48 protein-coding genes and 2 pseudogenes (1 of these 50 cut by a window edge) are annotated in these 56,764 nt (G+C 72.5%); 34 read left to right on the top strand and 16 right to left on the bottom strand.

What is annotated here, in order from left to right; genetic code table 11:
* Positions 1-137: the end of a SelT/SelW/SelH family protein gene (locus tag ACFXAZ_RS02580; protein WP_384583916.1), read on the top strand. Its footprint begins 142 nt before the window's first position; the window shows 137 of its 279 coding nt (coding positions 143-279); the start codon falls outside the window, past its left edge; its stop codon occupies positions 135-137.
* Between the two features lie 54 nt (positions 138-191).
* On the opposite strand, the gene aceB is transcribed toward ACFXAZ_RS02580, so the two are convergent.
* Positions 192-1,817 carry a malate synthase A gene (gene aceB, locus ACFXAZ_RS02575; protein WP_384583913.1) on the bottom strand — a complete coding sequence of 542 codons (1,626 nt, stop codon included), beginning with the start codon at positions 1,815-1,817 and terminating at the stop codon, positions 192-194.
* A gap of 285 nt (positions 1,818-2,102) precedes the next feature.
* Positions 2,103-2,708, bottom strand: coding sequence for an NTP transferase domain-containing protein (locus ACFXAZ_RS02570; protein ID WP_384583910.1), 606 nt, complete (start codon positions 2,706-2,708; stop codon positions 2,103-2,105).
* A 363-nt stretch (positions 2,709-3,071) separates the two neighbouring features.
* On the opposite strand from ACFXAZ_RS02570, the gene ACFXAZ_RS02565 reads away from it, so the two are divergent.
* Complete coding sequence (locus tag ACFXAZ_RS02565; RefSeq protein ID WP_384583907.1) at positions 3,072-3,344, top strand: DUF5955 family protein; 273 nt, start codon at positions 3,072-3,074, stop codon at positions 3,342-3,344.
* Positions 3,345-3,406: 62 nt separating this feature from the next.
* On the opposite strand, the gene ACFXAZ_RS02560 is transcribed toward ACFXAZ_RS02565, so the two are convergent.
* Positions 3,407-4,213, bottom strand: coding sequence for an IclR family transcriptional regulator (locus ACFXAZ_RS02560; RefSeq protein WP_384583904.1), 807 nt, complete (start codon positions 4,211-4,213; stop codon positions 3,407-3,409).
* A gap of 234 nt (positions 4,214-4,447) precedes the next feature.
* Here ACFXAZ_RS02560 and allB point away from each other — a divergent pair, with 234 nt between their 5' ends.
* Together allB and alc are read left to right on the top strand one after the other, a co-directional pair.
* Positions 4,448-5,863, top strand: coding sequence for an allantoinase AllB (gene allB, locus ACFXAZ_RS02555; protein WP_384583901.1), 1,416 nt, complete (start codon positions 4,448-4,450; stop codon positions 5,861-5,863).
* A gap of 165 nt (positions 5,864-6,028) precedes the next feature.
* The gene (alc, locus tag ACFXAZ_RS02550; RefSeq protein ID WP_384583899.1) at positions 6,029-7,204 is read left to right on the top strand and encodes an allantoicase; all 1,176 of its coding nucleotides are present in this window, start codon (positions 6,029-6,031) and stop codon (positions 7,202-7,204) included.
* A 133-nt stretch (positions 7,205-7,337) separates the two neighbouring features.
* Here the strand turns inward: alc and ACFXAZ_RS02545 are convergent, their stop codons facing one another.
* Positions 7,338-8,087, bottom strand: coding sequence for an SDR family oxidoreductase (locus ACFXAZ_RS02545; protein ID WP_384583896.1), 750 nt, complete (start codon positions 8,085-8,087; stop codon positions 7,338-7,340).
* 177 nt (positions 8,088-8,264) lie between these two features.
* On the opposite strand from ACFXAZ_RS02545, the gene ACFXAZ_RS02540 reads away from it, so the two are divergent.
* Both ACFXAZ_RS02540 and ACFXAZ_RS02535 read left to right on the top strand, forming a co-directional pair.
* Positions 8,265-8,891 carry a dihydrofolate reductase family protein gene (locus tag ACFXAZ_RS02540; protein ID WP_384583893.1) on the top strand — a complete coding sequence of 209 codons (627 nt, stop codon included), beginning with the start codon at positions 8,265-8,267 and terminating at the stop codon, positions 8,889-8,891.
* A 104-nt stretch (positions 8,892-8,995) separates the two neighbouring features.
* The gene (locus tag ACFXAZ_RS02535) at positions 8,996-9,391 is read left to right on the top strand and encodes a ribonuclease domain-containing protein (RefSeq protein WP_384583890.1); all 396 of its coding nucleotides are present in this window, start codon (positions 8,996-8,998) and stop codon (positions 9,389-9,391) included.
* A gap of 162 nt (positions 9,392-9,553) precedes the next feature.
* Here ACFXAZ_RS02535 and ACFXAZ_RS02530 read toward each other — a convergent pair whose 3' ends face one another.
* On the bottom strand, positions 9,554-9,748 hold the full coding sequence (locus ACFXAZ_RS02530; RefSeq protein WP_384583887.1) for a hypothetical protein: 195 nt from the start codon (positions 9,746-9,748) through the stop codon (positions 9,554-9,556).
* A 171-nt stretch (positions 9,749-9,919) separates the two neighbouring features.
* Here ACFXAZ_RS02530 and ACFXAZ_RS02525 point away from each other — a divergent pair, with 171 nt between their 5' ends.
* A complete protein-coding gene (locus ACFXAZ_RS02525; RefSeq protein ID WP_384583884.1) occupies positions 9,920-11,227 on the top strand; it encodes a sensor histidine kinase in 1,308 nt (435 codons plus the stop codon).
* Between the two features lie 180 nt (positions 11,228-11,407).
* Here ACFXAZ_RS02525 and tnpA read toward each other — a convergent pair whose 3' ends face one another.
* Positions 11,408-11,869, bottom strand: coding sequence for an IS200/IS605 family transposase (gene tnpA / locus ACFXAZ_RS02520; RefSeq protein ID WP_384583881.1), 462 nt, complete (start codon positions 11,867-11,869; stop codon positions 11,408-11,410).
* Between the two features lie 27 nt (positions 11,870-11,896).
* Here tnpA and ACFXAZ_RS02515 point away from each other — a divergent pair, with 27 nt between their 5' ends.
* The 3 genes from ACFXAZ_RS02515 to ACFXAZ_RS02505 all read left to right on the top strand — a co-directional run bounded on the left by ACFXAZ_RS02515 (position 11,897) and on the right by ACFXAZ_RS02505 (position 15,173).
* Positions 11,897-13,171, top strand: a complete 1,275-nt coding sequence (locus ACFXAZ_RS02515) for an RNA-guided endonuclease InsQ/TnpB family protein (RefSeq protein ID WP_384583878.1) — start codon at positions 11,897-11,899, stop codon at positions 13,169-13,171.
* Entirely contained in the window at positions 13,168-13,854 is a 687-nt protein-coding gene (locus tag ACFXAZ_RS02510) for a response regulator (RefSeq protein ID WP_384583876.1), read from the top strand. Before ACFXAZ_RS02515 ends, ACFXAZ_RS02510 begins: the two co-directional genes overlap by 4 nt.
* Before the next feature lie 134 nt (positions 13,855-13,988).
* Positions 13,989-15,173, top strand: a complete 1,185-nt coding sequence (locus ACFXAZ_RS02505) for a cytochrome P450 (protein WP_384583873.1) — start codon at positions 13,989-13,991, stop codon at positions 15,171-15,173.
* 64 nt (positions 15,174-15,237) lie between these two features.
* On the opposite strand, the gene ACFXAZ_RS02500 is transcribed toward ACFXAZ_RS02505, so the two are convergent.
* Positions 15,238-16,254 carry a Gfo/Idh/MocA family oxidoreductase gene (locus ACFXAZ_RS02500; protein WP_384583870.1) on the bottom strand — a complete coding sequence of 339 codons (1,017 nt, stop codon included), beginning with the start codon at positions 16,252-16,254 and terminating at the stop codon, positions 15,238-15,240.
* A 128-nt stretch (positions 16,255-16,382) separates the two neighbouring features.
* Between ACFXAZ_RS02500 and ACFXAZ_RS02495 the strand changes: the two genes are divergently transcribed.
* The 8 genes from ACFXAZ_RS02495 to ACFXAZ_RS02460 all read left to right on the top strand — a co-directional run bounded on the left by ACFXAZ_RS02495 (position 16,383) and on the right by ACFXAZ_RS02460 (position 27,592).
* Positions 16,383-17,120 carry a GntR family transcriptional regulator gene (locus ACFXAZ_RS02495; RefSeq protein WP_384584065.1) on the top strand — a complete coding sequence of 246 codons (738 nt, stop codon included), beginning with the start codon at positions 16,383-16,385 and terminating at the stop codon, positions 17,118-17,120.
* Positions 17,121-17,278: 158 nt separating this feature from the next.
* Complete coding sequence (locus ACFXAZ_RS02490; protein WP_384583867.1) at positions 17,279-18,283, top strand: sugar ABC transporter substrate-binding protein; 1,005 nt, start codon at positions 17,279-17,281, stop codon at positions 18,281-18,283.
* Entirely contained in the window at positions 18,280-19,320 is a 1,041-nt protein-coding gene (locus ACFXAZ_RS02485) for an ABC transporter permease (protein WP_384583864.1), read from the top strand. The genes ACFXAZ_RS02490 and ACFXAZ_RS02485 overlap by 4 nt, the downstream gene beginning before the upstream one ends.
* Positions 19,317-20,108 carry an ATP-binding cassette domain-containing protein gene (locus ACFXAZ_RS02480; protein ID WP_384583861.1) on the top strand — a complete coding sequence of 264 codons (792 nt, stop codon included), beginning with the start codon at positions 19,317-19,319 and terminating at the stop codon, positions 20,106-20,108. The genes ACFXAZ_RS02485 and ACFXAZ_RS02480 overlap by 4 nt, the downstream gene beginning before the upstream one ends.
* A gap of 330 nt (positions 20,109-20,438) precedes the next feature.
* A complete protein-coding gene (locus ACFXAZ_RS02475) occupies positions 20,439-21,623 on the top strand; it encodes an ROK family glucokinase (RefSeq protein WP_382690399.1) in 1,185 nt (394 codons plus the stop codon).
* A gap of 2 nt (positions 21,624-21,625) precedes the next feature.
* Positions 21,626-22,210 carry a sugar kinase gene (locus ACFXAZ_RS02470; RefSeq protein ID WP_384583857.1) on the top strand — a complete coding sequence of 195 codons (585 nt, stop codon included), beginning with the start codon at positions 21,626-21,628 and terminating at the stop codon, positions 22,208-22,210.
* A 97-nt stretch (positions 22,211-22,307) separates the two neighbouring features.
* Positions 22,308-25,367, top strand: a complete 3,060-nt coding sequence (locus ACFXAZ_RS02465; RefSeq protein WP_384583853.1) for an SNF2-related protein — start codon at positions 22,308-22,310, stop codon at positions 25,365-25,367.
* A gap of 662 nt (positions 25,368-26,029) precedes the next feature.
* Positions 26,030-27,592, top strand: coding sequence for an SWIM zinc finger family protein (locus ACFXAZ_RS02460; protein WP_384584062.1), 1,563 nt, complete (start codon positions 26,030-26,032; stop codon positions 27,590-27,592).
* A 202-nt stretch (positions 27,593-27,794) separates the two neighbouring features.
* On the opposite strand, the gene ACFXAZ_RS02455 is transcribed toward ACFXAZ_RS02460, so the two are convergent.
* A complete protein-coding gene (locus ACFXAZ_RS02455; RefSeq protein ID WP_384583850.1) occupies positions 27,795-28,982 on the bottom strand; it encodes a PP2C family protein-serine/threonine phosphatase in 1,188 nt (395 codons plus the stop codon).
* 29 nt (positions 28,983-29,011) lie between these two features.
* Complete coding sequence (locus ACFXAZ_RS02450) at positions 29,012-29,269, bottom strand: LapA family protein (protein WP_382690389.1); 258 nt, start codon at positions 29,267-29,269, stop codon at positions 29,012-29,014.
* A gap of 259 nt (positions 29,270-29,528) precedes the next feature.
* On the opposite strand from ACFXAZ_RS02450, the gene ACFXAZ_RS02445 reads away from it, so the two are divergent.
* The 6 genes from ACFXAZ_RS02445 (at position 29,529) to ACFXAZ_RS02420 (ending at position 35,825) form a co-directional block, all read left to right on the top strand.
* Positions 29,529-30,101: a hypothetical protein gene (locus ACFXAZ_RS02445; protein WP_384583847.1), complete on the top strand. Its 573-nt coding sequence runs from the start codon at positions 29,529-29,531 to the stop codon at positions 30,099-30,101.
* 32 nt (positions 30,102-30,133) lie between these two features.
* Positions 30,134-31,903, top strand: coding sequence for an MOSC domain-containing protein (locus ACFXAZ_RS02440; protein ID WP_384583844.1), 1,770 nt, complete (start codon positions 30,134-30,136; stop codon positions 31,901-31,903).
* A gap of 180 nt (positions 31,904-32,083) precedes the next feature.
* Entirely contained in the window at positions 32,084-32,779 is a 696-nt protein-coding gene (locus ACFXAZ_RS02435; RefSeq protein ID WP_384583841.1) for a type 1 glutamine amidotransferase domain-containing protein, read from the top strand.
* Between the two features lie 168 nt (positions 32,780-32,947).
* Positions 32,948-34,240, top strand: a complete 1,293-nt coding sequence (pcaC, locus tag ACFXAZ_RS02430; protein WP_384583838.1) for a 4-carboxymuconolactone decarboxylase — start codon at positions 32,948-32,950, stop codon at positions 34,238-34,240.
* An 85-nt stretch (positions 34,241-34,325) separates the two neighbouring features.
* The gene (locus ACFXAZ_RS02425; protein ID WP_384583835.1) at positions 34,326-34,961 is read left to right on the top strand and encodes an MBL fold metallo-hydrolase; all 636 of its coding nucleotides are present in this window, start codon (positions 34,326-34,328) and stop codon (positions 34,959-34,961) included.
* A gap of 75 nt (positions 34,962-35,036) precedes the next feature.
* A complete protein-coding gene (locus ACFXAZ_RS02420; RefSeq protein ID WP_384583832.1) occupies positions 35,037-35,825 on the top strand; it encodes an exodeoxyribonuclease III in 789 nt (262 codons plus the stop codon).
* A 15-nt stretch (positions 35,826-35,840) separates the two neighbouring features.
* On the opposite strand, the pseudogene ACFXAZ_RS02415 reads toward ACFXAZ_RS02420, so the two are convergent.
* Both ACFXAZ_RS02415 and ACFXAZ_RS02410 read right to left on the bottom strand, forming a co-directional pair.
* Positions 35,841-37,463, bottom strand: a pseudogene (locus ACFXAZ_RS02415) (GDSL-type esterase/lipase family protein); the annotation flags it as partial.
* Positions 37,464-37,481: 18 nt separating this feature from the next.
* Positions 37,482-37,673 carry a hypothetical protein gene (locus ACFXAZ_RS02410; RefSeq protein WP_384583829.1) on the bottom strand — a complete coding sequence of 64 codons (192 nt, stop codon included), beginning with the start codon at positions 37,671-37,673 and terminating at the stop codon, positions 37,482-37,484.
* A 203-nt stretch (positions 37,674-37,876) separates the two neighbouring features.
* Here ACFXAZ_RS02410 and ACFXAZ_RS02405 point away from each other — a divergent pair, with 203 nt between their 5' ends.
* On the top strand, positions 37,877-38,326 hold the full coding sequence (locus ACFXAZ_RS02405) for a DUF6278 family protein (protein WP_384583826.1): 450 nt from the start codon (positions 37,877-37,879) through the stop codon (positions 38,324-38,326).
* A 704-nt stretch (positions 38,327-39,030) separates the two neighbouring features.
* Here ACFXAZ_RS02405 and ACFXAZ_RS02400 read toward each other — a convergent pair.
* Positions 39,031-39,804 (bottom strand): hypothetical protein, encoded by a 774-nt coding sequence (locus ACFXAZ_RS02400; RefSeq protein ID WP_384583823.1) that lies wholly within the window; start codon positions 39,802-39,804, stop codon positions 39,031-39,033.
* Positions 39,805-39,944: 140 nt separating this feature from the next.
* Here ACFXAZ_RS02400 and ggt point away from each other — a divergent pair, with 140 nt between their 5' ends.
* Positions 39,945-41,789, top strand: a complete 1,845-nt coding sequence (ggt, locus tag ACFXAZ_RS02395) for a gamma-glutamyltransferase (protein WP_384583820.1) — start codon at positions 39,945-39,947, stop codon at positions 41,787-41,789.
* A 90-nt stretch (positions 41,790-41,879) separates the two neighbouring features.
* Here ggt and ACFXAZ_RS02390 read toward each other — a convergent pair whose 3' ends face one another.
* On the bottom strand, positions 41,880-44,423 hold the full coding sequence (locus ACFXAZ_RS02390; RefSeq protein ID WP_384583817.1) for an ATP-dependent Clp protease ATP-binding subunit: 2,544 nt from the start codon (positions 44,421-44,423) through the stop codon (positions 41,880-41,882).
* A gap of 188 nt (positions 44,424-44,611) precedes the next feature.
* Complete coding sequence (map, locus tag ACFXAZ_RS02385) at positions 44,612-45,394, bottom strand: type I methionyl aminopeptidase (RefSeq protein ID WP_384583814.1); 783 nt, start codon at positions 45,392-45,394, stop codon at positions 44,612-44,614.
* A gap of 33 nt (positions 45,395-45,427) precedes the next feature.
* Between map and ACFXAZ_RS02380 the strand changes: the two genes are divergently transcribed.
* From ACFXAZ_RS02380 to ACFXAZ_RS02350, 7 genes and pseudogenes are all read left to right on the top strand, one after another.
* Positions 45,428-45,691 carry a helix-turn-helix domain-containing protein gene (locus tag ACFXAZ_RS02380; RefSeq protein ID WP_384583811.1) on the top strand — a complete coding sequence of 88 codons (264 nt, stop codon included), beginning with the start codon at positions 45,428-45,430 and terminating at the stop codon, positions 45,689-45,691.
* A 142-nt stretch (positions 45,692-45,833) separates the two neighbouring features.
* Entirely contained in the window at positions 45,834-48,245 is a 2,412-nt protein-coding gene (locus tag ACFXAZ_RS02375) for a hypothetical protein (protein WP_384583808.1), read from the top strand.
* A gap of 215 nt (positions 48,246-48,460) precedes the next feature.
* The gene (locus ACFXAZ_RS02370; protein ID WP_384583805.1) at positions 48,461-49,303 is read left to right on the top strand and encodes a nitrilase-related carbon-nitrogen hydrolase; all 843 of its coding nucleotides are present in this window, start codon (positions 48,461-48,463) and stop codon (positions 49,301-49,303) included.
* Positions 49,300-50,586: an aspartate aminotransferase family protein gene (locus tag ACFXAZ_RS02365; RefSeq protein ID WP_384583802.1), complete on the top strand. Its 1,287-nt coding sequence runs from the start codon at positions 49,300-49,302 to the stop codon at positions 50,584-50,586. Before ACFXAZ_RS02370 ends, ACFXAZ_RS02365 begins: the two co-directional genes overlap by 4 nt.
* A gap of 74 nt (positions 50,587-50,660) precedes the next feature.
* Positions 50,661-51,035 (top strand): annotated as a pseudogene (locus tag ACFXAZ_RS02360) (nitrilase-related carbon-nitrogen hydrolase); the annotation flags it as partial.
* Positions 51,036-51,138: 103 nt separating this feature from the next.
* Entirely contained in the window at positions 51,139-52,542 is a 1,404-nt protein-coding gene (gene hydA / locus ACFXAZ_RS02355; RefSeq protein ID WP_384583799.1) for a dihydropyrimidinase, read from the top strand.
* 11 nt (positions 52,543-52,553) lie between these two features.
* Positions 52,554-53,573 (top strand): TIGR03842 family LLM class F420-dependent oxidoreductase, encoded by a 1,020-nt coding sequence (locus tag ACFXAZ_RS02350; protein WP_384583796.1) that lies wholly within the window; start codon positions 52,554-52,556, stop codon positions 53,571-53,573.
* A 144-nt stretch (positions 53,574-53,717) separates the two neighbouring features.
* Here ACFXAZ_RS02350 and ACFXAZ_RS02345 read toward each other — a convergent pair whose 3' ends face one another.
* The gene (locus ACFXAZ_RS02345) at positions 53,718-54,380 is read right to left on the bottom strand and encodes a hypothetical protein (protein WP_384583793.1); all 663 of its coding nucleotides are present in this window, start codon (positions 54,378-54,380) and stop codon (positions 53,718-53,720) included.
* Between the two features lie 179 nt (positions 54,381-54,559).
* A complete protein-coding gene (locus ACFXAZ_RS02340; protein ID WP_384583790.1) occupies positions 54,560-55,555 on the bottom strand; it encodes a carboxymuconolactone decarboxylase family protein in 996 nt (331 codons plus the stop codon).
* A 166-nt stretch (positions 55,556-55,721) separates the two neighbouring features.
* Between ACFXAZ_RS02340 and ACFXAZ_RS02335 the strand changes: the two genes are divergently transcribed.
* The coding region (locus ACFXAZ_RS02335; protein ID WP_384583787.1) for a sensor histidine kinase at positions 55,722-56,764 on the top strand (1,043 nt) is incomplete at its 3' end.

The raw sequence follows: 56,764 nt of genomic DNA, 5'->3' as shown, positions 1-56,764 counted from the left end.
TCCGGGTGGCCGATGAGGTGGTGTGGGACCGCCGTGAGCAGGGGTTCCCCGAGCCCACGGCGGTGAAGAGACTGGTGCGTGACCGGGTGGCCCCGGGGCGTTCCCTGGGGCACTCGGACAGAGCGGGTGGGGGGTGAGCCGGCGAGGGGTGGCCCGGCCCATCGGCCGGCCCATGAGGCCGGCCAGGGCGTTCAGCCCCTGAGCTGCTCGTACGCCGGCAGGGTCAGGAAGTCGGCGTAGTCCTCGTCCAGGGACACGGTCAGCAGCAGGTCATGGGCCTGCTGCCAGTGACCGGCGGCGAACGCCTCCTCGCCGATCTCCGCGCGGATGGCGGCCAGATCCTCGGCGGCGACCCTGCGGGCCAGCTCGGCGGTGACCTTCTCGCCGGTGTCGAGGACGACGCCCGCGTTGGTCCACTGCCAGATCTGCGAGCGCGAGATCTCGGCGGTGGCCGCGTCCTCCATGAGGTTGAAGATGGCGACCGCGCCCAGGCCGCGCAGCCACGCCTCGATGTAACGGATACCGACCTGCACCGCGTTGACCAGGCCCGCGTAGGTCGGCTTGGCGGTGAGCGAGTCGATGGCGATCAGGTCGGCCGCCTTGACGTCGACATCCTCGCGGAGCCGGTCCTTCTGGTTCGGCCGGTCGCCGAGAACCTTGTCGAAGGACTCCATGGCGATCGGCACCAGGTCGGGGTGGGCCACCCAGGAGCCGTCGAAGCCGTCCCCGGCCTCACGGTCCTTGTCGGCGCGGACCTTCTCGAAGGCCACCTTGTTGACGTCGGCGTCCCGGCGCGAGGGGATGAACGCCGCCATGCCGCCGATCGCGTGCGCCCCGCGCTTGTGACAGGTACGGACCAGGAGTTCGGTGTAGGCGCGCATGAACGGGGCGGTCATCGTCACCGCGTTGCGGTCCGGCAGCACGAACCTGGGGCCGCCGTCACGGAAGTTCTTGATGATGGAGAAGAGGTAGTCCCAGCGGCCCGCGTTCAGCCCGGAGGCGTGGTCGCGCAGCTCGTAGAGGATCTCCTCCATCTCGTACGCCGCCGTGATCGTCTCGATCAGGACGGTGGCGCGGACCGTGCCCCGCGGGATGCCGACGTAGTCCTGCGCGAAGACGAACACGTCGTTCCAGAGGCGGGCCTCCAGATGCGATTCGGTCTTCGGGAGGTAGAAGTACGGGCCCTTGCCGAGGTCGATCAGCCGCTGGGCGTTGTGGAAGAAGTACAGGCCGAAGTCCACCAGCGCGCCGGGGACGGGGGTGCCGTCGGCGTCGGTGAGATGGCGCTCGTCCAGATGCCAGCCGCGCGGGCGCATCACGACGGTGGCCAGTTCCGCGTCCGCCCTGAGCGCGTACGACTTGCCGGAGCCCGCGTCGGTGAAGTCGATGTTCCGGGTGTAGGCGTCCCGCAGATTGACCTGGCCCAGGACCACGTTCTCCCAGGTCGGCGCGGAGGCGTCCTCGAAGTCCGCGAGCCAGACCCGGGCGCCCGAGTTGAGGGCGTTGATGGTCATCTTGCGGTCGGTGGGGCCGGTGATCTCCACCCGGCGGTCGTTCAGCGCGGCCGGGGCGGGTGCCACCCGCCAGTCGGGGTCCTCGCGGATCGCGGCGGTCTCCGGCAGGAAGTCGAGGGTCGAGGTGCGGGCGATCTCGGCGCGGCGCTCGGCCCGGCGGGCCAGGAGTTCACCGCGCCGGGGCGTGAACCGGCGGTGCAGCTCGGCCACGAAGGCGAGCGCCGCGTCGGTGAGGACCTCCTCCTGCCGGGGCAGGGGCTCGGCGTCGACGATGGCGAGCGGAGACGGCGCTGGTGCGGACATGATCTGTCACTTCCTTCAGCGAGCTACTTCAGCGAGCTACTTCGGCGAACCCTGTGCGGTGCCGGCACACCCCCTGGCACCGCGTGCCCATGCAGGCAAACAGGGCGACGGACGCCCGGACGAACCGCCGGGCGCTTCTGAACAGTGGATACTAGTTTCCTCATGGTGGAAGTTCAACGGTCTGTCGATGTCGAGAATCACGGGTTCGAGCCAAGATGGCGCTGGGTGCCACGCCGCTCACTCCAGGTGTCATTGCTCCAGGCGGCGATCACTCCTCCAGGCGGGTCACTCCTCCAACAGGCCAAGGTCGGCCTCCGTGTCGATGTCGTACGCGCGGGCCACGTCCCCCACCTCCACGAGCGTGATCTCCCCCGCGTGCTCCTGGAGATAGGCCCGCGCCCCGCGGTCCCCGGTCGCGCTCGCCGCGACCCCGGCCCAGCGCTCGGACCCGAACAGCACCGGATGCCCGCGTACGCCGTCGTAGGCGGCCGAGACGAGCGAGCCGGTGCCCGTGTACGCCCCGAGCACCCGGCCGGCCGCCTCCGGCCCGATACCGGGCTGGTCGACCAGGAGGACCAGCGCGGCGCCCGCACCGGTCCCGTCCAGCGACGCGAGCCCCGCGCGCAACGAGGAGCCCATGCCGCGCTCCCACGCGGGGTTGTCCACCAGCACACATCCATCGAGCCGGGCTTGCTCGCGTACGGCAGCCGCCCGCGCGCCCAGGACGACATGGACACGGTCGCAGCCGGCCGTACGCAGTACGCGCACCGCGTGTTCGACGAGCGGCCGTCCTCGGTGCCGGAGCAGTGCCTTGGGGCGTCCGCCCAGCCGCCGGCCGCCTCCGGCGGCGAGCAGCAGACCGGCGACCGGGAGCCCGTGATGATCCGTCATGGGTCCTGCTTACCCGCCCCGGGGGCGCGGGGCGCGCGCGGGGCGTCAACCGGGCGTTCCGGCGGGCGCCGGGGGCGCGCACGGCGGACTGAATTTCGGCCTGCGTGGTGGCGCGCCCCGCGCCGGGTGGCGTTTACTGACCGCGTTCGCCCGGTGCCGGTCACCGTCGGCGGGCGACGGGGCGGCAGGGCGACAGGGCGGGAACACGAAGGGGCAGCGCACGGGTGCGTGCGCAGGGGGAGAACTGTGTTCAACAGCTTGGGGCAGATGCCTGCGGCAGGCAGTGGTGTGTCAGGCGGCGGTGTGTCGGGCCGTGGCGTGTCCGGCAGTGGCGTGTCGAGCAGTGGCGTTTCGGGCAGTGGTGTGGATCCCAGGGCGGCGGAGCTGGGGACGGCGGTGTCCCGGCTGCGCCGTGAACTGGCCGCGCTTCCGGCCGAGTTCCCCGACCGGACGATCGCCGAGGACGAACTCGCCGCACTGGCGGCGATGCTCACCCATGGGCCTCCCGAGCCCGCACGACTCCACCGCTCGCTGCTGCTGATCGCGGGGGCGATCGGCTCGGTGAGCGCGTTGTCGAGGGCGCTGGGGCAGGTCAGGGCGGCGGTGGAGCTGTTCGGGGGGACGCCGAGGGTATGAGCACGGGGGAGTGAGGGGGAGCGCCGGAGGGGGCGTGGGGGTGTCCGGGGGTTGCGGTGGCGTCAGATGCCTGAGCTGCCCGAACTGCCCGAGCTGGCCAGGGCCTGGGACAGTTCCAGGGCGGTCTGCTGGAGCACCGGCACGATCCGCTCGGTCGCGTCCTCGGTGACCCGCCCGGCGGGCCCGGAGATGGAGATCGCCGCGGCGGTGGGCGAGTCCGGCACGGACACGGCGAGACAGCGCACGCCGATCTCCTGCTCATTGTCGTCGATGGCGTAACCCGCCCGGCGTACGTCCTCCAGGGCCGCCAGGAACCCGTCCGCCGTCGTGATGGTCTTGTCCGTCGCGGCCGGCATGCCCGTACGGGCGAGCAGCGCGCGCACCTCCTCCGGCGGGAAACCGGCCAGCAGGGCCTTGCCGACGCCCGTGGAGTGCGGCAGCACCCGGCGGCCCACCTCGGTGAACATCCGCATGGAGTGCTTGGACGGCACCTGCGCCACGTACACGATCTCGTCGCCGTCGAGCAGCGCCATGTTCGCCGTCTCGCCGGTCTCCTCGACCAGCCGGGCGAGATAGGGGCGGGCCCAGGTGCCGAGCAGCCGGGACGCCGATTCGCCCAGGCGGATCAGGCGCGGGCCGAGGGCGTACCGCCGGTTGGGCTGCTGCCGTACGTATCCGCAGGCCACCAGCGTGCGCATCAGACGGTGGATGGTGGGCAGCGGCAGTCCGCTGCTCGCGGACAGCTCGCTCAGGCCGACCTCGCCGCCCGCGTCCGCCATCCGCTCCAGCAGGTCGAAGGCGCGCTCAAGGGACTGGACGCCGCCACTGGGGGTGGACCTGGCGGAGTCGGTGGCGCTGGACGACGGCACGGCGCGTTCCTTTCGGGGCGGGCAGGAAAGGCAGCAGCCTACCCGGCGGTCCTGTCGACTGCCCGCGGATGCGCAGCCCGGTTCTGCTTGCCGGAAGTGTAATTCCGCCTTGCGGAAACGTCCAGGGGTGGTCCGAGGGTGCACTGTGGAGAAGTGTGCCTCTTGACGGGGCTTCGGCGGGAGTGAAGACTCCAGCAGCAGATTCAACAAAACGTTGAATGGAGAGGGGTTTGGGTGTCCGACGCCGAACTGCCGCGCTCGACCGCCGAACTGCTGCTGCGCTCCACGCGCGTCGTCACGCCCGAGGGGACGCGCCCCGCGACGGTCGCGGTCACGGGCGGCACGATCACCGCCGTACTGCCCTACGACGCTCCGCTGTCCCATGGCGCCCCGCTGTCCCACGATGCCCCGCTGCCCCACGATGCCCCGCTCTCGGCGCCCCGGATCGAGGATCTCGGCGATGACGTGCTGCTGCCCGGTCTGGTGGACACCCATGTGCATGTGAACGACCCCGGACGCACCGAGTGGGAGGGCTTCTGGACGGCGACCCGCGCGGCGGCGGCCGGCGGCATCACCACCCTCGTCGACATGCCGCTCAACTCCCTCCCGCCGACCACCACGGTCGAGAACCTGCGGGTGAAGCGGGAGGCGGCCGTCGGCAAGGCGCACACGGACGTCGGTTTCTGGGGCGGCGCGCTGCCCGGCAACGTCAAGGATCTACGCCCGCTGCACGACGCCGGGGTCTTCGGTTTCAAGGCGTTCCTGTCGCCTTCGGGCGTCGACGAGTTCCCGCACCTCGGCCCGGACGAACTGACCCGGTCCATGGCGGAGACGGCCGGTCTCGGCGCTCTGCTCATCGTGCACGCCGAGGACCCGCACCGGCTGGCGGCGGCCCCGCAGCAGGGCGGCCCCCGGTACGCCGACTTCCTGGCCAGCCGCCCGCGCGACGCCGAGGACACGGCGATCGCGGTCCTCCTGGACCGCGCGAAACGCCTGCACGCGCGCGTGCACATCCTCCATCTGTCCTCCTCGGACGCGCTGCCGCTGATCGCGGCGGCCCGGGCCGAGGGCGTGCGGGTGACCGCGGAGACCTGTCCGCACTATCTGACCCTGACGGCGGAGGAAGTGCCGGACGGGGCCAGCGAGTTCAAATGCTGCCCACCCATCCGCGAGGCGGCCAACCAGGATCTGCTGTGGCAGGCGCTGGCGGACGGCACCATCGACTGTGTGGTCACCGACCACTCCCCGTCGACCGCCGACCTGAAGACCGCCGACTTCGCCACCGCGTGGGGCGGCATCTCCGGCCTCCAGCTGAGCCTGCCCGCGGTCTGGACGGCGGCCCGGAGCCGGGGCCACACCCTGGCGGACGTGGCCCGCTGGATGTCCGCCCGCACCGCCGCCCTGGTCGGCCTCGACGCCCGCAAGGGCGCCATCGCCCCCGGCCGCGACGCCGACTTCGCGGTCCTCGCGCCCGAGCAGACGTTCACCGTGGACCCGGCGGCCCTCCAGCACCGTAACCGGGTCACCGCCTATGCGGGCCGGACGCTGTACGGCGTGGTGAGGTCCACGTGGCTGCGCGGTGAACGCGTCTTCGCGGACGGCGAGTTCACCGGGCCGAGGGGGCGGCTGCTGATCCGGCCCCCTGGCTGACGGGCCCCGGGTCACTGGTCCGACGGGCCCTGGGCCGCTGGCTGATCGGCCTGGCCCACCGGCTGATCGGCCCGGCCCACCGGCTGACCGACCCCAGGGGAAGCCTGCCGACCCCGACCCCTGCCGAACCCCACCCATCGACCCCGAGAGGAAGACACGATCACCGTGACGGCGACCCCCAGTTTCACCGGCGACGCGCAACCCTACGGCGGCGGTGACCCGTACGCGGACTACCGCACCGCCGACTTCCCCTTCACCTCGTACGCCGACCTCGCCGATCGTCGGCTGGGTGCCGGGGTCATCGCCGCCAACGACGAGTTCTTCGCCCAGCGCGAGAATCTGCTGGTGCCGGAGCGGGCCGTGTTCGACCCCGAGCACTTCGGCCACAAGGGCAAGGTCATGGACGGCTGGGAGACCAGGCGCCGCCGCGGGGTGTCCGCCGAGCACCCCTGGCCCGCCCCGGACGACCACGACTGGGCGCTGATCCGGCTCGGCGCGCCGGGGGTGATCCACGGGATCGTCGTCGACACGGCCCACTTCCGCGGCAACTATCCCCAATCGGTGTCGATCGAGGGCACCTCGCTGCCCGGCTCCCCGTCCCCCGAGGACCTTCTCGCGGCCGACGTGCAGTGGACGACGCTGGTGCCGCGCACCCCGGTCGGCGGCCACGCGGCGAACGGCTTCGCGGTGGCGCCACGGCAGCGCTTCACCCACCTGAGGGTGCATCAGCACCCCGACGGGGGCATCGCCCGGCTGCGGGTGCACGGCGAGGTCGTCCCCGATCCGGCCTGGCTGGCGGCGCTGGCCACCTTCGACGTGGTGGCACTGGAGAACGGCGGTCAGGCCGAGGACGCCTCGGACCGCTTCTACTCACCGGCCACCCACACCATCCAGCCAGGTCGCTCCCGCAAGATGGACGACGGCTGGGAGACCCGCCGCCGCCGCGACCAGGGCAACGACTGGATCCGCTACCGTCTCGCCGCCCAGTGCGAGATCCGCGCCATCGAGATCGACACCGCCTACCTCAAGGGCAACAGCGCGGGCTGGGCGTCGCTGTCCGTGCGGGACGGCGAGAACGGCCAGAACGACCAGGACGGCCAGAACGGCCAGAACGACCAGGACGGTGACGACCGCGACTGGCGGCTGATCCTCCCGCGCACCCGCCTCCAGCCCGACACCAACCACCGCTTCACCCTGCCCACCCCGGCCCCCGCCGCCACCCACGCCCGCCTCGACATCTACCCGGACGGCGGCATCTCCCGCCTGCGCCTGCACGGCTCGCTGACCCCGGAGGGCGCGAAGCGCCTGGCGGCACGGCATCGGGAGTTGGGGGCCGGCTGAGGAGAGCGGCCGTCCGACGCGGGGACAGGGGGTACGGGGGACAGGGGGCTACGGGGACGGAGCTCCTCGCTGGTCTCTTCCCCGTGCCCAGCGCATGCCCCTGCCGCGTCCCCGCCGCACGCCCCCGGCGCACCTACGCCGCATGCCCCCCGTCCACGGAGAACTCCGCCCCCGTCACATACGCGGCCCCCGCCAGATGGGCCACCGTCTCCGCCACCTCCTCCGCCGACCCGAACCGCCCCAGCGCCGTCAGCGCGGACTGGCCCGCCCCGATCGGCCCCGCCGCCGGATTCATCTCCGTGTCGATCGGCCCGGGATGGACGATGTTCGCCGTGATCCCGCGTCCCCCCAACTCGCGCGCCAGGGCCTTGGTGAGCCCCACCAGCGCCGACTTGCTCATGGCGTAGAGGGTCCCGCCGGCGCCCGGCACACGCTGCGTCATGCACGTACCGATCGTGATGATCCGCCCGCCCGGCCCCATCCGAGCGGCGGCGGCCTGCGACGCCAGGAACACCCCGCGCACATTCACGGCGAGCACCCGCTCCACGTCCCCGAGCGACAGGCTCTCCAGGGGGCCGAGCAGCCCGACGCCCACGTTGTTCACCAGCACATCGATCCCGCCCAGCGCCTCGGCCGCGCGGTCCACCGCCCCGGCGGACTCCGCCGGGTCCCCGGAATCGGCCCGCAGGGCGACCCCGCGCCGCCCGAGCGCCTCGACGGCCCGTACGACGTCTTCGGCCGCGTCCTCGCGGCTCACGTACGTGATCGCCACGTCGGCGCCCGCGCGGGCGAGCCGTAGCGCGGTGGCGGCGCCGATGCCCCGGCTGCCGCCGGTGACCAGCGCCTTTCTGCCCGCCAGGGTGCCTCGACCGGGCTGCGACATGCCGGAAGCGGCGTTCTGAGGGACGCTCTGAGAGATGTTCCGGGGCGTGTTCCGAGGGTGGCTCCGCGGGACGTCCTGAGAATTGAATTCGTTCGTCATGCCTCCATCCCAACCGGCACGGCACCCACACGCTGGCGGCGGACGGACACCGCGTTCCCCCTCACAGGCAGGCACTCCATGGGCAAGCTGGTTCTCACCGCATTCGTCAGCCTCGACGGCGTCCACCAGGCCCCCGGCGGCACACAGGAGGACACCCGCGACGGCTTCACCCAGGGCGGCTGGACCGTCCCGTACGCCGACAAGGACTTCGGCGTGTTCATCGCCCACGTCTTCGACCGTGTCGGCGCGTTCCTGCTGGGCCGCCGCACGTACGACATCTTCGCGGCGTACTGGCCGAGGGTCACCGACCCGCAGGACCCGGTCGCGGGTCCGCTGAACGCCCTGCCGAAGTACGTCGCCTCGGCGACCCTCAAGGACCCGGCGTGGTCCGGCACCACCGTGATCGGCGGGGATCTCACGAAGGAGGTCACCGAGCTGAAGGGGTCCACCGAGGGCGAACTCCAGGTGCACGGCAGCGCGGCCCTCGCCCAGTCCCTGCTCGCGGCGGATCTGGTCGACGCCATCCATCTGCTGACCTTCCCGGTCGTCCTCGGCGCGGGCCGCCGGCTGTTCGCGCCGGGCGGGCTGCCGACCGCCTTCCGGCACGGGGGCGGACAGATCACGTCGAAGGGCGTGTCCATCCAGACGTACGAGCGCGCGGGCCGCCCGGAGTACGGCGACTTCCCGCTGCCCGAGGCCGCGTAGCGCGGGCCCGCTTCGTTAACACCGGGAGAACTCATGGGACATGACGGGAGATTCCGCCGACTTGTCATTGACATGCCATCGTCTACGCGCGTCATCATGAGGGCATGAGATTCCCCCCACGGACCTCCCGCCTCGGCGTCGCGGCAGCCCTGCTGTCCGCGCTCCTCGTCGGTGGCACGGTGAGCGCGAACACCGCCACCGCCGCCCCCACCGCGTACGGCAGCATCTGCTACAGCGACCTGCCGTCGCAGGCGTACGACACGCTCAACCTGATCACCCGGGGCGGCCCGTTCCCGTACCCGCAGGACGGCACCGTCTTCCAGAACCGGGAGCGGCTGCTGCCCATCCAGTCGACCGGCTACTACCACGAGTACACCGTCAAAACCCCTGGCTCCTCCACCCGCGGCGCGAAGCGGGTCGTCACCGGTGAGCAGCACGAGGAGGACTACTACACCGCCGACCACTACGCGTCGTTCGATCTGATCGACTACGACTGCTGAGCGATCGATCGGCCGATTCCGGCACATCTGAACGTCCGTGCACCGCACCCCTCGCCCCGCGGCTCCCCCCACCGAACGCCGCGGAGCGAGGGGTGTCCTGTCGGGTGCCGCCCGCGACCCGTGACCCACGCCTCCTCGTGTCACGCTCCGTCCCCCCTCATCTCATCCGGACTTTCGGCTCTCCGCCGCCGCGAACAGCGCGAACGCGAAGACGATCAGCACGACGCCGCCGAAGACCTCGTAGCCGTCGAGGAACCGGTGCACCACTCCGCCGCCCCAGCCGGTGCACCGCTGCACCAGGGCCAGCACGCCCTGCACCAGGGCGAGCAATCCCAGAATCTCCAGCAACCGCTTCATGGCCTCAAGCCTCCCGCCGGGTCCGGGGCGTGCGCATCGGCCGCCGGGCGGGAGCAGGGCGACGGAAGTCTGCCGTGCGCCGCCCGGGGCGCGCCGAAAGTCTCGGGGACCCGCGACTTTGGTCGGGGATCTTCCGCGCGGGGCGGTGCCGGGGCGCCGTACTGCGTAGATTTGTCGACCGTGAAGGGTCAGACTCAAGGAGCGGCACAGCCGCCGTCGGTGTACTCGTTCGAGGGGCGCCGCTGGCTGCTCCCGTCCGCCGTCGTGCACGAGCTGGACCCGGACGCCCCCCGTTCGGGCAGGTCGGGACGCCCGCGCCGGACCGCGCGGGACTGGGTCGTCGACTTCGCCCTGTTCCTCATGGCCGCCTTCATCGGCGCGCTGGAAGCGGACAACCTGAGCAGCTACGGCCTCTCGCCCCAGGTCGCCGGGCTGGACCAGCTCGTCGGCGCGCTGGCCTGTGCCGCCATCTGGCTGCGCCGCCGCTGGCCCGTCGGCCTCGCGGTCGCGCTGCTGGTCGCCGGCCTCGTCTCCAGCACCGCCGGCGGTGCCTCCCTCGTCGCCCTGTTCACCGTCGCCGTGCACCGGCCCTTCCGGTACGTGGCCTGGATCGGCGGCATCGGCCTGCTCCAGGCCCCGCTGTACTACTGGATGCGCCCCGACCCCGACATGCCCTACCTGGTGGCCGTCGGCTTCTCCGTGGTGCTCGTGCTCGGGGTCATCAGCTGGGGGCGGCTCGCCCGGTCCAAGCGCGAGCTGATGCTGAGCCTGCGCGACCGCGCCCGGCACGCCGAGAGCGAGGCGCAATTGCGTGCCGACCGGGCCCAGCGGCTGGCCCGGGAGTCCATCGCCCGCGAGATGCACGATGTGCTCGCCCACCGGCTCACCCTGCTGAGCGTGCACGCGGGCGCGCTGGAGTTCCGCCCCGACGCGCCCCGCGCGGAGGTCGCCCGCGCGGCCGGTGTCATCCGCGAGAGCGCCCATGAGGCGCTCCAGGACCTGCGGGAGATCATCGGCGTCCTGCGCGCCGGGGACTCCGACGAGTCCGGCCGCCCCCAGCCCACCCTCGCCGCGCTGGACGCGCTGGTCGCCGAGTCCCGCGAGGCCGGCGCGAAGGTCCATCTCCACCAGCGGGTCACCGACTCCGACACAGTGCCCGCGTCCGTCGGCCGGACCGCCTACCGCATCGTTCAGGAGGGCCTCACCAACGCCCGCAAGCACGCGCCCGGCACCGAGGTCACCGTGACCGTCAACGGCGGCCCCGGTGCCGGGCTCACCGTCCAGGTGCACAATCCGGACCCCGAGGGCGAGGTCCCGCCCGTCCCCGGCTCGGGACAGGGCCTGATCGGCCTCACCGAGCGGGCCACACTGGCGGGCGGGCGCCTGGAGCACGGCCCCGGGGCGGAGGGCGGCGGGGGCGGCTTCGAGATACGGGCGTGGCTGCCGTGGGTGGTGCGGGGGGACGGGGCCGGGGCGTGACGTCCGGGAGGGCTCTCCAGCCCCGCTCCCGTCCAGCAGCACATCCAGCAACCCGTCCGGCAGCCTGTCAGCACCCCTCCGGCAAGCCCGTCCGGCAGCCCGTCGGGGAGACCATCCGGGAGGCCGTCCGGAGGCGGGCTCCGACGTGATCACCGGGTTCTTTGCAGAATGCCCCGGCGTTCACGCCGGGGATGAAAGCGTCTCAGGGCTGCTCTGACGTGCGTTTTGGAGCGGACGTTGTTGCTGTTCGATGTACTGGCGGACGATCGCCAGTGGTGCTCCGCCGCATGACGCGGAGAAGTAGGAGGGCGACCACAGGTGTCCGTGCATGAGGGCGTGGTTGGCGTGGCCGGTGAATTCCTGCCGTATCCGGCGGGCAGAGACGCCCTTGAGGCTGTTGATCAGCTTGGAGACGGCGACCTTGGGCGGGTAGTGCACCAGGAGGTGGACGTGATCGCGTTCGCCGTTGAACTCCTTCAGCTCCGCTTCGAAGTCGTCGCAGACCTTGCGCATGATCTCTTCGCAGCGGATCAGCATCTCGTCGTCGAACACCCCGCGCCGGTACTTCGTCACGAAGACCAAGTGCACATGCATCGCCGAAACAACGTGTCTTCCAGGCCTGTAGTCGTTCTGCCCATCCATGAGACCAATCGTAATAGGATCTTGGCCATGCAGCTCCGCTACAACTACCGGGCCTACCCGGACGCTACCCAGTGCCGTGCGCTGGCGAAGGCGTTCGGGTGCGCCCGCGTGGTGTGGAACGACTGCCTGCGCGACCGCAGGGAAGCACACGCGGCCGGGCTGCCGTACGTGAAGTCGGCCGAGCTGTCCCGGCTGCGCATCACCCAGGCCAAGCACACCGAGGAACGCGCCTGGCTCGCCGACGTCTCGGCCGTCGTCCTGCAACAGTCCCTGCGGGACCTGGACACCGCCTACAAGAACTTCTTCGACTCGGTCAAGGGCAAGCGGCGGGGCCGCAAGGTCGGCCCTCCCCGCTACAAATCGAAGAAGGACACCCGGCAGTCGGTCCGCCTCAACACCAACGCCTTCTCCGTCCGGGAGAACGGCAAGGTGTATGTGGCCAAGGTCGGCGACCTCAAGGTCAAGTGGTCCCGTCGGCTTCCGGCCCCACCCACCTCCCTGACCGTCACGAAGGACAGCTCCGGCCGGTACTTTCTTAGCTTCGTCGTGGACACCGGGCCGGACATCCTCCCCGAGTCGGACACCGACGCCGGTATCGATCTCGGTCTGTCCGCCTTCGCTGTCCTGTCCGACGGCCGGAAGATCGACAGTCCCCGCTTTCTGCGCCGGGCCGAGAGGAAGCTCAAGCGCCTCCAGCGGGAGCTGTCCCGCAAGGTCAAGGGATCGAAGAACCGGGCGAAGGCCCGGATCAAGGTCGCGCGCCAGCACGCCAGGGTGGCGGACCGGCGCCGGGACTTCCACCACAAGGCTTCCACACAGATCATCCGCGACAGCCAAGCGGTGTACCTGGAAGACCTCGCGGTGTCCGGCCTGGGGCGCACCCGGCTCGCCAAGTCCGTGCATGACGCGGGATGGTCGGCGTTCGTCGGCATGCTGGAGTACAAGGCGGCTCTGCACGGCCGCACCTTCGCGATGGTGGACCGGGCGTTCCCGTCCTCCCAGCTCTGCTCGGCCTGCGGATTCCGGGACGGTCCCAAGCCCCTGCACATCCGGGAGTGGCCGTGCAGGGCATGCGGCATCATGCACGACCGCGACCACAACGCAGCCCGCAATGTCCTCTTCGAGGGACGCCGTATCGTCGCCGCCGGACGGGCGGAGAGAGCAAACGCCTGTGGAGCGCCGGTAAGACGGGCACACGTGCCCGCACAGCGCGGTGAAGCAGGAAGCCCCCGGAAGGGTCGGACGACCCAGGCCGGAATCCCTGGACTTTGGGCCAGGGAGCACGTCAAGTTGGGGCCATGACTGCGATCAGACTGGTCCTCGTCGACGACGATCCCCTCGTCCGCGCGGGACTGTCGTTCATGCTGGGCGGCGCCGAAGACATCGAGATCGTCGGGGAGGCGTCCGACGGCACCGAGGTGGAGGCGCTGGTGGACCGGGTGCGGCCGGACGTCGTCCTCATGGACATCCGGATGCCGGCCGTGGACGGGCTCACCGCGACCGCGCGGCTGCGGGCCCGCGAGGACGCGCCCCAGGTCGTGGTCCTGACCACCTTCCACGCGGACGAACAGGTACTGCGCGCCCTGCGCGCGGGCGCCGCCGGATTCGTCCTCAAGGACACTCCGCCCGCCGAGATCCTCGACGCGGTGCGCCGGGTCGCGGCGGGCGATCCCGTGCTCTCGCCGACCGTCACCCGCCAGCTGATGCAGCACGCGGCCGGAACGACGGGCGACGACCGCCGGGCACGCGCGCGTGCGCGCGTTTCCGCCCTCAACGACCGTGAGCGCGAGGTCGCCGTCGCCGTCGGCCGGGGCCTGTCCAACGCCGAGATCGCGGGCGGCCTCTACATGAGCGTGGCCACCGTCAAGACCCATGTCTCCCGCGTCCTCGCCAAGCTCGACCTGAACAACCGGGTACAGATCGCGCTCCTCGCGTACGACGCCGGACTGCTCGACGGGGCCGCTGACGGGCCGGGCGGCCACTGACGACGGGACGGCGACGGCTCGGGCCGTGCGGGCTCCTGTCCGTGTCCGTGTCCGGGCACCGAAGAGAACTCCCGTCCGTTGGAAGCTGCGAACGGGGAACAACGGGGAACAGCCGACGGTGACGGGGGACCGTGATGGTGGAAGTGATCGACCTGGGGGAGTACGGCGAGTCGTTCCGGACGGATCCGCATCCCGTCTACGCCGAACTGCGCAAACGCGGGCCCGTGCACCGGATCCGCCCGGCCGGCGTCGACAGCGGCTACGAGGCGTGGCTGGTCGTCGGGCACGAGGAGGCGCGCGCGGCGCTCGCCGATCAGCGGCTGGCCAAGGTCGGCAGCCGGATCAAGCTGACCTTCCTGGACGTCGACCTGATCGGGGACCATCTGCTCTCCACGGACCCGCCCCAGCACACCCGGCTGCGCTCCCTCGTCTCCCGCGCGTTCACCATGCGCCGGGTGGAGCGGCTGCGCCCGCGCGTCCAGGAGATCACCGACCAGCTCCTCGACGCCATGCTGCCGTTGGGCCGCGCCGATCTGGTGGAGTCGTTCGCCTTCCCGCTGCCGATCACGGTGATCTGTGAACTGCTCGGGATCCCCGAGACGGACCGCGCGCAGTTCCGCGAGCTGTCCACGGAGGCGCTCGCGCCGACCGACGCGGACAGCGAGTACGCGGCGGTGGCCCGCCTGGGGGAGTACCTGACGGAGCTGATCGAGGACAAGCGCAGCGCGGGCCCCGGCGACGATCTGCTCAGCGACCTGATCCGCACCACCGCCGAGGACGGCGACCGGCTCTCCGTGGCCGAACTGCGCGGCATGGCCTATCTGTTGCTGGTCGCCGGCCATGAGACCACGGTCAATCTGATCACCAACGGGGTGCACGCGCTGCTCACCCACCCCGGGCAACTCGCCGCCCTGCGCGCCGACATGAGCCTTCTCGACGGGGCGGTCGAGGAGACCTTGCGCTACGAGGGACCGGTGGAGAACGCCACCTTCCGCTTCGCCGCCGAGCCGCTGGACATCGGCGGCGTCGCCATCCAGAAGGGCGAGGCGGTCCTGATCGGGCTCACCGCGGCCGACCGCGACGGCGACCGTTTCCCCGCCCCCGACCGCTTCGACATCCAGCGCGACACCCGCGGCCATCTGGCCTTCGGCCACGGCATCCACTTCTGCCTGGGCGCCCCGCTGGCCCGCCTGGAGGCCCGCACCGCCCTGCGCAGCCTTCTGGAGCGCGCCACCGGCCTCGCCCTGGACGGCCCACCGGGCGAGTGGCTGCCGGGGATGCTGATACGGGGGATGCGGAGCCTGCCGGTGCGCTGGTAGGCGGCGGCACGGGCTGTCGGCCCGCTGCGGACCTCGCGACCCCGCGTCACTCGCACCGGCGCCCTCACACCGGCTCGGGCCCCCCGAGGATCTCCCCCATCCGCACCGGGCGGTGTTCCCGGCGGGAGCGTTCGCAGGCCTCGGCGATCCGCAGGGCCTGCATCGCCTCACGGCCGTCGCAGGGGTTGGCGCGCTCGCCGCGGACCACCTCGATGAAGGCGGCGAGTTCGGCCTCGTAGGCCGGGCCGAAGCGCTCCAGGAAGGTGGTCCAGGGCTTGCTGGCGGCCGGTGGTCCGGTCGGCTCGGTGGAGGCGATGGGCGTCCGGTCGTCCAGGCCCACGGCGATCTGGTCCAGCTCACCGGCCAGCTCCATACGGACGTCGTACCCGGCGCCGTTGAGCCGGGTCGCGGTGGCCGTCGCGAGGGTGCCGTCCGCCAGGGTGAGCAGCACCGCGGCGGTGTCGAGGTCGCCCAGCGCGCGGAAGAGCGGGGGCCCGTGGTCCGACCCGGTGGCGTACACATCGACGACCTCCCGCCCGGTCACCCAGCGCACCGCGTCGAAGTCGTGGATCAGCGTGTCCCGGTATAAGCCGCCGGACTCCGCCAGATAGGAGGCGGGCGGCGGCGCCTGGTCGGACGTCATCGCCCGTACGGTGTGCAGCCGGCCCAGCCGCCCGGACCGTACCGCCTCGCGGGCGCCCGCGTACCCGGCGTCGAAGCGGCGCTGGAAGCCCATCTGGAGGATCGTCCCGGCCGTCTCCACCTCGGTGATCACGGCGAGCGTCCCGGGCAGGTCCAGCGCGATGGGCTTCTCGCAGAACACCGGCAGCCCGGAGCGCGCCGCCCGGCCGATCATCTCGGCGTGCGCGGCGGTCGCCGTGGTGATCACCACCGCGTCCACGCCCCAGCGGAAGATCTCGTCCACGCCGGGCGCGGCCGTCTCGCCCAGCCGGTGCGCCAACTCCTGCGCACGGGCGGGATCCGCGTCCGTCAGGATCAGTGAGCCGACCTCCCGGTGACGGCTGAGGGTGTTCGCATGAATGGTGCCGATGCGGCCCGTACCGATGACGCCGATGCGCATGGAATCAAAGTGAGGCCCACCGGCCCCGCTGTCAATCCGTATGTCCGGACAACCGAACCACACAACTTCCCGTCAACCCGTCACGGAGCTACGCTCGGGCCGTGCCCAAACCAGATGTGGACCCGACCGTGCGGCTCGACCTGAGCGTCGACCGCTCCTCCCCGGTGCCGTTGTACTTCCAGCTGTCCCAGCAGCTGGAGGCCGCCATCGAGCACGGGGCGCTCACCCCGGGCAGCCTGCTGGGCAACGAGATCGAGCTGGCCGGGCGGCTCGGCCTGTCCCGGCCGACGGTCCGCCAGGCCATCCAGTCGCTGGTCGACAAGGGGCTGCTGGTGCGCCGCCGGGGGGTCGGCACCCAGATCGTGCACAGCCAGGTCAAGCGCCCGCTGGAGCTGAGCAGCCTCTACGACGACCTGGAGGCGGCCGGTCAGCGCCCGGCGACCAAGGTGCTGGTCAACACCGTCGTTCCGGCCCCGGCCGAGGTGGCTGCGGCGCTCGGCGTCCCCGAGGACAGCGACGTACACCATGTCGAACGGCTGCGGCTCGCGCACGGCGAGCCGATGGCGTACCTGTGCAACTTCCTGCCGCCCGGTCTGCTGGACCTGGACACCGGCCAGCTGGAGGCCACCGGGCTGTACCGGCTGATGCGGTCCGCCGGGATCACCCTGCACAGCGCCCGGCAGTCCATCGGCGCCCGCGCCGCCACCGCCGACGAGGCCGAACGGCTCGGCGAGCCGGCGGGCGCCCCGCTGCTCACCATGCAGCGCACCACTTTCGACGACACCGGCCGCGCGGTGGAGTACGGCACCCACACCTACCGTCCGGCCCGCTATTCCTTCGAGTTCCAGCTCCTCGTGAGGCCATGAAGGCCCGTTCTGTTCGTCCTGTTGTCCGGACAATGTGACCGAGTCGCGCCGCCCTGTGGTCGGGTGCACGATCCCTGTGTTCGATAATCGGGCGTTTGGAGCCGGTGAGGTCACCGGCCCCTCGCGTACGCAGAACACGGCAAGAAGGGCACCGCCTCGTGGCACGGTTTCGGACCTGGGTAGGCATCGCGCTGGCGGGGACGCTGTGCGCGTCCCTCGCGGGATGCAGCAGCACCGGCGGCAAGCGCGCCGAGGACGCCCGTAAGGCCGCGGCCGAACGCGGGACGTCGGCGGTGACCACTCCGCGCTGGACCTTCGCCATGGTCACCCACGCGGGCGATGGCGACACCTTCTGGGACATCGTGCAGAGCGGTGCCGAGGAGGCCGCCGCCAAGGACAACATCAACTTCCTGTACTCGCACGACGACGAGGCCCAGCAGCAGGCGCAGCTGGTGGACGCGGCCGTGGACAAGAAGGTCGACGGGATCGTCGTCACCCTGGCCAAGCCCGACGCGATGAAGGCGGCGGTCGCCCGCGCGGTGGCGGCCGGTATCCCGGTGGTCACGGTGAACTCGGGATCGGCGGAGTCCAAGGCGTTCGGCGCGCTCACCCACATCGGGCAGGACGAGACCATCGCCGGGCAGGCGGTCGGCGAGGAACTGAACGAGCGGGGCCGCGAGAAGGCGGTCTGTGTGCTGCACGAGCAGGGCAATGTGGGCCATGAGCAACGCTGCGCGGGCATCGCGGAGACCTTCGACGGCCAGGTGCAGAACCTGTATGTGACCGGCACGAGCATGCCGGACGTGCAGTCCGCCATCGAGGCCAAGCTCCGGACGGACCGGGCCATCGACGCCGTGGTCACCCTGGGCGCCCCGTACGCCGACACCGCCGTGAAGGCCAAGCAGGGCGCGGACAGCGGCGCCGAGATCGACACCTTCGACCTCAACGCCAAGGTCGCCGCCCTCCTCAAGGACGGCACCCTGGGCTTCGCCGTCGACCAGCAGCCGTACCTCCAGGGCTACGAGGCGGTCGACCTGCTGTGGCTGTACCGGTACAACGCGGATGTGCTGGGCGGCGGCAAGCCGGTGCTGACCGGCCCGCAGATCATCACGAAGGACCAGGCGGCCGAGCTGGAGGAGTACACGAAGCGGGGCACCCGATGAGCGCGCCCACGGACGTCCTCGGCGATGAGAGGTTCCGGCGGCCGTCCTTGCCGCGCAGACTGCTCGGCCGCCCCGAACTGGGCTCGGTCGTCGGCGCGCTCGCCGTCTTCGCCTTCTTCGCGCTCACCGCCGACAGCTTCCTGCGCGCCGGAAGCCTCAGCACGGTCCTGTACGCGTCCTCCACCATCGGCATCATGGCGGTCCCCGTGGCGCTGCTGATGATCGGCGGCGAGTTCGACCTGTCCGCGGGCGTCATGGTGACGTCCTCCGCGCTGATCTCCTCGATGTTCAGCTACCAGCTGACCGCGAACGTCTGGGTCGGCGTCGGCGTGTCGCTGCTGCTCACCCTCGCCATCGGCGCCTTCAACGGCTTCATGCTGACCCGCACCAACCTGCCCAGCTTCATCATCACGCTGGGCACCTTCCTGATGCTGACCGGCATGAACCTCGGCTTCACCAAGCTGATCAGCGGCACGGTCTCGACGAAATCCATCGCCGACATGGAGGGCTTCCCGAGCGCCCGTGACCTGTTCGCGTCCACCCTCACCGTCGGCGGAGTCGACTTCAAGGTCACCATCCTGTGGTGGTTCGGCCTGGTCGCCCTCGCCTCCTGGATCCTGCTGCGCACCCGCGCGGGCAACTGGATCTACGCGGTCGGCGGCAACAAGGACGCCGCCCGCGCGGTGGGCGTCCCGGTGCGCGCGACGAAGATCGGCCTCTACATGGGCGTCGCCTTCGGCGCCTGGATCTCCGGCCAGCATCTGCTCTTCTCGTACGACGTCGTCCAGTCCGGCGAGGGCGTCGGCAACGAGCTGATCTACATCATCGCGGCCGTCATCGGCGGCTGTCTGATCACCGGCGGCTACGGCAGCGCCGTCGGCTCGGCGGTCGGCGCGCTCATCTTCGGCATGACCAGCAAGGGCATCGTGTTCGCCGAGTGGAACCCCGATTGGTTCAAGTTCTTCCTGGGGGCGATGCTGCTCCTCGCGACGCTGCTCAACGCCTGGGTCCGCAAGCGCGCGGAGGCCGCCAAGTGACGCCGACCGTCCGCCGTACGCCCCTTGTGGAACTCTCCGGCGTCAGCAAGCACTACGGGGGCGTCCGCGCCCTCGAAGACGTCTCCCTGGCGGTCCACGCCGGGGAGATCACCTGCGTGCTGGGCGACAACGGCGCCGGGAAATCCACCCTCATCAAGATCATCGCCGGGCTGCACCGGCACGACGGGGGCACCCTGCGCATCGACGGCGAGGAGACCCGCCTCGGCTCCCCGCGCGAGGCCCTGGACCACGGGATCGCCACCGTCTACCAGGACCTGGCCGTCGTCTCCCTGATGCCCGTATGGCGCAATTTCTTCCTCGGTTCCGAGCCACGGAAGGGGACGGGCCCCTTCCGTCGCCTAGACGTCGAGCACATGCGCCGCACCACGCGCGCGGAGCTGCTCCGCATGGGCATCGACCTGCCCGACGTGGACCGCCCCATCGGCACCCTCTCCGGCGGCCAGCGCCAGTGCGTGGCCATCGCCCGCGCGGTCCACTTCGGCGCCCGCGTCCTCATCCTGGACGAACCCACGGCCGCGCTCGGCGTCAAACAGTCCGGGGTGGTCCTGAAGTACGTGACGGCGGCCCGGGACCAGGGCCTGGGTGTAATCCTGATCACCCACAACCCCCACCACGCGTACCTGGTGGGCAACCACTTCACCCTCCTCAGACACGGCAGGACAACAGGCACCTACGCCCACGACGACATCACCCTGCCCACCCTGACCACACAAATGGCAGGCGGCGACGACCTGACAGCCCTGGAACAAGAACTGCGACACCCGTAGAGGGGGGCTCTGAGACACGCCGACCAGGTCAGCGCCCCGAGGGGCAAGGCGAAGTGGCGTCCTGAGACACGCCGACCAGGACAGCGCCCTCAAGGGGCGCGGGGAACTGCGCGACCGGCCACGACGAGCCCGCACCCGCCGCCGAACCGCCCCCACCCCACCGCTGGGGCGCTCCGCGCAGTACGCCGGGCGGGGCGACGCCCCTGAAGGGGTGCGGGGAACGGCGCGACAAGCCACGACACACCCGCACCCGCCGACAAACCGAACCACCCCCGGCGACAAGGCGCCCCGTTCGCTGCCAGAGGCCCCCGTGCGGCAGAATCGGCCTCGATGAGCACCTACCGCGACCTCGCCTTCCCGAGGGCCCTGACCAACACCCGGGTCGGCGGCGCCCCCATCGGTTCCCGGCGTGCCCCCGCCCTGCGCACGGTCGGCACCCGCGAACGCCGCTCGCACCTCACGGCGCCCCGCGTCCCCACGGTCGGCATTGACATCGGCGGCACCAAGGTGATGGCCGGTGTCGTGGACGCCGACGGCCAGATCCTGGAGAAGCTCCGCGCGGAGACCCCGGACAAGTCCAAGAGCCCCAGAGTCGTCGAGGACACCATCGTCGAACTGGTCCTGGACCTCTCCGACCGGCACGACGTGCACGCGGTCGGCATCGGCGCGGCCGGCTGGGTCGACGCCGAGCGCAACCGGGTGCTCTTCGCGCCCCATCTCTCCTGGCGCAACGAGCCCCTCCGCGACCGCCTCGCCAGCCGCCTGTCCGTCCCGGTGCTGGTCGACAACGACGCCAACACCGCCGCCTGGGCCGAATGGCGCTTCGGCGCCGGACGCGGCGAGGACCACCTCGTCATGATCACCCTCGGTACCGGTATCGGCGGCGCGATCCTGGAGGACGGCCAGGTCAAACGAGGCAAGTACGGGGTCGCGGGCGAGTTCGGCCATATGCAGGTCGTGCCCGGCGGCCACCGTTGCCCGTGCGGCAACCGCGGCTGCTGGGAGCAGTACAGCTCCGGAAACGCCCTGGTCAGAGAGGCCCGCGAGCTGGCCGCCGCCGACTCCCCGGTGGCGTACGGGATCATCGAGCACGTCAAGGGGCAGATCTCCGACATCACCGGCCCGATGATCACCGAGCTGGCCCGCGACGGCGACGCCATGTGCACCGAGCTGCTCCAGGACATCGGCCAGTGGCTCGGCGTAGGCATCGCCAACCTCGCCGCCGCCCTCGACCCGTCGTGCTTCGTGATCGGCGGCGGGGTCTCCGCGGCCGACGATCTGCTGATCGTCCCCGCGCGGGACGCCTTCAAGCGCCACCTCACCGGCCGCGGCTACCGCCCCGAGGCGCGGATCGTACGGGCCCAGCTCGGCCCCGAGGCCGGCATGGTCGGCGCCGCGGACCTGGCCCGGCTGGTCGCCCGCCGCTTCCGGCGGGCCAAGCGGCGCCGGGTGGAGCGCTACGAGCGGTACGAGCGGTACGCGGAGGCCCGGCGCACCCCAGGGGAGTCACTGTGACCATGTCGCCCGTAGGACCGGCCCGCGAGGCCATGTCGCCGAGCGAACCGCCGGGCCCGCCCGAGGGCCACGGCCACATGATCCGCCGCCGGGCGTTCACCTTGATGATCATCGTGCTGCTCATCGGCATCCCGGCCGGCTATCTGGTGATCTCCGCCAACCAGAGCCGCGACAGCGGCAAGAAGAAGGAGGAGAAGTACGCCGCGACCGGCCTGACCTTCGACTGGCCGTCCAAGGTGCAGCTCCGCCTCTACGAGGTCCCCATCCAGCGCCCCGCGGGCAAGGTCGCCTACTACGAGACCAACAACTGGCGCACCAGCCGCCTGTACGTCCAGTTCCAGACCCCCAACGCCAACCTCGACGAGTTCCTGCGCGAGATGGGCACCAGCCGGGTGGAACTGGAGCGCAACCGCATCACCATCAGCGAACGCGACCAGGAGGTCGCCGGCTGGAACTTCGACACCGCCGGACCCTGGTACGGCCTGGTCCACGACCAGAAGGACCCGCACCCCACCCAGGACGTGATGGTCAGCCTGGCCGAACCGAACAACCCGTTCGTCTACCTGGTGTCGCGCACCACGCCCTGAACGGCGCCCGGCGCCCGTCGCCGGGGCCGATTGTCAGACCCCGCCCGTAGAGTCGGAGACAAGTGATCCGGCAGACGGGCGGGAGGTGACCAGACGTATGCGAACGGCCGAGGACGAGGCGGACGGGGTGTCCGTGCGGCTGGCCGCCGTCTTCCTGCCCGCGCCGCTGCCCCGCGAGGGCCGGATGGCCTTCTGGGACCCCGACGGGGAGGCTCCGCCCGGTCCTGGCCCCAACGGCGTCGGGCTCACCGGCCCCGGGCCGCACGGTGCGGCTCCGCCCGGTCCTGGGCTGCACGGCGAGGCGCCCGGCCCTGGCCCTGGCGACGTCGGACTGACCAGCCCTGGGTCGTACAGCGTCGGGCCGACCGGCCCCGGCCCGCACAGTGCGGAGCCGACCGGTTCCGGGCCGCACGGCGTCGGGCCGACCGGTTCCGGCCCGCACACCGTGGAGCTGACGGTCGTCCGCCCCCATGGCTCGTCCGGAGTGTCGGTACGTCGCCGGCGGGCCCCCGCGCTGACCCTGACACTCGGCGAGGCGCTGCCCCTGCTGGTGCGGGCCCGGCGCGATCCCGCCGCCCACCCGGCCACCGCCTGCTGGGGCGCGGCGGCACTGCACGCGCTGCGGCTCGCCGCCCGGGGCAGGCTGCTGCCGGGCCTCACCGCCGCCGGGCACGACGCCTGGCGGGCCGGCCCCCTCGACCCCGCCGACATCGCCTATTTGCGCGCGGTGGCGGCTGCCCTGCCGTACGAGGGCCACGCGGTCCCGCTGCCCGGCCCTGGCCCGCTCCGGCTGCCCGAGCCCGAACACCTGATGCGGGCCTTCCTCGACGCCGTCGCCGACACCCTGCCCCGCACCCCCGCCGCCCCGTACGCGGCCGGGAAGCCCTTCGCCGACCTCCGCCCGCAGCGGCTGCCCGGCGCCCGCGACTGGGCCGCCGAGGTCGCCGCCGGGATGGACGCGGGCGTCCGGATCTCCCTGCGCCTGGACCTGTCGGCGTACGACCTGTTCGACAGCGGGGAGGGCAGCCACTCCGGCGGCGCCCGTGCGCGGGGTGCGGGCGCCGCCGTCGTCCAGGTGCACAGCCTGGCCGATCCCACGCTGGTCGCGGACGCGGCGACGCTGTGGGCGGGCGGCGCCGACGACGCCTTCGGGCCCCGCTCCCGGGTGGACGCGGCGCTCGCGGTCCGGCGCGCGGCCCGCGTATGGCCGCCCATGGAGCGGCTCACCGAGCGGGACACACCCGACGTCCTCACCCTGTCCGAGGAAGAACTGGGCGACCTGCTCGGCGTCGCCGCCACCCGCCTCGCGACGGCCGGGGTCGCCGTGCACTGGCCCCGCGACCTGGCCCAGGACCTCACCGCGTCGGCCGTGGTGCGCCCCGCACCCGGCTCGGCGACGGACGGCACGGGCTTCTTCGAGAGCGGGGAACTGCTCCAGTTCCGCTGGCAGCTGGCGCTGGGCGGCGACCCGCTCAGCGACGCCGAGATGGACCTGCTGGCCGAGGCGCACCGCCCGATGGTCCGGCTGCGCGACAGCTGGGTACTGGTCGACCCGGCCCTGGTCCGCAAGGCCCGCCGGCGCGAACTGGGCCTGCTGGACCCGGTCGACGCGCTGTCCGTCGCCCTCAGCGGCAGCGCGGAGGTCGACGGCGAGAGCGTCGAGGCGGTCCCGGTCGGCGCGCTGGCCGCCCTGCGCGACCGCCTGACGACCGGCGTACGTCCGGCGGAGCCACCCCCGGGCCTCGCCGCCACCCTGCGCGAGTACCAACTGCGCGGGCTGGCCTGGCTCGACCTCATGACGTCCCTCGGCCTCGGCGGCTGCCTCGCCGACGACATGGGCCTCGGCAAGACCGTCACTCTCATCGCCCTGCACCTCAAACGGGCCCGCCCCGAACCGACCCTCGTCGTCTGCCCGGCCTCCCTGCTCGGCAACTGGCAGCGCGAGATCACCCGCTTCGCCCCCGGCGTCCCGGTCCGCCGCTTCCACGGCACCGACCGCACCCTTCAGGACCTGACCGGCGGCTTCGTCCTCACCACGTACGGCACCATGCGCTCGGCCGCCACCACGCTCGCCACCCACCGCTGGGGCATGGTCGTCGCCGACGAGGCCCAGCATGTGAAGAACCCCTACTCGGCCACCGCGAAGGCCCTGCGCACCATCCCCACGCCCGCGCGCGTGGCCCTCACCGGTACACCCGTGGAGAACAACCTCTCCGAGCTGTGGGCCCTGCTCGACTGGACCACCCCCGGACTGCTCGGCCCCCTCAAGTCCTTCCGCGCCCGGCACGCCCGCGCGGTGGAGAACGGCGAGGACGACCAGGCCGTCGAGCGTCTCGCCCGCCTGGTCCGCCCGTTCCTGCTGCGCCGCAAGAAGTCCGACCCGGGCATCGTCCCCGAACTGCCCCCCAAGACCGAGACCGACCACCCCGTACCCCTCACCCGCGAACAGGCCGCGCTGTACGAGGCGGTGGTCCGGGAGTCGCTGCTCGCCATCGAGACCGCCGAGGGCATCGCCAGGCGGGGCCTGGTGCTGAAGCTGCTCGGCGCGCTCAAGCAGATCTGCGACCACCCGGCGCTGTATCTGAAGGAGACACACACGGACCCCGCCACGACGGACCGCCTGCCGGCCCGCTCCGGCAAACTGGCCCTCCTGGACGAACTCCTCGACACACTGCTCTCCGAGGACGGCTCGGCACTGGTCTTCACCCAGTACGTGGGCATGGCCCGGCTGATCGCCACCCACCTGGCCGCCCGCGCGATCCCCGTCGACCTGCTGCACGGCGGTACGCCGGTACCCGAACGCGAGCGCATGGTGGACCGCTTCCAGAGCGGGGCCACCCCCGTGCTGGTGCTGTCCCTCAAGGCGGCGGGCACCGGCCTCAACCTCACCCGCGCGGGCCATGTCGTCCACTTCGACCGCTGGTGGAACCCGGCCGTCGAGGAACAGGCCACCGACCGCGCCTACCGCATCGGCCAGACCCAGCCCGTCCAGGTCCACCGCCTGATCACCGAGGGCACCATCGAGGACCGCATCGCCGAGATGCTCGCCGCGAAACGGGCCCTGGCCGACGCGATCCTTGGCTCCGGCGAATCCGCCCTCACCGAACTGACGGACCGCGAGCTGTCCGACCTGGTGTCCCTGCGGAGGGAGTCATGAACGGGGGGCGGCGGGAGAGGGGGGTCGGGGAGGCGATTGGTGCGGCGGGGGCGGAGCGGGCATCTCGCGCTAAGGAGGTGACGCGGGCTGAGGAGGCGGCGCGGGCGGAGGCTCGCACTGAGGACTCGGCCCGGATCGCGGACTCGGCCCGGATCGAGGGGGCGGCCGGGATCGAGGGGCTCGCCCAGAACGAAGGGGCCGCCGGGATTGGGAGCGCCGCCCGAATCGAAGGGGCGGCGCCGACCGAGGCGCACCAGCCGACCGGTACCGGTCCCGCCGAGGCGGCACGCCGTGCCTTGCGCGCCGCGCGGGAGCGGGGGAGCGGCGAGGGTGAGGGTGAGGGTGAGCGGGGCGATGAAACGGCGGAGGGGACCCGGGGAGCCCGGCGGCCCCGTCCCGGCGGTCCCGGACCCCGTCCCGGTGACGCTGCCCGGGCGGCACTGCGGGAGGCGGTGTCCGCGCGGCGGGCGCAGAACGCTGAGGACGACGCGGAGGGTGAGCCGGGTGAGGTGCCGGGCGGACGGCCGGGAGACGGCGCCCCGTCCGACGCGGCTCCGCCAACCCTTCCTGTACCCCGGCCCAGCACCAAACCCGCCGAGGCCCGGCGCCCCGCCGACGTAGCGCGGGAGGCGCTGCGGCTGGCGCTCGCCGAGGAGCGGGCCATGGAGAGTGCGGCCGTCGGGAGGACGACGAGGACGGACGCTGTTCAGCGCTCCGGCAAGGGCGGGTCCGCCGAGCCCCGCCCGGAGGGCGGCACCTCAGCACCCCGCCGAGATCTCTCACGCCTGCTGACGCCCATCGCTCAGGCCCCCGCCCCGGCACCAGCCGAGCCCACACCCCACCACACCGAGCCCCCCTCCACCCCCGCGGCCCCTGCCACCCGCTCTACCCCCGCCACCCCCGCCACCCCCGCGACCCCTTCCGCCTCCTCCATGCCTTCCGTGCCCCCCACCCCCTCCATGGCCTCGCCACGCCGAGATGGTGACCACCGGCGGACGTTCCCGGCCTTTCCGCCGCGGCCGGTGGACGACGACGGCGGCGATGGCGGCTTCGCGGGGACCTGGTGGGGCAACGCGTGGGTCTCCGCGCTGGAGGAAGGCGCGCTGGACGCGCAACGGCTGGCGCGGGGGCGGGGCTATGCCGAGCGGGGCCATGTGGACGCCATCACGGTGACACCGGGCCTGGTGCTGGCGTACGTGCAGGGGAGCAGGCCGCGGCCGTACCGCGTGCAGGTGCGGTTGCGGACGCTGGAGGACGCGGACTGGGAGCGGTTCCTGGACGCGGCGGCCGAGCGACCGGCGCATATCGCGGCGCTGCTGGACAAGGAGATGCCGCACGCCCTCGCGGAGGGCGAGGTACGGCTGCTGCCCGGCCCCGGGGACCTCGAACCGCAGTGCAACTGCCCCGACCGGGCCCACCCCTGCAAACACGCGGCGGCCCTGTGTTATCAGACGGCCCGGCTGCTCGACGCCGACCCTTTCGTACTGCTCCTGCTGCGCGGCCGGGGAGAGCGGGAGGTGCTGGACGCGCTGTCCCGCCGCAGCGCGGCCCGCGCGGCCCGCGCCGCCCAGGAGCGCGAACCGGCCCCGCTGCCCGGCGTACGGGCCACGGAGGCACTGGCCCGCCGGGCGCTCCCGCCGCTGCCGCCGCCGTTGCCCGTCCCGCCGCATCCCGGGCAGCCGCCCGCCTATCCGGCGTCTCCGGGCGGCCCCGACCCCTTCGCGCTGGACCAGCTGGCGACCGACGCGGCGGCCCGCGCGCACGCCCTGCTCGCCACCGGACGCGATCCGGTGGCCGACCTGACGGTGTGGCAGGACGCGGTACGGCTCGCGGCGGCCCGCCCGGGATCCGGCCTCACGGGCAGCACCCGCGCGCTGTACTCGTCGCTCGCGTCCGCCGCGGGGCGTACGTCGCCGGAGCTGGCCCGCGCGGTGGCGGCGTGGCGGCAGGGCGGGTTCGAGGGGCTCGCGGTGCTCGACGAGCCGTGGGATCCACCGGCCGGGCGCTTCGACCGGGCCCGCCCGCTCCTCCTCGCCGCCGACCTGCCCGCCTTCCGCCCCTGGCGCAACCGCCTGACCCACCCGCGCGGCCACGTCCAGCTCAGACTCGGCCGGGACGGGCTGTGGTACGCCTACGAGTCGGAGCCCGACGCCGACGACTGGTGGCCCCGGGGCACCCCCGACCTGGACCCGGTGGGCGCCCTCACCGGCCTCGGCGGCCAGTAGCCGGTCCCGGCCCTTCCGCTCGCCACACACGCCGACACGACGAAACCGGGCGCACGCAGGCGCCGGAGGCCGACGGCACGCCCGGCGCCCTCGCTCGCGCCCCCGCCCACCCGCCCGCGATGCTGCGGAGCCAGCACGCGGCGCGACACGGAGCCGCTCAAGAACAGGCTCATGGCCCTGGATTCCGGCCCCCTGGCCGCCTCTACGACCGGCAAGGGAGCCCCACCCCGCCACCCCCCTCACCCCCGCCCCGAAGCCCCCGGTGCGGCCGGGGCCGATGGGCGGCGAGGAGGGCCATGTCGTCGGTGGCCGGGCCGCCGGAGAAGGCGCGTACGTCGGTGACCAGGGTGTCGAGGAGGCGGTTGGGGGACGGGAAGGTGCGGCCCTGGAGGCGGGCGGCCGGGTCGTAGAAGGCTCCGGACAGGTCGCGTGCCTCGGACAGGCCGTCGGTGTAGAGCAGCAGCGTGGCCTCCGGCGGGAACTCCCATTCGTCGGGGCGGCGGCCGTCGGGCGCGAGTTCGGCGAGGCCCAGCGGCAGCGAGAACGTGGTGGGCGTGAGGGTGCGGACGGACCCGTCGCCGCCGAGCAGCAGCGGCACGGGATGGCCGCAGTTGACCATCCGCAGCACCTGGTGATCGGGCGGGATCTCCACCAGTACACAGGTGGCGAAGCCCTCCGTGTCGTCGATGCCGCTGCGGCGGGCACCCTCGCGCTCCAGCGCCTGCTCCAGACGGGTGGCCACCCCGGTGAGGCTGGCCTCGGTGTGCGCCGCCTCCCAGAACGCGCCGAGCAGCACGGACACCGCCTCTATCGCACCGAGCCCTTTTCCCCGTACGTCGCCCATCACCAGCCGTACGCCGTACGGGGTGGAACGGGCGCCGTACAGATCCCCGCCGACCAGCGCCTCCTGCTCGGCGGCCTCGTAGCGGGTGCCGACGCGCAGTCCGTCGATGCGTTCGGCGGGGGTGGGCAGCACGGCCCGCTGGGCCGCCTCGGACAGGCTGCGCGCGGAGGCGAGCTGGCGGCGGCCCCGCCAGACCACGGTGTTCAGCAGCGCGGCGATGGCCGTGACGAACAGGATGGTCGCGAGTTCGGTCGCGAGCAGTTGGACGCCCGCCGACGCCCACACCTGTTCCGCCCCCAGGTCCAGCAGAGCGGCGGCGAGCATCGCGGCGGCGCCGTAGGCCACCGTCGTCCAGAAGGAGAACAGCGGTGCCGCCATCAGAGGGGCCGAGACGAAGAAAGGGGTCCCGGACAGATACGGCGGCGTGAACAGCTGGACGACGGTCCCGAAGACGATCAGGTAGGCGGGCAGCAGACGGGAGAGCCGCAGCGCGAGGCCCGTCCTGTCCGTGACCGCGTCCTTGACGCCTGCGAGCCCTGCTTTCATGCCATCCCCCGGAGGGCCTTACCGGGCGTTCATCGTCGCGCCCGGCGATGGGCCATGAGCAGACCGAGGGCGATGCCCACGATGAGGGTGACGGTGAGGACGCTCCACAGCGGAAGGGTGACGGTCGGGATCCACAGCCGGATCGTGACCGATTTCGTGTTCGCGGCGATGAACCAGATCGCCAGGGCCGCGAGCACCACGAACCCGATGGTGCGCAGCCGTACGTCCCTCCCCTTGACCGTCAGAGTGGACGGCCCGTGTGGATTTTTTGCAGTGTATTGGGACATATGCCCCATTATCGCCGCACCGCCCGCACCCGCACCCGTACCTGCGTCCGTACCTGCACCCACATCCGGACCCGCACCTGCGACGTGGCATCGGCCGCACCCATGGGAGGGCGGCCTACGCCCCGCGGCCCTCCCGTCCCGAATGGTGCCGTGACGGTGGGCGTGCAAGCATGCCCAGGAGGGGATGTCAGCGTCGCCGGGTCGCGGGACGTCGTGCTTGCCTGCCCCGTACGGGCCAGAACGGCAGGAGCGTTGCACAATGCGCACTCCGAAGCAGTTGACTCCGCTCGGCGCGATCGCGTCGGGCCTTGCCGCCGGCCTGGCCGGCACCGCGTGCATGGACACGGTCCGGTTCCTGCGGCAGCGCCGGGCCGGTGGGGAGCGCAATCCCCTGCGGTGGGAGTTCGCCCCCGTCCGCACCTGGCAGGAGGCCCCGGATCCCGGGCAGGTCGGCAAGCGCCTGATCGAGGGCTTCACCCAGCGCGAACTCCCGGATGCCGCCGCCTGGCCGGTCAGCACGTTCATGCACTGGTCGTACGGCGCGGCCTACGGGGCGCTCTACGGCGTACTCGCCGGCTCGGCGCGCAAGCCGCCCTCCGGGGTCTACGGTGTGCCGTTCGGCGCGGTCGTCTGGATCGGTGACTACATCACCCTGCCGATCGCGGGACTCTACGAGCCCATCTGGAAGTACGACCGCAGGACCCTCGTGGACGACCTCGGCCCCCACCTGGCCTACGGCGCCGCGACCGGGACCGTCTTCTGGATCCTCGGCAAGGCACGCACCGTCCGCGTCCGGACTCACCGGACTCACCGGGCTCATGTGAACGGGTGAACGCGCCCCGCGGTTCAGCGAAGGGATGTCGTATGGCCACGCTGATCGCCGTGAACGTCGGCATGCCCAAGGACGTCGCCTGGCACGGCAGGACCATCCGCACCGGCGTCCGGAAGCACCCCGTGGCGGGGCCCCTGATGGCGCGGTCGCTCAATCTGGACGGCGACGGACAGGGCGACCTCGCCGGGCACGGCGGCGAGCAGCGTGCCGTACTGGTCTACCAGTTGGACTCCTACCGCCACTGGCAGGAGCACATGAAGCGGGACGACTTCACGTACGGCCAGTTCGGCGAGAACTTCACCGTGGACGGGCTCCCCGACGACGAGGTCTGCATCGGCGACCGCTATCGGATCGGCGGCGCGGTCTTCGAGGTCACGCAGCCCCGCGTGACGTGCTACCGCGTGGGGCTGCGGATGGGGGAACCCCAGATGGCCGCGCTGCTCGTCTCCCACCGCCGCCCGGGCTTCTACCTGCGGGTGCTGACAGAAGGGCGGGTGCAGGCGGGGGACGAGATCGTAAGGATCGCGCCGGGCCCCGAGAGGATGACCGTCGCCGAGATGGACGCGTTGCTCTACCTGCCCGGCCACTCCCGTCCGCAGCTCGAACGCGCCCTGCGCATTCCCGCGCTGAGCCCCGGGTGGAAGACGTCACTGCGGGCCCTGCTGGACGCCGTGGACCGGGGCCCCGGCACCGCGGGCGGCAACAGCGGGCTCACCCCCACCGGTCCGCCCCCGGCATGGCCAGGGTTCCGCCCGCTGAGAGTCGTCCGCGTCGAGCCGGAGAGCGCGAGCATCTGCTCACTCACCCTGGCGTCGGTCGACGGTGAGCCGCTCCCGGCCGCGCTGCCGGGGCAGTTCCTCGCGGTCAGGCTGCGGCCGGACCCACTGGCCGCCCCGGCCATCCGAAGCTACTCGCTGTCCGGCCGTCCGGGCGCCGAGACGTACCGCATCAGTGTCAAGCGGGAGCCGCACGGCGTCGCCAGCACCTACCTGTCCCAGCGGGTGAAAGCGGACGACATCCTCGATGTCGCCGCTCCGCGCGGTACGTTCCTGCTGGCGGACACCGGGACCCCGGTGCTGCTGCTGTCCGCCGGTGTCGGTGCCACCCCGGTCCTGGCCATGCTGTACGGGCTCGCCGCGGAGCCCTCACCGCGCCCGGTGTGGTGGCTGCACGCGGCCCGGGACGGCGAGCACCACCCCTTCGCCGACGAAGCGCGCGCGCTGCTCTCCCGGTTGCCCGCGGGCCGGTCGTTCGTCTCCTACAGCCGTCCGCGCGGCGTTGACCGTCCAGGTGTCGACTACACGGTGTCCGGGCGGCTCAGCACCGACCGGATCCGCGGCCTCGAACTGCCCCCGGACACGGACGCCTACCTCTGCGGGCCGGTCGCGTTCATGCGGGACATGACCGAGGCCCTGGAGACCTGCGGCCTGCCGTCCACGCGGATCCACACCGAGACCTTCGGAGCCGCGCCCGCCCTCACCCCCGGTGTGGTGGCGGAGCCCACCCGGGCACCGCACCATCCCGCCCGTCCTCCGACCGGACGACCCATGTCGTCGGTGTCCTTCGCCCGCAGCGGCCTGACCGTTCCCTGGCACCCCGACTACGGGACCCTGCTCGAACTCGCCGAGGCATGTGACGTTCCGGTGCGCTGGTCCTGCCGGACCGGCGTCTGTCACACCTGCGAGACCGCGCTGCTTTCGGGCCATGTCGACTACTCCCCGGAGCCCGTGGACCTCCCCGCTGAGGGAAGCGCCCTCATCTGCTGTGCGACGCCACCGGCTGACGTGGTCCTGGACATGTGACCGGGCCTGTTCTGCCGCCAGGGTTCAGCACGTCCCCATCGGGCGGGCAGCCGAGCCGTGGCGCCGCGAGCTTCCGGGTGCGCCCGGTCGGCAGACGTGCATATGGTCCCAGAAGGGGGCAGGAGGGATCAGAAGAAGGATACTCGAACGCTCGTTCGTATCCGAGAGGAGATCCTTGCCATGGCGAAAGTGCTGTTCATCGTCAGTGGAGCCGCCTACTGGGTACTGAAGGACGGTACGAGATACGCGACGGGATACTGGGCCGAGGAGTTCGCGAACCCGTACAAGATCCTCACGGAGGCCGGTCACGAGGTGGCCGTCGCGACGCCGAACGGCGTCATCCCGACCGTCGACATGATGAGCCTGCGCCCCGAGCTGGTCGGCGGCAACGACAGCGCCCTTGAGCTGGAGGCCATCATCCGTTCCGCCGAGGCGATGCGCCGGCCGCTACAGCTTTCGGACGTACGCCTGGAGGACTACGACGCGGTGTACGTACCGGGCGGTCACGGTCCCATGTCGGACCTGGCGTTCGACGCCGACGTGGGGCGGCTGCTGACGCGGCAGCTCACCTCGGGCGACCCGCTGTTCATCGTCTGCCACGGCCCCGCCTCCATACTGGCCACCAGGATCCACGGCGAGTCACCGTTCAAGGACTACGACATCACCTGCTTCACCAACGAGGAAGAAGAGGGTGTCGGGCTCGCCTCCCGAGTGACGTGGCTGCTGGAGACCGACGTCAAGGACAAGGTCGGGGTCAACTTCAGCCGCGGCCCGATGTGGGAGCCGTACATGGTCCAGGACCGCAACCTGGTCACCGGGCAGAACCCGGCCTCGGCCGCCGTCCTGGGAGAGCGGATGCTGGAAATCCTCAAGTGACCCCGTCCGGGGCGCAATTGACACGCCGATTTCGACCCGGGTCTGTCGGCGAGCGGCCCGTGAAGCCCGGCGCGGAGGATCTTCGCGAAGTCGCCACAACCGAGGACGGGCCGCGCGGAGTCCGACCCGGGCGTGTGCGAGCTCGTGAGATGTGGGAGCGTGAGCCGGGTGAGCGAGAGTATGACGAACACCCTGCAATACCGCTTTGACGGGCCGGAAGAGGCGCCGGTCCTGATCCTGGGGCCATCGCTCGGTACCACATGGCACATGTGGGATCGCCAGGTCCCCGAGCTGGCCGAGCAGTGGCGGATCTTCCGCTACGACCTGCCCGGACACGGCGGCGCCCCCGCCTATCCCGCCGGTTCCGTCACCGAGTTGACGGCCCGGCTGCTCGCCACGCTCGACGGGCTCGGCGTGCAGCGGTTCGGATACGCGGGCTGTGCGCTCGGTGGTGCGGTCGGCGTGGAGCTGGCGCTGCGCCATCCCGAGCGGCTGGCGTCGCTGGCGCTGATCGCCGCGTCCCCGCGGTTCGGTACGGCGGACGAGTTCCGTCAGCGCGGAGTGATCGTACGGACGAACGGGCTCGATCCCATCGCGCGTAGCTCGCCCGACCGGTGGTTCACGGCCGGGTTCGCCGCCGCGCAGCCCGCGATCACCGACTGGGCCGTACAGATGGTCCGCACCACCGACCCCGGCTGCTACATCGCCGCCTGCGAGGCGCTCGCCACCTTCGACGTACGGCCCGAGCTGGGCCGGGTCGGGGTCCCGACGCTGGTCCTGGTCGGCTCCGACGATCAGGTGACCGGGCCCGCGGAGGCCCGCACGCTGGTCGCCGGGATCCCGGACGCGCGCCTCGCCGTCGTCCCCGGCGCCTCGCACCTGGTCCCGGTCGAGCAGCCGGCCGCGGTGACCGATCTGCTGGTCCGGCACTTCTCCACCGCCTGGCAGCACCCGCACGACACCGGGCAGACCGCCATCCCGGCCGCCCCCGTCAAACCGGCGCTCGCCCCGCCCGCGCCGAGCGCGCCGGTCGCCGAGATCGCCCCCGCCGCCGTACCCGCCCCGCGCGCGGGCGGGCGGCCGGACCCGTACGACGCCGGGATCAAGGTGCGCCGCGAGGTGCTCGGGGACGCGCATGTGGACCGGGCGCTGGCCCAGGCCGACGAGTTCTCCGGCGACTTCCAGGAGTTCATCACCCGCTACGCCTGGGGCGAGGTCTGGGACCGGCCGGGTCTGGACCGCCGTACCCGCAGCTGCATCACGCTCACCGCGCTCGTGGCCGGCGGGCACCTCGACGAACTCGCCTTCCACACCCGCGCCGCCCTGCGCAACGGCCTCACCCCGGCCGAGATCAAGGAAGTCCTCCTCCAGGCCGCCGTCTACTGCGGGGTCCCCGCCGCCAACAGCGCCTTCAAGGTGGCCCAGCAGGTGATCCGGGAGGAGACGACCCCCTCGGAGTAGCAGGAGGGGGAGCAGGAGGGAGCAGGGGGGGATCAAGCGGGCGGTCCCTTGTGCGGGGGGCGGTGCCCGGCGGCAGGATGGGGGCATGAGGCTCACGAAGAAGTCGCACTCCTGTGTCCGCCTGGAGAAGGACGGGCTGACGCTCGTGCTCGATCCGGGCGGGTTCAGTGAGGAGGACGCCGCCGTCGGCGCGGACGCGGTCCTGGTCACCCACGAGCATGCCGACCACTTCCACGAGGGGCGGCTGCGGGCCGCCCTGGAGGCCAATCCCGCCGCGGAGATCTGGACGCTCAGGTCCGTCGCGGAGCAGTTGTCGGCGGCGTTCCCCGGCCGGGTGCACACCGTCGGGCACGGCGACACCTTCACCGCCGCCGGGTTCGAGGTCCAGGTCCACGGCGAACTGCACGCCGTGATCCACCCCGACCTGCCGCGCATCACCAACGTCGGCTATCTGCTGGACGGCGGACGGATCTTCCACCCCGGCGACGCCCTCACCGTCCCCGACCACGCCGTGGAGACCCTCCTCGCCCCGGTGCAGGCCCCCTGGAACAAGATCTCCGAGGTCATCGACTACGTCCGCGAGGTCGGGCCGCAGCGCGTCTACGACATCCACGACGCCCTGCTCACCGACCTCGCCCGCCCGATCTACGACAACCAGATCGGCCATCTCGGCGGCTCCGAGCATCTGCGGCTGGCGTCGGGGGGCTCCGCCGACCTGTGAGCCGTACTGCTCGGCGAAGCGGGCCGCGCGCCGGGCGGGACGGCGTTGTCAGACCCGCCCGGTAGGTTGTGGAACATGCGCATCGCGACCTGGAACGTGAACTCGATCACCGCCCGCCTGCCGAGGCTGCTCGCCTGGCTGGAGAGCAGCGGCACCGACGTGCTGTGCCTCCAGGAGGCCAAGCTCGCCGAGGACCAGTTCCCGTTCGACCAGCTGCGCGAGCTGGGCTACGAGGCGGCGGTGCACGCCGACGGGAGATGGAACGGCGTGGCGGTGCTCTCCCGGGTGGGCATCGAGGACGTCGTCAAGGGACTCCCCGGCGACCCCGGCTACGAGGGCAAGCACGAACCCCGCGCGATCGCCGCGACCTGCGGCCCCGTCCGTGTCTGGTCGGTGTACGTGCCCAACGGCCGCGAGGTCGGCCACCCGCACTACGCGTACAAGCTCCAGTGGTTCGAGGCCCTGCGCGCCGCCGTCGCCGGGGACGCCCACGGCAGCCGCCCCTTCGCCGTCCTCGGGGACTACAACGTGGCACCGGCCGACGACGACGTCTTCGACGTGACCGCGTTCGAGGGCGCCACCCATGTCACCCCCGCCGAGCGCGCCGCCCTCACCGCCCTGCGCGAGACGGGCCTGTCCGACATCGTCCCGCGCCCCCTGAAGTACGACCACCCGTACACGTACTGGGACTACCGCCAGCTCGCCTTCCCCAAGAACCGCGGCATGCGCATCGACCTGGTCTACGGCAACGAGCCCTTCGCCAAGGCCGTCACCGACGCCTACGTCGACCGGGAGGAGCGCAAGGGCAAGGGCGCCTCCGATCACGCCCCGGTCGTGGTGGACCTTGATGTCCAACCGTCCTAGTGCCCGCCCCGGCCGTCACAGCAGCCCCAGATCCACCGACTCCGCCAGCGCCGCAAGCCCCGCGTCGCCGGGGTGGAGATGGTCCCCGCTGTCGTAGGCGGGCAGCATCGCCTGCGGCCGGAGCGGGTCCCGGATCACCGCGTCGAAGTCGAGCACGGCGTCGAAGGCCCCGCCGCCGCGGATCCAGTCGTTGACGGCGGCCCGCTCGGCGTCCACGGCCGCCGTGCAGCCGCTGCGGCCACCGCACGGCAGGAGAGTGGCGCCCAGCACCCGCAGCCCCCGGCGGTGTGCCCGGTCGGCGATCTCCCGCAGCCCGGCGCTCAGCCGCGCCGCGCTCCCGCCGGACAGCAGGTCGTTCACGCCGTGCAGGACGATCACCGTGCGCACCGACGGCTGGGCGAACACATCGCGGTCCAGCCGGTGCAGCGCGCTGACACCGGCCCCGTCCGTGGAGATCCCGTCGCCGGGGTAGCGGTCGGTGACGACCCGGTTGCCCGCGATGCCCTGATTGAGCACGCCGAAACGCGGCACCTCGTCCTGCGTCAGCAGCCGGCCGGCCAGGGCGTCGGGCCAGCGGCGGTTCGCGTCGACGGTGGAGCGGTCGCCGTCGGTGATCGAGTCGCCGAGCAGCACCAGCGACCCCGGCCCGCCGCCCACCTCCACCCCGGTCAGCAGCGGCCAACTGCTGATCGTCGCGGTGTACGCCGCACCGGACCCGTCCGCCGTGCGGTCGCCGGGGCCGCCGCTGACGTACGACCGCTGCACGGCCAGCCGGTGACCGGGCGCCGCGCTCACCGTCCCGGGCAGATGGAAGCTGACCAGGAGGTTGGTGTCCGGGGGGACGGTGAAAGGGAGCGGGTCGCTGTACGCCTGCGCTCCGGCGGGGAGCGTGACACCCGGCGATCCGTCGAAGGTCACCGGCGCCGGGGTGCCCTTGGCGTCGGCGCCCGTCGCCTGGACCGCCACCGTGGCCGCGCCGATCCGCATCGGCGTGCCCGCGAAGACGTTGTCGAAGCGCAGCCGCACGCGCGGGCCGCCCGTCGAGGTGTGCACGACCAGCCGCAGCGTCCGGTCGGTCCAGGGGCCGACGGCAGGCAGACCGGAGGGCGCGGCGGCCCAGGAGCCGGTCCAGCCGTCCGCCGCCGCCCGCACCGAGAGGGCGAAGACATGCAGGCCGGGCGCTTGGGGCAGCCGTACCGAGGCGACCTCGCGCCCCGGCGCGAGCGGAACGGTCACGACGTACAGCCGGGCCTGCTCGGTGAGCCGGCCGGCGGGGGTGTTGATGTGCGGCAGGGCGACGGCCTTCGTGGCGAGCGGGCCGGTGCGCCAGTCGGGGGCGGTGAGGTCGTACGCGGCGCGGGTGCCGTCGGCGTACTCGACCAGGCCGCTGCCGCCGGTGTCGGCGCCGCCGGTCCCGGCGACCAGGAAGGCGAGGGCGTCCCCGCGGCCCGCCACCCGCACCCACTGGCCGTCGGCGCGCACATTGTCCGGCGTGCCCGGCGCCCGCGCGGGCCAGGTCAGCCGGGCGCCCTGCACGGTCAGCGCCGCGCCCGGCGTCCAGCCCGCCGCCGCCAGGTCGGGCGCGGACAGGGAGGCGCCCGAGCCGTCGAAGTCGGCGTCGGTGGGGCGGGCGTCGTCGCGGTTGGCGACAATTTGCTAAAACTCCCCGCTGGGCAGCGCGCCCGCGTCACGGTGTGCGGCGCGCGCGGGGGACGCCGGGGACAGCGGCACGAGGGCGCCGACGAGGATCAGCGCGGCGGCGATGCCCAGTGCCGGGCCGCGCGGGATTCCGTACGCCCTGTCCGGTCCCTTTCGGGGTACCGGCCGTCGCCTGCCTAGGTCCGTCAACCGACCCTCCCGAGCACTGTGCGACTGGTCCCGCGCCCCCCTGCGGCCATGTCGCAGGCGGTGCGACGGGCTGCGCAACGCGACCGTAGGCAGCGGTCGGGGAGGCGTCAACGCGCCATGCCCCGGGCGGGCGGGAAATCGACCGGTCGCCAGGATCCGCGCGCCTGTGGTGCGTACGGGGGTACGAATGACACGCTGGCGGTATGAACATCCCTTTCCTCAGCGGCAGGCACCGCAAGCGCCAGGGCGACTCCGGCTCGGTGGCGGTGGCCTCCGGCGGCGAGGGGGTGCGCGATCTCGCGGGGCTCAGCGATCTGCTCGCCGAATGCGAGCTGCTGCGCCGCCAGGCCGGCTCCGCGGGGGTGGCCCTCGACGACTCCGCGGAGTCGCTGGCGGCGCTCGATCAGTTGCTGCCGCGCTGGCGCGACGACGAGGAGACGCTGATCTGGCTCGGCACCGACGCCGGTCTCTATCTGGGCACGGTCATCGTGCGGACCGTCGAGGGCGCGGCCTGGAACCTCTGGCCGAGCGGACAGCCGGTGGTACGGCTGGCCTCGGGCCGGGAGTTCGACGTGGTGACCGATGGGCACGAGTGGGCGGCCAGCGGGGTCCCGGAACTGTCCCAGCTGTACGCGGAGGTTGCCGAGGCGTGAAGCCCTGGCCTTAAGATCGAGTTAAATACGGCTTATGCCCGAAAAGTGCGTGTCGTGAGTCAACTCCGATCGCGTCTGGATAGTTTGCGGCAACCACGACTCAGCGGAGAGCGGAGTAGGGCTGCGTATGGTCATCGATCCTTTGATCGAGCTGCGGAACCCCGGGTTCCGCACGCACTGACGGGGGAGTGCCGCCATGTTCCTTGACGATCCGCCCCCGGCCGCGCGCCGCCGCAGGTCCGGGGCCGAACCGCGGGCGCTGCTGCCCGGCGGGGAGTTCCCGCACGGCCCCTAGGCCTTGTCGGGGCCTGTCGGGGCCTGTCAGGTCCTGGCAAGGCCCAAGTGGGGCCGGCGGAGATGTCGCAGCGCCGTGTCCGCCCGGCAGCGGCCGGAGATCACTGCTCGCGCAGCGGAATCGACACGTACGACGGGTCGTTCGCGGGCGAGGAGAAGGTCAGCCGCGCGCCGGACGGGTTGTGCTCGATGTGGAGCGGGTCGACCGTGTCGGCGACCAGGGCCCTTCTGATGGATCTCCGTGGGAGAAGGAGCGGCGTTCGGCGCGTGCGCCCGGCGTGCGGTGCGGAGGGTCATGTGGCGGAGCCACCGGGCCCTCCGCACCGTGCGGCTGCCCCCTCCCTCCACGTTCCCCACGTCCCTCCACGTTCCCCAGGTCCCGCAGGTCCCCCAGGTCCCCTCGTGCCCCCTCAGGGCTGCGCCCGATGTGACGTCCGGGTCGGGGCCGGTTCCAGGGCCGTCGTCGGCAAGGGGGACTGGGCCTCGCGGGTGACGTCCGCCACCAGCTCCACCACGTCGGGGCCGTACGCCTGGGAGTTGACCACCTTCAGCAGGAGGACGAAGGTGTTGCCGCCGTACTTGCGGGCGAGGCGTTCGTGGTTGCGGGCCAGATAGCGGGTCGCCGCCTGGTTGTCGATCGAGCGCTGCCCGCAGAACAGGAACACCGGCCGTACGTCCCCGCGCTGACCGGCCGTCAGCCGCGCCAGGATCGCGTACTCCTGGCGGCCTAGCTCCAGCCGGTAGCGCTCGCCGCCGATCTGGAAGGCGCCCTGGTCCGGGCCGGGCTCGGTGTCCACGTTCATCCGCACCCCCGGCAGCAGGGATGCGAGGTGGGCCACCATGCGGCGATTGGAGGCGGGTCCGCCGACGCAGAACTCGGTGCGCTCACCGAAACCCTGCCGCGCCCCATCGTGCGCGACGATCTGCGCGGCGGCGTTGCAGTCCTTGATCAGGGCGGAGAGTTCCAGCAGGGCGAACACATCGTGCCTGCCCACCGTCAGTTCGGGCCCGCCCGCGCTGCGATTCACCACCAGCAGCGATTCCGAGTTGTCCGGAAGGCCGAAGAACGCCTGCTTGCGCCGGAGCCTGCGCCGGGACAGATAGGTGCGGGCCAGCCAGCCGAGCGACGCGGACAGGCCGGCGGCTATCACACCGAGGACGATGTTGCGCACGTCGTCATTCATGGGCGCGCATGTTAGCGGTCCGGGGCAAACCTGTGTTCGACAGTGGGCGAGAAGCCGGTGCCGGGGTGGCCGGAGTGGTGCTCCTGACGCGGGCATGCCCATCCATTAGGCTGCCCGGACGGTCCCTCACTGGAGGTCGAATGCCCCGTCCTGTCGCGCCGAAGCCGCGGACTCCGCAGCAACCGAGGCAACTTCGGCACCTGCGGCACCTGTCGGTCCTGGCGGTCTCGGCCGCCGTCGTCTCCGTGGGCGCCGCCGCGCCGCCCACGACGGGCAAGGACCCGGCACCCAAGGTCCCGGTCGCCGTCGGCCACGGCGGAGCGGTCGCCAGCGTCGACGCCGACGCCACCGCCGCCGGGATCGAGGTCCTCCGACAGGGCGGCAACGCCGTGGACGCCGCCGTCGCCACGGCCGCCGCGCTTGGCGTCACCGAGCCCTACTCCGCGGGCATCGGCGGCGGCGGCTACTTCGTCTACTACGACGCCAAGTCCCGCAAGGTGCACACCATCGACGGCCGGGAGACCGCGCCCCTGAGCGCCGGATCCGATCTCTTCCTGGAGAACGGCAAGCCGGTCCCGTTCACCGAGGCGGTCAGCAGCGGCCTGGCCGTCGGCACCCCCGGCACCCCGCTCACCTGGCAGACCGCCCTCGACAAGTGGGGCAGCGAACGCCTGGGCACCCTGCTGCGCCCCGCCGAGAGACTCGCCCGCGACGGCTTCACCGTGGACCAGACCTTCCGCGACCAGACGGCGAGCAACGAGACCCGCTTCCGCTACTTCCCCGACACCACCGAACTGTTCCTGCCCGGCGGGCAACTCCCCGTCGTCGGCTCGACGTTCAAGAACCCGGACCTCGCCCGCACCTACGCCGAACTCGCCCGCGAGGGCGTCGGCGAGCTGTACCGGGGCGATCTCGCCGAGGACATCGTCGACACCGTCAACGCACCGCCCGTCGACCCCGCCTCCGGCTGGAACGCCCGCCCCGGCGACCTCACCGCCAAGGACCTCTCCGCCTACCGCACCAAGTCCCAGGCGCCGACGAAGACGTCGTACCGCGGGCTCGACGTGTACTCCATGGCGCCGTCCTCCTCCGGCGGCACCACGGTCGGCGAGGCGCTGAACATCCTGGAGCGGACGGACCTCTCGGAGGCGACCGAGGCCGAGTATCTGCACCGGTTCATCGAGGCCAGCCGGATCGCGTTCGCGGACCGGGGGCGGTGGGTCGGGGACCCGGCGTTCGAGGACGTACCGACGAAGGAACTCCTCTCCCAGCGGTACGCCGACTCGCGCGCGTGCCTGATCAAGGACGACGCGGTGCTCACCAGCCCGCTCGCCCCGGGCGACCCGCGCGACCCCGCCGCCTGCGCGGCCGGGGGGACGGCGGCGCCGACGACGTACGAGGGCGAGAGCACCACGCATCTGACGGCCGCCGACAAGTGGGGCAACGTCGTCTCCTACACGCTCACCATCGAGCAGACCGGCGGCAGCGGGATCACCGTGCCGGGGCGCGGGTTCCTGCTCAACAACGAGCTGACCGACTTCTCCTTCGCGCCCGCCAACCCGGCGGTCCACGACCCGAACCTGCCCGGTCCCGGGAAGCGGCCCCGGTCCTCCATGGCCCCGACGATCGTCCTCGACCAGCGGGGCAAGCCGGTCGTGGCGCTCGGGTCGCCGGGCGGTTCGACCATCATCACGACCGTGCTCCAGACGCTGACCGGGGTGCTCGACCGGGGGTTGCCGCTGGTCGACGCCATCGCGGCGCCGCGCGCGAGTCAGCGGAACGCTGCGCTGACCGAGCTGGAGCCGGGGCTGTACGGCGATGCCGTGCGGGGGGAGTTGGAGGGGATCGGGCATTCCTTCCGGGTGAATCCCGAGATCGGGGCGGCGACGGCTGTGCAGCGGCTGCCTGATGGGAAGTGGGTCGCTGCGGCGGAGACCGTACGAAGGGGTGGGGGATCGGCGATGGTGGTGCGGCCGGTGCGGTAGCCGGCGACGGGGGGGCTTGGTCGGGTGCGGGTGAGCTGTGGCTGGTCACGCCCGCGCGGCGGAGCCGCATATCGACACGGCCCCGCGCCCCTAAGGGGTTGGCCGTCCCGGTGTTTGGAAGTCCAGGTGGTTCTCCCTCACGTCGACCGTTACCGCGTCGCCCTCCTTCAGTTCGCCGTTCAGGAGGCGGCGGGAGAGTTGGTTGTCGACCTCTCGTTGGATGGTGCGGCGCAAGGGGCGGGCGCCGTATTCGGGCTGGTAGCCCTGGCGGGAGAGCCAGTCGACGGCGGTGGGGGTGAAGTCGACCGTGATGTCCTGGGCGTGCAGGAGGCGGCGGGTGCGTTCCAGGAGGAGATCGGTGATCTCGTGGAGCTGCGGCGCGGTCAGGCGGCGGAAGACCACGATCTCGTCGATGCGGTTGAGGAACTCCGGGCGGAAGTGATCGCGCAGCGGGCGCAGGATCTGCTCGCGCCGGGCCTCCTCGTCGGCCTCGGCGTCGCCGCCGCCCGACCCGAAGCCGACCCCCGCGCCGCGCCGCCCGATCGCCTCCGAACCGAGGTTGCTGGTCATCACGATGACGGTGTTGGTGAAGTCGACCGTGCGGCCCTGGGAATCGGTGAGCCGCCCGTCGTCCAGGACCTGGAGGAGGATGTTGAAGACATCGGGGTGGGCCTTCTCCACCTCGTCCAGCAGGAGCAGCGAGTAGGGGTGGCGGCGGACCGCCTCGGTCAGCTGGCCCGCCTCCTCGTGACCGACATAGCCGGGCGGGGCGCCGACCAGCCGGCTGACCGTGTGGCGCTCCTGGTACTCGCTCATGTCCAGCCGCACCATCCGGTCCTCGCTGCCGAACAGGGCCTCCGCCAGGGCGCGCGCCAGCTCCGTCTTGCCCACGCCCGTCGGGCCCAGGAACAGGAAGCTGCCGATCGGGCGGTCCGGGCTGGCGAGCCCCGCGCGGGAGCGCAGCACCGCGTCGGAGACGGCCCGCACCGCCTCGTCCTGGCCGATCACCCGGCGGTGCAGATGCTCCTCCAGGCCCAGCAGACGGTCCTTCTCCTCCTCGGTGAGCCGGGACACCGGGACGCCGGTCAGCCGCGACACCACCTCCGCGATGTCCTCGCCGGTCACCTCCAGATGCCGGCCCTCGTCGGCCTCGATCCCGCCGGACGCCTGCGCCATCCGCGCCTTCAGCTCGGCGATCCGGTCCCGTAGCCGGGTGGCGTCCTCGTACTTCTCGTCCGTGACCGCCTGGTCCTTCTCCCGGGTCAGCCGCTCCGCCTCGCGCTCCAGCGCCCGGACGTCCGTGCCCTTGGTGCGCGCGCGCAGCCGGACCCGGGCGCCCGCCTGGTCGATCAGGTCGATCGCCTTGTCCGGCAGCCGGCGATCGGTGAGATAGCGGTCGGACAGCTCGACGGCCGCGTCGAGGGCCTCGTCGGTGTAGCGGACCTGGTGATGGGCCTCGTACCGGTCGCGCAGGCCGCGCAGGATCTCCAGCGCGTCGGCGGGGGTCGGCTCCGGCACCAGGATCGGCTGGAAGCGGCGGGCCAGCGCCGCGTCCTTCTCGATCCTGCGGTACTCCTCCAGCGTGGTCGCGCCCACGATGTGCAGCTCGCCCCGGGCCAGCGCGGGCTTGAGGATGTTGCCCGCGTCCAGCGAGCCGGTCTCGCCCCCGCCGCCCGCGCCGACCACCGTGTGCAGCTCGTCGATGAAGATGATCAGCTGGTCGGAGTGGGCGCGGATCTCGCCGACGACGTTGTTCAGGCGCTCCTCGAAGTCGCCCCGGTAGCGGGTGCCGGCGACCAGGCCGGTCAGGTCCAGCGCCACCACCCGCCGGCCGGCCAGCACATCGGGTACGTCCCCCTCCGCGATCCGCTGGGCCAGGCCCTCCACGATCGCCGTCTTGCCGACGCCCGCGTCCCCGATCAGCACCGGGTTGTTCTTGCCGCGCCGGGACAGCACCTCGATGGTCTGCTCGATCTCCTCGTCCCGGCCGATCACCGGATCGATCCCGCCCGCGCGGGCCAGCCCGGTCAGATCACGCCCGTACCGGTCGAGCGTCGGCGTCGTGGACGGGCCGGGGCGCTCGGCACCCATCGGCGCGCTGTCCGGGGCCTCGGGCGGCAGGCCGTTCGGCGTGAACCGGGCCGCGTTCAGGATGTGCCCCGCCGCCGAGTCCGGGTTGGCCGCCAGCGCGGTCAGGACATGCTCGGGGCGGATGTACCCGGCGCCGCTGGCCCGCGCCAGGTCGTGGGCGTCCAGCAGGGCGCGTTTCACGGCGGGCGTCAGGGAGAGCGAGGTCAGCGGTGGCGCGGCGGCCTCGGGGTGGCGCGCCGGGCCGGTCCGCTCGTCGATCTGCGACGCCAGCGCGTCGGGGTCGGCGCCGGAGCGGGTGAGCAGACCGCGGATCGGCTCCGCCGTCAGCGCCGCCCGCAGCAGATGCTCGGTGTCCAGATCCCGGCTGCCGTGCTCGGCGGCGTACTGTGCGGCGCCGCGCACCAGATCCCGTGCCGGAGGGCTGAGGAGACGGCCGATGTCGATCTGGCGGGGGGCGGGGCGGGGGCCGCCGAAGAAGCGGGCCAGGAAATCTCCGAACGGGTCCCCGTCCGGGGAGCCGTTCGGCGGGTAACCGGTGGTCATGGGAGGTCCGTTCCGCGTGGGGGCGTGCGTACCTGTTGAACACCTTCGCATGATTGTGCGGGGTGGGCACGTTTGGGCTCCCGCCGGGGATTCGGGCGCTCACGGGGGAGGGGGCTCGTGCTGTCCGGCGGGTGCGGGAGCGTCGTGGTTTCTCGCGCAGTTCCCCGCGCCCCTACGGGGCGTCGCCCTCATAGGGCGTCGTCCGGCCGTTCCGTCAGGATGCGCGGGCCGGTGTCCATGATCGCCACCGTGTGTTCCACATGGGCGGCCCGGGAGCCGTCGTTCGTCTTCAGGGTCCAGCCGTCGGGGGCCGTGTGCCAGTGGTCGGAGCCGCTGCCGATCAGCATCGGCTCGATGGCGAGGGCCATGCCGTGGCGCAGCCGCATCCCCCGGCCGGGGCGGCCCTCGTTGGGGACCCCCGGGTCCTCGTGCATACGGCGGCCGATGCCGTGACCGCCGAAACCGTCCACGATGCCGTAGCCCGCCGCGCGGCACACCGTGCCGATCGCGTGCGCGATGTCGCCGATGCGGTTGCCCACGACGGCCGCCCCGATGCCGGCCGCGAGCGCCCGCTCGGCGGTCTCGATCAGCCGCAGATCGTCCGGGCGGGCGGGGCCCACGACGAAGCTGATCGCCGAGTCCCCGACCCAGCCGTCCAGCTCCGCGCCGCAGTCGATGGAGACCAGATCACCGGCGCGCAGCCGGTAGCGGCCCGGGATGCCGTGCACGATCGCGTCGTTCACCGAGGCGCAGATGACCGCCGGGAACGGGATCGGCGCGAAATGCGGCCGGTAGTTCAGGAACGGCGCCCCCGCGCCCGCCTCGCGCAGCACCCCGCGCGCCACCTCGTCCAGCTCCAGCAGGGAAACACCCACGTCAGCGGCGTTTCGTACGGCCGTCAGGGCACGCCCGACGACCAGTCCCGCCGCATGCATGGCGTCGATCGATGTGTCTGTCTTCAGCTCCACCATGCCAATTACTATACCGGTATTAGTATGGGGTCCATGGTGCGCACCCCCTTGACCCCCGAAGAGCGTGAACGCGGCGAGCGGCTCGGCCGGCTGCTGCGGACGGCCCGCGGCGACCGCAGCATGGCGGAGATCGCGGCCCGCGCGGGCCTCTCCGCCGAGACCCTCCGCAAGATCGAGACCGGGCGGGCCCCGACCCCCGCCTTCTTCACCGTCGCCGCGCTCGCCGAGGCGCTCGCACTGTCCATGGACGAACTGGTCCGGGCCTGCGCCCCGGCGCCGGTGACGGCCGTCGCCTGAGGGCCGGAGGGCCCCGGCGGCGGGTGTCCGGCCCGAACACCCGGAAAACCCTGCCCTCCCGCTGAAAAGCCCCCGTAGCAACGCCGTAACACAACTGGTGTTCGCTGAGGCAAAAGTGCTCCGGCAGTGCAGGAGTTGGGCGATGGCTGTGGATCAACTCCCGGGTCAGGTGCGGGGGTTCGGGAACTACCTGAGCGGACTGCTGACGCGCCTCGATCAGGGTGCCGGATGGTGTGCGGTGTTCTGGCAGCGCGACCCCGACGGCATGCGGGCCTGTGCCGACGGGCGCGAAGTGCCGCCCTGGGACGTGGTCGAGGCCGTCCTCCAGGACCTCTCCGCCGCCTACGGGCCCGGCACCGCCGCCCGTGAACGGGACCTGGCCCGCCCCCTGCACACCGCCGCCCTGACCGCCTACGACACCCGGCCCGGCGGCCGGGACGCCCTGGCCGACCGGCTCGACGGCACGCTCCGCGAACAGCGCTACGCCGCCGACCGGCTCGCCCAGTTGGGCCGCGCCCTGGTCACCGCCACCACCCGCGACCAGGCCGACGCCCTGCGCCTCGACCTCGCCTGGGCCCGCGACGACCACGAACGCGCCACCGCCCGCTGCGCCGAACTCCGCCGGCGCATCCAACGCCTGGAACACGCCCGCACCGCCCGGCCCCGGCCCACGCAGACCCGGGGGGACCGGGACCCCGGACCGTCCGCCGGGACGACGACGACCACGGCCATGGCCCCGGCCGAGGAGCGGGCGCTGTCGGCCGACGGGGCGGATTGGGTGGATGGGGGCGCGGGTGGGGGCGGGGGCCATGGGGCCGACGCGGTCGATGGTCAGCCGGGTGCGGGTGCGGGTGCGGGTGCGGGTGCGGGTGCGGGCGCGGGGTCGGGGTCGGTTGCGGTCCGGGGTGACGGACGCGCGGGCGGCTGGTCGGGCGCGGATGCGGGCGGGGCGGCTGTGGACAGGTGGTCGGGGCCCGACGCGGGTGCGGCTGTCGTGAGGGGCAAGCGGGGCGGCGGGCGTGCGGTCGGGGCGGTTGACGGCAGGTGGGCGGGCCCGGATGAGGGTGGTGCGCTTGCCGGCGGACGGTCTCGCGCGGGTGCGGACGAGTGGGCGGACGAGGGTGTGGTGCGGGGCGGTCGGGGCGGCGGGCTCGTGGGCGGGGCGGCTGCGGACAGATGGGCGGCCCCCGACGCCGACGGGCGGCCTCGCGCTGGTGCCGACGGATGGCCGGGCGCGGGCCCCCACGGACACCCGGGCCCCGACGCCGTGAGAGGCAATCGCTGGTCGGGCGCGGACGCGGGCGGGTCCGGCGGGGACGAAGGGCCGGGCGGGAGCACGGGAACGCCCGACGGATGGTCCGGCGGGGCCCCGGGACCGGCGGACGGATGGTCCGGCAGGAACCGGAACACGGGACCCTCGGACGGAGGGTCCGGCGGCGGTACGGGAACGCCCGACGGATGGTCCGCCCCCGCCCCGTCCGTCGCCGACGACTGGCCCGGCGCCGGCACCCGCCGCGCCGGGGGCTGGACCGGCGAGGTGGCCGGAGGAGTGTCCCGGTTCGAGCGGCGAACGGGCCCTGGCCCCAACTCCCGCACCGCCACCACCAACTCCGCTACCACCAACCCCGACAACCTCGCCGTACGCAACCCCACCAACCCCGCCGACACCCCCGTACCCGACACCACCCGCGTACGCGACACCGGCCGCACCCCCACCCACGACCCGGCGACCGATCCGCGGCCCGAGCCGCCCCACCCCACCGACACCGCCCCCCACCCCGCCAGATCCCCCAAACCCAAGAAGCGGCGCCGGGGCAGTGCGCGGTTCGCCGGGATGCCTGATGCCGAGGGTGAGGCGGTGGGCGTACCGGAGATTGCCGAGACCGGCGGTGACGACGATCCGGCGCTGACGCCCGCGCCGCAGAGTGCCGCGCAGGCGCCCGCCACTCCCCGGGGCGCGCGGTTCGCCGGGGCTCCCGAGGAGGCGGAGGGGGCGCACCGGCCCGTGGTGCGGCGGCTGGACGCCGCCGCGGCGCAGGAGATCGCCGACACCATCCGGGCGCTGGTGCGGCTGCGCCGGGAGGGGCGCGGCGGGGAGGCGCACGCGCTGCTGGTGGAGGTGGCGCACTGGCCCGCCGACCGCTTCCCGCCGCTCGCGGCCGAGCTGGAGCGGGCCGGGATGGCGGCGGACTGGGCGACGCTGCTGTGGGAGGCGGGCTCGCTGCCCGCCGAGCGGCTGGTCACCGCGGCCGACGTGCTCGCCGCCGCCGGGCGGCACGCGGACGGGGAGCAGATCCTGCGGCAGGGGGTGGCCCGCCCCGCCGAGGACATAGGGCGTGCGCTGGCCGGGCTGGTGGGCGAGGGGTATCGCCGGGAGGTGCGGGTACTGCTCGACGCGTATGTCCGGATAAGGACCCCGGAGGAGGCGGTGCGCAGCGCCGAGGCCGACCCGGAGCGGCTGGTGCCGCTGCTGCTGGAGGCCGCGCGGGGCGTGTCCGAGGACCGCTACTGGGATCTGGTGCACGCGCTGCGCGTGTCCGGCGTCGGGGGCTGACTCGGGCGGACCGGGCGCCGCTCGGCCACCGGAGTGCGAAACGCGGTCGACACCGCGGCGTGCGTGCGATGGTCTTGGCAAGGCACGCACGGGGGCATACGTTCGTGCCTCTACGTCCGCTTCTACGGGCGTAGAGGCGGACGTGACAGCGCACGCAGACGCTGCGGACGTGACAGCGGACGCAGCGGCTGATGTCCCGGCGAAGGAGCAGTTCGATGGCGAACATCGTCCGTGCCGCTCTGGTCCAGGCCACCTGGACCGGCGACACCGAATCCATGCTGGCCAAACACGAGGAACACGCCCGGGAGGCGGCCCGTCTGGGCGCCCAGGTGATCGGCTTCCAGGAAGTCTTCAACGCGCCCTACTTCTGCCAGGTCCAGGAGAGCGAGCACTACCGCTGGGCCGAGCCGGTGCCCGACGGGCCCACCGTGCGCCGTGCGCGGGAACTCGCCCGCGAGACCGGCATGGTGATCGTCGTCCCCGTCTTCGAGGTCGAGCGGTCCGGGTTCTACTACAACACCGCGGCCGTGATCGACGCCGACGGCAGCTACCTCGGCAAGTACCGCAAGCATCACATCCCGCAGGTCAAGGGCTTCTGGGAGAAGTACTACTTCAAGCCCGGCAATCTGGGCTGGCCGGTCTTCGACACGGCGGTCGGCCGGGTCGGGGTCTACATCTGCTACGACCGGCACTTCCCGGAGGGCTGGCGGCAACTCGGCCTCAACGGCGCCCAACTGGTCTACAACCCGTCGGCCACCTCGCGCGGCCTCTCCGCCCACCTGTGGCAACTGGAGCAGCCGGCCGCGGCGGTCGCCAACGAGTACTTCGTCGCCGCCATCAACCGGGTCGGTGTGGAGGAGTACGGCGACAACGACTTCTACGGAACCAGCTATTTCGTGGACCCGCGCGGGCAGTTCGTGGGGGAGGTCGCGAGTGACACCGAGGAGGAACTGATCGTCCGCGACCTCGACCTCGGACTGATCGACGAGGTGCGGCAGCAGTGGGCCTTCTACCGCGACCGCCGCCCCGACGCCTACGAAGGACTGGTACAGCCGTGACCAAGGACCTGCTCGCCCGCCACCGCGCCGTCCTGCCCGACTGGCTCGCCCTCTACTACGACGAACCCCTGGAGATCACCCACGGCGAGGGCCGCCACGTCTGGGACGCCGAGGGCAACCGCTACCTCGACTTCTTCGGCGGCATCCTCACCACCATGACCGCCCACGCCCTGCCCGAGATCACCAAGGCGGTGAGCGAACAGGCCGGGCGCGTCCTGCACTCCTCGACGCTCTACCTCAACCGGCCGATGGTCGACCTCGCCGAGCGGATCGCCCAGCTCAGCGGCATCCCCGACGCCCGGGTCTTCTTCACCACCTCGGGCACGGAGGCCAACGACACCGCGCTGCTGCTCGCCACCGCCTACCGGCGCAGCAACACCGTCCTGGCGATGCGCAACAGCTACCACGGCCGCTCCTTCAGCGCCGTCGGTATCACCGGCAACCGCGGCTGGTCCCCCACCTCCCTGTCCCCGCTCCAGACGCTGTACGTGCACGGCGGGGTGCGCACGCGCGGGCCCTACGCCGCCTTCAGCGACGCCGAGTTCATCGCGGCCTGCGTCGCCGACCTCACGGACCTGCTCGGCCACACCCGCCCGCCCGCCGCGCTGATCGCCGAGCCCATCCAGGGCGTCGGCGGTTTCACCTCCCCGCCCGACGGGCTGTACGCGGCCTTCCGTGAGGTGCTGCACGAGCGCGGCATCCTGTGGATCGCCGACGAGGTGCAGACCGGCTGGGGGCGTACCGGCGAGAACTTCTGGGGCTGGCAGGCACACGCCCGCAGCGGCCCGCCCGACATCGTCACCTTCGCCAAGGGCATCGGCAACGGCATGTCCATCGGCGGGGTCATCGCCCGCGCCGAGATCATGAACTGCCTGGACTCCAACAGCATCTCCACCTTCGGCGGCACCCAGATCACCATGGCCGCCGGTCTCGCCAATCTCGCCTATCTGCTGGACCACGACCTCCAGGGCAACGCCCGCCGCGTCGGCGGACTGCTCATCGAACGGCTGCGGGGCGTCGCCGCGCAGATCCCCGCCGTACGGGAGGTGCGCGGGCGCGGCCTGATGATCGGCGTCGAACTGACCCGGCCCGGCACCGACGAGGCCGACCCGGAGGCCGCGTCCGCCGTACTGGAGGCGGCCCGCGACGGCGGACTGCTGATCGGCAAGGGCGGCGGCCACAACACCAGCGCCCTCAGGATCGCGCCGCCGCTGTCCCTGACCGTCGCGGAGGCCGAGGAGGGCGCCGCGATCCTCGAAGACGCGCTGCGGAGCGTGCGGTAACCGCACAGCGAGGGACGTGACGTGCCATGACCACCGCCCTGAATCCCCCCGACCCGTCCGGCCCCCCGGCAACCGACCGCCACTTCCCCGAGGGCCGGCGTGCCCTGGGCCTCGCGGGCGCCGAGACCGTCTTCAACCCGTCGGCCACCTCCCGCGGCCTCTCCGCCTACCTGTGGCAACTGGAGCAGCCCGCGGCGGCCATCGCCAACGAGTACTTCGTGGGCGCGATCAACCGGGTCGGCGTGGAGGAGCCGGGCGACAACGACCTCTACGGCACCAGCTACTTCGTGGACCCCGAGGCCCGGTTCGTCGGCGAGATCGCCGGCGACAAGGAACCCGAACCGCTCGTCCGCGACCTGGACCTCGCCAAGCCGCGCGAGGTCCGCGACCGCTGGCAGTTCTACCGGGACCGCGAGCCGGGCACCTATGGACCACTGACAGCCCCCTAGCAGCGCCGGGCGGGGCAGCGTCCCCAGCGGCGCGGGGAACTGCGCGACCAGCCACCCACAGCCGCGACTCTCACGACGGCATCAACCCGGCAGAAGAGGCCCCATGAGCAACCGCACCCTCATCACCGGCGGTCTGGTCATCACCGCCGCAGACGAACTGCACGCAGACATCCTCATCGAAGACGGCAGAATCGCCGCCCTCGCGGCAACCGGCACACCCGCCGCCACCGCCTGGACGGCCGACCACACCATCGACGCCACCGGCAAATACGTCATCCCGGGCGGCGTGGACGCCCACACCCACATGGAACTCCCCTTCGGCGGCACCTTCGCCTCCGACACCTTCGAGACCGGCACCCGCGCAGCCGCCTGGGGCGGCACCACCACGATCGTCGACTTCGCCGTACAGAGCGTCGGCAGGACGCTCCGCGAGGGCCTCGACACCTGGCACGCCAAGGCCGAGGGCAACTGCGCGATCGACTACGGCTTCCACATGATCGTCTCCGATGTGCACGAGGGGACGCTCAAGGAGATGGACCTCCTGGTCCAGGAGGGCGTGACCTCCTTCAAGCAGTTCATGGCCTACCCCAACGTCTTCTACAGCGACGACGGCCAGATCCTGCGCGCCATGCAGAGATCCGCCGACAACGGCGGCCTGATCATGATGCACGCCGAGAACGGCATCGCGATCGACGTGCTGGTCGAGCAGGCACTGGCCCGCGGTGAGCGCGACCCCCGCTACCACGGCGAGGTCCGCAAGGCGCTCCTTGAGGCGGAGGCCACGCACCGCGCCATCCGCCTCGCCCAGGTCGCCGGCGCCCCCCTGTACGTCGTGCACGTCTCGGCGATGGAGGCGCTCGCCGAGCTGGCCCGCGCCCGCGACGAGGGCCTCGACGTCTTCGGCGAGACCTGCCCGCAGTATCTGTTCCTGTCCACCGACAACCTCGCCGAGCCCGGCTTCGAGGGCGCCAAGTACGTCTGCTCCACACCCCTGCGCCCCAAGGAGCACCAGGCCAAGCTCTGGCAGGGCCTGCGCACCAACGACCTCCAGGTGGTCTCCACCGACCACTGCCCCTTCTGCTTCACCGGACAGAAGGAACTGGGCCGCGGCGACTTCTCGAAGATCCCCAACGGACTGCCGGGCGTGGAGAACCGGATGGACCTGCTCCACCAGGCCGTCCTGGACGGCCACATCTCGCGCCGCCGCTGGATCGAGATCGCCTGCGCCACCCCGGCGCGGATGTTCGGCCTGTATCCGAAGAAAGGCACCATCGCGCCCGGCGCCGACGCGGATATCGTGATCTACGACCCGCGCGCCGAGCAGGTGATGTCCGTGGAGACCCAGCACATGAACGTCGACTACTCGGCGTACGAGGGCAAGCGCGTCACCGGCCGGGTGGAGACCGTGTTCTCGCGGGGCGTCCCCGTCATCACCGGGCGGGAGTACACCGGCCGCGCCGGGCACGGCGTGTACACCCCCCGGTCCACTTGTCAGTACCTCACTTAGGGAGTCGCGCCTTGGACTTCGGACTCGTGCTCCAGACCGACCCGCCCGCCTCGCGGGTGATCTCCCTGATGCAGCGGGCCGAACGCAACGGCTTCGGCTACGGCTGGACCTTCGACTCGGCCGTGCTCTGGCAGGAACCGTTCGTGATCTACAGCCAGATCCTGGCCGGTACCTCGACGCTGACGGTCGGCCCGATGGTCACCAACCCCGGCACCCGCACCTGGGAGGTGACCGCGTCCACCTTCGCCACCCTCAACGACATGTTCGGCAACCGCACGGTCTGCGGTATCGGCCGCGGCGACTCCGCGATGCGGGTGGCGGGCCGCAAGCCCAACACCCTGGCCCGGATCAGCGAGGCCATGAAGGTCATCCGCGCCCTCGGCCGGGGCGAGGAGGCCGACCTCGGCGGCACGGTCGTCCGGTTCCCCTGGATCAAGCCGGGCGCCGAACTCCCCGTATGGATGGCCGCGTACGGTCCCAAGGCACTGAAGATGACCGGGGAGGAGGCGGACGGGTTCATCCTCCAACTCGCCGACCTCTACCTCACCGAGTACATGGTGAAGGCCGTCAAGGACGCGGCCGTCGCCGCCGGACGTGACCCGTCCGAGGTGAAGATCTGTGTCGCCGCGCCCGCCTATGTCACCGCGGACGACTCGCCCGAGGCGCTCGCCCACGCGCGCGAGCAGTGCCGGTGGTTCGGCGGGATGGTCGGCAACCATGTGGCCGACCTGGTGTCCAAGTACGGTGCGCACTCCGCGGCCGTGCCGGCGGAACTCACCGAGTACATCAAGGCCCGCGAGGGCTATGACTACTCCCACCACGGGCGCGCGGACAATCCCGACACCGCGTTCGTGCCGGACGAGATCGTCGACCGGTTCTGTGTCATCGGCCCGGTCGAGAAGCACATCGAGAAGCTCACCGCGCTGCGTGCACTGGGCGTCGACCAGTTCGCGGTGTACGACATGCACGACGCGCAGGAGACGGTGATCGACGCGTACGGCTCGCGCGTGATCCCCGCCCTCAACGCCTGACCGCCCGGCACGCGGCTCACGGCAACGCCCCCCACCAGCTCGGTCCCCCTGCCCCGCTGTCCCGGGTCGGGGGGGCCGGGCCGCCGCGCATGGCGTGATCGGCTTCCGGGCGACGCTCTCGCTCGACCGCCCCTTCCAGGACACCTACGCGCCGGTGTCCTGGAGGGTCGCCACCGCCTCCTTCGCGGCCTTGATGGCGCCCTCGTTGATGGTGTCCGTGCTCGGCGCCTCCTTCGTCTCGAAGTCGCTGCCGTTGTAGGTGATGATCACCAGGGCGTTGGCCGCGCGGACCACCACCGTGCCCTCGCGGGTGTCCTGGTCGTCCTCGGTGGTGAGGTTGACCACGGAGTACGCCGCGTCGCCCAGACCGGGGACGTCACCGCCGCCGTCCTTCTCCGCGACCCGGTCCTTGTAGTACTTCTCCGCCTCCGCGTCCGACTCCATCACCTCGAAGGAGATGTCCAGCCAGCGGTAGTCGTAGCCCTTGAGCGCGTTCCAGGAACAGGTGCGGCGCACGTCGGTGTCCGTCGACGGGATCTCCTTGCCGGCCGCCTCGGCACCCGGCACCAGCGACGTCACCGTCTTGTCGGCCACGCTGTCGCAGGGCGCGGGGGAGGTGGCGTACGTCTTGGGCACCGCCGTGGTGGACGGCGCCGAGGCCGACTGGCTGCTGGTCGGCTCCGGAGTTCTGTCCTGGGCGACCGGGGCCGGGTCGGGGCCGGAGGACATGGCCCAGCCGGCGAGGGCGAGCACGGCGACGGGGGTGAGCCGCGCGGTGAGGGTCAGCGGCAGAGGAAGAGAACGCACGGCGCACACTTCTCGTGGGGGTGCGGAGTGGGGCCCGCACCGCGGACGGGACGCCAGTGTCACACGAGTCCCTGTGGGGCGGAAGTGCGAACTCGCTGCGTACCGGCCCGGTGACACAATCCCGAACGGGACGCCCGGGGTGCCCGGTTATGTCCCCGGGCGCCCCAGGCTGGGACCCCTCAGCCGGGCGCCGGGCTGAGGGTCCAGGCCGACTCGATCCGCTCGACCGCCAGGAACGCCCCGTACGCCACCAGATGCACCAGACAGTGGTCCGAGTGCTCCGGGCGCCGCCACGCCGTGATGTCCTCCTCGGTGATCCGGTACGGCGCCAGCGCGGCCAGCAGCGCGAGCCGCGCCCCCGGCCGGTCCTCCCGCCCCGGGAACACCTGCCGCGCCGGCGACGGATGCGAACCGTCCCACCCGCGCAGGGCCCGCTGGACGAGACTCTGGTCGTCGGCGTCGAGCAGGTTCGCGCCCATCAGCGCGGCCTGGCGCAGCGCGGCGAAGGCCACTCCGACCGGGCTGCCGGCCGCCCAGCCCGGCACCGGGCCGCTCGCGTCCAGCAGAGCGAGCGACGCACCCGGCGTGAGGCGCCTGCGCACGGCCGACGAGAGCGAACGGCCCGCCAGGGACCGCACCGCGCGGAAGCGCTCGGCGTTGCCCGGCAGCATCGTCTCCTTCAGCAGCGCCGACGCGATCCGGTTGATGAAGTGGAAGGACAGCGCGGTGCCCAGATAGGCGGGAGCCTCCTCGCGCGGGAAGGGATACGGCTCCAGCGCCGCGCCCGGCGTGCGGGTGAGCCTGCCCCACTCCAGCAGCCGGGCGTGCCCGGGATCGACAGGCGCGCCCCCGCCCGCCACCCGCTCGGCGAGCGCGTGGTCGCCGGTCGCGTGCAGCAGCACGGTGTGCGCGGTCACGCAGAACGGGCACTTGTTGGCCTGGGACACCCCGAGCGCCACCAGCTCCTTGCCGGTGCGGCTGCCGGGGCCCGCGAGCAGTGACTCGCGCATCAGCGCCCAGGCGGGGGCGAGAAGCGCCGGGGCGGAGGACAGGACCACGAAGGTCGACGGTTCATCGATGCCGAAGTCACGGTCGAGCTGCTCGTACACCTCGGCGACACGGCCGGTGGCGGACTTCGGCGGCAGGGGTTCGGTGTGCAGGAAAGGTGTGGACATGCCGAGAACTCTGGCCGCCGCGGGGTGCCCGCCGCGTCGTACGGGGGATGACGATCGGCGCTGCTCCCGACGGGCCGCTCGGGCGGCCGACTACTACGGGGGGAGTAGTGCGGGAGTTGTCCACAGGGCTGACGCCCCTGCCGGTGGGGCGGTCTAGGGTGCGGACATGACTGAGGGGCGGGACGTACGCGGACGGCTGGCCGATGCGGTGCTCGCGGCCGTCGTCGGTGGCCTGGTGCTGACCACGGCCGCCTTCGACCCCGGCACCACGGCCGTCGACCGGCTGCTGATCGCCGTGGGCAGCGCTGTCCTCGCGGGCTACCGGTCGGCGCCGCGCGCGGTCCTCGCGGTGGCGACGGCGGCGGGCACGGCGTACGTCCTGCACGCGCATCCGGGGCCGCTGGCCGCGCTGCCGGTGCTGGCCGCCGTGCACACCGCCGCGCGGGCCGGGCACCGGGCGCTCGCGGCGGGCGCGGGCGCGGTGTTCCTCGCCGGGTTCGTGCTCACCGGGCCCGGCACCCGGGAGATCGTCGAGCGGGCGGCGCTGCTCGCGGGCTGGTTCCTGTGCGCTGTCGTCACCGGCCTCGCCGACCGCAACTGGCAGGCGTATCTGCGCCAGACCGAGCAGCGCGCGCTGGAGGCGGAGCGCACACGTGAGGAGGCGGCGCTGCGCCGGGCGGGCGAGGAGCGGTTGCGGATCGCCCGGGAGCTGCACGACTCGCTCACCCACAGCATCTCCATCGTCAAGCTCCAAGCGGGCGTCGCCGCCCATCTGGCCCGCAAGCGAGGCGAGGAGGTCCCGTCCGCGCTGCTCGCCATCCAGGAGGCCAGCGGCGAGGCGATGCGCGAACTGCGCGCCACGCTGGAGGTGCTGCGCACCGACGAACCGACCGGCACCCCCGCCCTGCTGGTCGAACGCGCCCGCGCGGCGGGCCTCGCCGTCGCCCTCGACATCACCGGCACCGAGCGCCCCCTGCCCACGCCGGTCGAGCGCGCCACGTACCGCATCGTCCAGGAGGCCCTCACCAACGCCGCCCGCCACGCGGGCCCGGCCGAGGTCCGGGTCCGGATCGACTACGCCGAGTCCCGCCTGGGCGTCCACGTGGACGACGACGGCACCGCGCACCCCGCCCGCCCCGCACCCCCCGGCACCGGCCTGACCGGCATGCGCGAACGGGTCACCGCCCTCGGCGGCACCCTGCACGCGGT

It is taken from the genome of Streptomyces sp. NPDC059477 (assembly GCF_042749375.1).
In the GTDB taxonomy this organism is placed as follows: domain Bacteria; phylum Actinomycetota; class Actinomycetes; order Streptomycetales; family Streptomycetaceae; genus Streptomyces.
This window is presented reverse-complemented; position numbering and strand designations above follow the sequence as displayed.

What these genes read in the sequence shown, in the direction of transcription:
- aceB (WP_384583913.1), bottom strand. Translation starts at nt 1,817, where the DNA reads ATGTCCGCACCAGCGCCGTCTCCGCTCGCCATCGTCGACGCCGAGCCC.
- ACFXAZ_RS02570 (WP_384583910.1), bottom strand. Translation starts at nt 2,708, where the DNA reads ATGACGGATCATCACGGGCTCCCGGTCGCCGGTCTGCTGCTCGCCGCC.
- ACFXAZ_RS02545 (WP_384583896.1), bottom strand. Translation starts at nt 8,087, where the DNA reads ATGTCGCAGCCCGGTCGAGGCACCCTGGCGGGCAGAAAGGCGCTGGTC.
- ACFXAZ_RS02540 (WP_384583893.1), top strand. Translation starts at nt 8,265, where the DNA reads ATGGGCAAGCTGGTTCTCACCGCATTCGTCAGCCTCGACGGCGTCCAC.
- ACFXAZ_RS02535 (WP_384583890.1), top strand. Translation starts at nt 8,996, where the DNA reads ATGAGATTCCCCCCACGGACCTCCCGCCTCGGCGTCGCGGCAGCCCTG.
- ACFXAZ_RS02530 (WP_384583887.1), bottom strand. Translation starts at nt 9,748, where the DNA reads ATGAAGCGGTTGCTGGAGATTCTGGGATTGCTCGCCCTGGTGCAGGGC.
- tnpA (WP_384583881.1), bottom strand. Translation starts at nt 11,869, where the DNA reads ATGGATGGGCAGAACGACTACAGGCCTGGAAGACACGTTGTTTCGGCG.
- ACFXAZ_RS02515 (WP_384583878.1), top strand. Translation starts at nt 11,897, where the DNA reads ATGCAGCTCCGCTACAACTACCGGGCCTACCCGGACGCTACCCAGTGC.
- ACFXAZ_RS02510 (WP_384583876.1), top strand. Translation starts at nt 13,168, where the DNA reads ATGACTGCGATCAGACTGGTCCTCGTCGACGACGATCCCCTCGTCCGC.
- ACFXAZ_RS02505 (WP_384583873.1), top strand. Translation starts at nt 13,989, where the DNA reads ATGGTGGAAGTGATCGACCTGGGGGAGTACGGCGAGTCGTTCCGGACG.
- ACFXAZ_RS02500 (WP_384583870.1), bottom strand. Translation starts at nt 16,254, where the DNA reads ATGCGCATCGGCGTCATCGGTACGGGCCGCATCGGCACCATTCATGCG.
- ACFXAZ_RS02485 (WP_384583864.1), top strand. Translation starts at nt 18,280, where the DNA reads ATGAGCGCGCCCACGGACGTCCTCGGCGATGAGAGGTTCCGGCGGCCG.
- ACFXAZ_RS02475 (WP_382690399.1), top strand. Translation starts at nt 20,439, where the DNA reads ATGAGCACCTACCGCGACCTCGCCTTCCCGAGGGCCCTGACCAACACC.
- ACFXAZ_RS02470 (WP_384583857.1), top strand. Translation starts at nt 21,626, where the DNA reads ATGTCGCCCGTAGGACCGGCCCGCGAGGCCATGTCGCCGAGCGAACCG.
- ACFXAZ_RS02465 (WP_384583853.1), top strand. Translation starts at nt 22,308, where the DNA reads ATGCGAACGGCCGAGGACGAGGCGGACGGGGTGTCCGTGCGGCTGGCC.
- ACFXAZ_RS02460 (WP_384584062.1), top strand. Translation starts at nt 26,030, where the DNA reads ATGGAGAGTGCGGCCGTCGGGAGGACGACGAGGACGGACGCTGTTCAG.
- ACFXAZ_RS02455 (WP_384583850.1), bottom strand. Translation starts at nt 28,982, where the DNA reads ATGAAAGCAGGGCTCGCAGGCGTCAAGGACGCGGTCACGGACAGGACG.
- ACFXAZ_RS02450 (WP_382690389.1), bottom strand. Translation starts at nt 29,269, where the DNA reads ATGTCCCAATACACTGCAAAAAATCCACACGGGCCGTCCACTCTGACG.
- ACFXAZ_RS02445 (WP_384583847.1), top strand. Translation starts at nt 29,529, where the DNA reads ATGCGCACTCCGAAGCAGTTGACTCCGCTCGGCGCGATCGCGTCGGGC.
- ACFXAZ_RS02440 (WP_384583844.1), top strand. Translation starts at nt 30,134, where the DNA reads ATGGCCACGCTGATCGCCGTGAACGTCGGCATGCCCAAGGACGTCGCC.
- ACFXAZ_RS02435 (WP_384583841.1), top strand. Translation starts at nt 32,084, where the DNA reads ATGGCGAAAGTGCTGTTCATCGTCAGTGGAGCCGCCTACTGGGTACTG.
- ACFXAZ_RS02425 (WP_384583835.1), top strand. Translation starts at nt 34,326, where the DNA reads ATGAGGCTCACGAAGAAGTCGCACTCCTGTGTCCGCCTGGAGAAGGAC.
- ACFXAZ_RS02420 (WP_384583832.1), top strand. Translation starts at nt 35,037, where the DNA reads ATGCGCATCGCGACCTGGAACGTGAACTCGATCACCGCCCGCCTGCCG.
- ACFXAZ_RS02405 (WP_384583826.1), top strand. Translation starts at nt 37,877, where the DNA reads ATGAACATCCCTTTCCTCAGCGGCAGGCACCGCAAGCGCCAGGGCGAC.
- ACFXAZ_RS02400 (WP_384583823.1), bottom strand. Translation starts at nt 39,804, where the DNA reads ATGAATGACGACGTGCGCAACATCGTCCTCGGTGTGATAGCCGCCGGC.
- ggt (WP_384583820.1), top strand. Translation starts at nt 39,945, where the DNA reads ATGCCCCGTCCTGTCGCGCCGAAGCCGCGGACTCCGCAGCAACCGAGG.
- ACFXAZ_RS02390 (WP_384583817.1), bottom strand. Translation starts at nt 44,423, where the DNA reads ATGACCACCGGTTACCCGCCGAACGGCTCCCCGGACGGGGACCCGTTC.
- map (WP_384583814.1), bottom strand. Translation starts at nt 45,394, where the DNA reads ATGGTGGAGCTGAAGACAGACACATCGATCGACGCCATGCATGCGGCG.
- ACFXAZ_RS02380 (WP_384583811.1), top strand. Translation starts at nt 45,428, where the DNA reads ATGGTGCGCACCCCCTTGACCCCCGAAGAGCGTGAACGCGGCGAGCGG.
- ACFXAZ_RS02375 (WP_384583808.1), top strand. Translation starts at nt 45,834, where the DNA reads ATGGCTGTGGATCAACTCCCGGGTCAGGTGCGGGGGTTCGGGAACTAC.
- ACFXAZ_RS02370 (WP_384583805.1), top strand. Translation starts at nt 48,461, where the DNA reads ATGGCGAACATCGTCCGTGCCGCTCTGGTCCAGGCCACCTGGACCGGC.
- hydA (WP_384583799.1), top strand. Translation starts at nt 51,139, where the DNA reads ATGAGCAACCGCACCCTCATCACCGGCGGTCTGGTCATCACCGCCGCA.
- ACFXAZ_RS02340 (WP_384583790.1), bottom strand. Translation starts at nt 55,555, where the DNA reads ATGTCCACACCTTTCCTGCACACCGAACCCCTGCCGCCGAAGTCCGCC.